The sequence below is a fragment of the Limnobacter alexandrii genome, assembly GCF_005871185.1.
GTDB classification, from domain to species: Bacteria; Pseudomonadota; Gammaproteobacteria; order Burkholderiales; family Burkholderiaceae_B; genus Limnobacter; species Limnobacter alexandrii.
In genome coordinates, this window is record NZ_SWKN01000012.1 from 56,754 (window position 1) to 114,424 (window position 57,671).

48 protein-coding genes (2 of these 48 cut by a window edge) are annotated in these 57,671 nt (G+C 52.9%); 19 read left to right on the forward strand and 29 right to left on the reverse strand.

The window, feature by feature from the left end; genetic code table 11:
• Positions 1 to 791 carry the 5' portion of a metal-dependent hydrolase gene (locus FCS97_RS15385; protein ID WP_138519327.1) on the reverse strand. The gene continues 88 nt to the left of window position 1, outside the view, so only the first 791 of its 879 coding nucleotides appear in the window; it begins with the start codon at positions 789 to 791; the stop codon falls past the left edge of the window.
• A 122-nt stretch (positions 792 to 913) separates the two neighbouring features.
• On the opposite strand from FCS97_RS15385, the gene FCS97_RS15390 reads away from it, so the two are divergent.
• The 3 genes from FCS97_RS15390 to aceA all read left to right on the forward strand — a co-directional run bounded on the left by FCS97_RS15390 (position 914) and on the right by aceA (position 4,105).
• Complete coding sequence (locus FCS97_RS15390) at positions 914 to 1,921, forward strand: AraC family transcriptional regulator (protein WP_171035338.1); 1,008 nt, start codon at positions 914 to 916, stop codon at positions 1,919 to 1,921.
• A gap of 82 nt (positions 1,922 to 2,003) precedes the next feature.
• The gene (gene rraA / locus FCS97_RS15395) at positions 2,004 to 2,495 is read left to right on the forward strand and encodes a ribonuclease E activity regulator RraA (RefSeq protein ID WP_138519329.1); all 492 of its coding nucleotides are present in this window, start codon (positions 2,004 to 2,006) and stop codon (positions 2,493 to 2,495) included.
• A gap of 293 nt (positions 2,496 to 2,788) precedes the next feature.
• Positions 2,789 to 4,105 carry an isocitrate lyase gene (gene aceA / locus FCS97_RS15400; RefSeq protein WP_212746500.1) on the forward strand — a complete coding sequence of 439 codons (1,317 nt, stop codon included), beginning with the start codon at positions 2,789 to 2,791 and terminating at the stop codon, positions 4,103 to 4,105.
• A gap of 210 nt (positions 4,106 to 4,315) precedes the next feature.
• Here aceA and FCS97_RS15405 read toward each other — a convergent pair whose 3' ends face one another.
• From FCS97_RS15405 to FCS97_RS15420, 4 genes are all read right to left on the reverse strand, one after another.
• Entirely contained in the window at positions 4,316 to 6,004 is a 1,689-nt protein-coding gene (locus FCS97_RS15405) for a cation:proton antiporter domain-containing protein (protein ID WP_138519330.1), read from the reverse strand.
• A 104-nt stretch (positions 6,005 to 6,108) separates the two neighbouring features.
• Positions 6,109 to 7,737, reverse strand: coding sequence for a methyl-accepting chemotaxis protein (locus tag FCS97_RS15410; protein WP_138519331.1), 1,629 nt, complete (start codon positions 7,735 to 7,737; stop codon positions 6,109 to 6,111).
• 110 nt (positions 7,738 to 7,847) lie between these two features.
• Positions 7,848 to 11,174 (reverse strand): PAS domain S-box protein, encoded by a 3,327-nt coding sequence (locus FCS97_RS15415; RefSeq protein WP_138519332.1) that lies wholly within the window; start codon positions 11,172 to 11,174, stop codon positions 7,848 to 7,850.
• 136 nt (positions 11,175 to 11,310) lie between these two features.
• Positions 11,311 to 12,213 carry a LysR family transcriptional regulator gene (locus FCS97_RS15420; protein WP_138519333.1) on the reverse strand — a complete coding sequence of 301 codons (903 nt, stop codon included), beginning with the start codon at positions 12,211 to 12,213 and terminating at the stop codon, positions 11,311 to 11,313.
• 103 nt (positions 12,214 to 12,316) lie between these two features.
• On the opposite strand from FCS97_RS15420, the gene FCS97_RS15425 reads away from it, so the two are divergent.
• Both FCS97_RS15425 and FCS97_RS15430 read left to right on the forward strand, forming a co-directional pair.
• Positions 12,317 to 12,985, forward strand: coding sequence for a haloacid dehalogenase type II (locus FCS97_RS15425; protein WP_138519334.1), 669 nt, complete (start codon positions 12,317 to 12,319; stop codon positions 12,983 to 12,985).
• Positions 12,986 to 13,089: 104 nt separating this feature from the next.
• Complete coding sequence (locus FCS97_RS15430) at positions 13,090 to 14,919, forward strand: hypothetical protein (protein WP_138519335.1); 1,830 nt, start codon at positions 13,090 to 13,092, stop codon at positions 14,917 to 14,919.
• A gap of 60 nt (positions 14,920 to 14,979) precedes the next feature.
• Here the strand turns inward: FCS97_RS15430 and FCS97_RS15435 are convergent, their stop codons facing one another.
• Positions 14,980 to 15,189 carry a cold-shock protein gene (locus tag FCS97_RS15435; RefSeq protein WP_008251850.1) on the reverse strand — a complete coding sequence of 70 codons (210 nt, stop codon included), beginning with the start codon at positions 15,187 to 15,189 and terminating at the stop codon, positions 14,980 to 14,982.
• A 254-nt stretch (positions 15,190 to 15,443) separates the two neighbouring features.
• Here FCS97_RS15435 and FCS97_RS15440 point away from each other — a divergent pair, with 254 nt between their 5' ends.
• Complete coding sequence (locus FCS97_RS15440) at positions 15,444 to 16,244, forward strand: GNAT family N-acetyltransferase (RefSeq protein ID WP_171035339.1); 801 nt, start codon at positions 15,444 to 15,446, stop codon at positions 16,242 to 16,244.
• Positions 16,245 to 16,264: 20 nt separating this feature from the next.
• Here the strand turns inward: FCS97_RS15440 and ppx are convergent, their stop codons facing one another.
• Positions 16,265 to 17,764 (reverse strand): exopolyphosphatase, encoded by a 1,500-nt coding sequence (gene ppx / locus FCS97_RS15445; protein ID WP_138519336.1) that lies wholly within the window; start codon positions 17,762 to 17,764, stop codon positions 16,265 to 16,267.
• 144 nt (positions 17,765 to 17,908) lie between these two features.
• On the opposite strand from ppx, the gene ppk1 reads away from it, so the two are divergent.
• On the forward strand, positions 17,909 to 20,050 hold the full coding sequence (gene ppk1, locus FCS97_RS15450; protein WP_138519337.1) for a polyphosphate kinase 1: 2,142 nt from the start codon (positions 17,909 to 17,911) through the stop codon (positions 20,048 to 20,050).
• A 1-nt stretch (position 20,051) separates the two neighbouring features.
• Here the strand turns inward: ppk1 and FCS97_RS15455 are convergent, their stop codons facing one another.
• Complete coding sequence (locus FCS97_RS15455; protein WP_138519338.1) at positions 20,052 to 22,346, reverse strand: RelA/SpoT family protein; 2,295 nt, start codon at positions 22,344 to 22,346, stop codon at positions 20,052 to 20,054.
• 30 nt (positions 22,347 to 22,376) lie between these two features.
• On the reverse strand, positions 22,377 to 23,237 hold the full coding sequence (locus tag FCS97_RS15460) for an alpha/beta fold hydrolase (protein ID WP_138519339.1): 861 nt from the start codon (positions 23,235 to 23,237) through the stop codon (positions 22,377 to 22,379).
• Between the two features lie 84 nt (positions 23,238 to 23,321).
• On the opposite strand from FCS97_RS15460, the gene FCS97_RS15465 reads away from it, so the two are divergent.
• Positions 23,322 to 24,089, forward strand: coding sequence for a 3-hydroxybutyrate dehydrogenase (locus tag FCS97_RS15465; protein WP_138519382.1), 768 nt, complete (start codon positions 23,322 to 23,324; stop codon positions 24,087 to 24,089).
• A 548-nt stretch (positions 24,090 to 24,637) separates the two neighbouring features.
• Here FCS97_RS15465 and FCS97_RS15470 read toward each other — a convergent pair.
• From FCS97_RS15470 to FCS97_RS15490, 5 genes are all read right to left on the reverse strand, one after another.
• Positions 24,638 to 25,441: a transglutaminase family protein gene (locus tag FCS97_RS15470; RefSeq protein WP_138519340.1), complete on the reverse strand. Its 804-nt coding sequence runs from the start codon at positions 25,439 to 25,441 to the stop codon at positions 24,638 to 24,640.
• A complete protein-coding gene (locus FCS97_RS15475; RefSeq protein ID WP_138519341.1) occupies positions 25,438 to 26,397 on the reverse strand; it encodes an alpha-E domain-containing protein in 960 nt (319 codons plus the stop codon). The genes FCS97_RS15470 and FCS97_RS15475 overlap by 4 nt, the downstream gene beginning before the upstream one ends.
• Positions 26,398 to 26,409: 12 nt before the next feature.
• The gene (locus tag FCS97_RS15480) at positions 26,410 to 27,825 is read right to left on the reverse strand and encodes a circularly permuted type 2 ATP-grasp protein (protein WP_138519342.1); all 1,416 of its coding nucleotides are present in this window, start codon (positions 27,823 to 27,825) and stop codon (positions 26,410 to 26,412) included.
• Positions 27,826 to 27,923: 98 nt separating this feature from the next.
• Positions 27,924 to 30,359: a DNA internalization-related competence protein ComEC/Rec2 gene (locus FCS97_RS15485; protein WP_138519343.1), complete on the reverse strand. Its 2,436-nt coding sequence runs from the start codon at positions 30,357 to 30,359 to the stop codon at positions 27,924 to 27,926.
• Positions 30,360 to 30,449: 90 nt separating this feature from the next.
• The gene (locus FCS97_RS15490; protein WP_138519344.1) at positions 30,450 to 31,235 is read right to left on the reverse strand and encodes a TatD family hydrolase; all 786 of its coding nucleotides are present in this window, start codon (positions 31,233 to 31,235) and stop codon (positions 30,450 to 30,452) included.
• 15 nt (positions 31,236 to 31,250) lie between these two features.
• On the opposite strand from FCS97_RS15490, the gene FCS97_RS15495 reads away from it, so the two are divergent.
• The gene (locus FCS97_RS15495; RefSeq protein WP_138519345.1) at positions 31,251 to 31,808 is read left to right on the forward strand and encodes a DUF2062 domain-containing protein; all 558 of its coding nucleotides are present in this window, start codon (positions 31,251 to 31,253) and stop codon (positions 31,806 to 31,808) included.
• A gap of 9 nt (positions 31,809 to 31,817) precedes the next feature.
• On the opposite strand, the gene FCS97_RS15500 is transcribed toward FCS97_RS15495, so the two are convergent.
• On the reverse strand, positions 31,818 to 32,507 hold the full coding sequence (locus FCS97_RS15500; protein WP_138519346.1) for an ABC transporter ATP-binding protein: 690 nt from the start codon (positions 32,505 to 32,507) through the stop codon (positions 31,818 to 31,820).
• Positions 32,500 to 33,753 (reverse strand): lipoprotein-releasing ABC transporter permease subunit, encoded by a 1,254-nt coding sequence (locus tag FCS97_RS15505; RefSeq protein WP_138519383.1) that lies wholly within the window; start codon positions 33,751 to 33,753, stop codon positions 32,500 to 32,502. Before FCS97_RS15505 ends, FCS97_RS15500 begins: the two co-directional genes overlap by 8 nt.
• 73 nt (positions 33,754 to 33,826) lie before the next feature.
• Here FCS97_RS15505 and FCS97_RS15510 point away from each other — a divergent pair, with 73 nt between their 5' ends.
• Together FCS97_RS15510 and recJ are read left to right on the forward strand one after the other, a co-directional pair.
• Positions 33,827 to 35,017 carry a hypothetical protein gene (locus FCS97_RS15510; protein WP_138519347.1) on the forward strand — a complete coding sequence of 397 codons (1,191 nt, stop codon included), beginning with the start codon at positions 33,827 to 33,829 and terminating at the stop codon, positions 35,015 to 35,017.
• A complete protein-coding gene (gene recJ, locus FCS97_RS15515) occupies positions 35,017 to 36,756 on the forward strand; it encodes a single-stranded-DNA-specific exonuclease RecJ (protein WP_138519348.1) in 1,740 nt (579 codons plus the stop codon). The genes FCS97_RS15510 and recJ overlap by 1 nt, the downstream gene beginning before the upstream one ends.
• 6 nt (positions 36,757 to 36,762) lie before the next feature.
• On the opposite strand, the gene FCS97_RS15520 is transcribed toward recJ, so the two are convergent.
• Together FCS97_RS15520 and FCS97_RS15525 are read right to left on the reverse strand one after the other, a co-directional pair.
• Positions 36,763 to 37,062: a type II toxin-antitoxin system RelE/ParE family toxin gene (locus FCS97_RS15520; RefSeq protein WP_138519349.1), complete on the reverse strand. Its 300-nt coding sequence runs from the start codon at positions 37,060 to 37,062 to the stop codon at positions 36,763 to 36,765.
• A 9-nt stretch (positions 37,063 to 37,071) separates the two neighbouring features.
• Positions 37,072 to 37,347, reverse strand: coding sequence for a CopG family ribbon-helix-helix protein (locus FCS97_RS15525; RefSeq protein ID WP_171035340.1), 276 nt, complete (start codon positions 37,345 to 37,347; stop codon positions 37,072 to 37,074).
• A 195-nt stretch (positions 37,348 to 37,542) separates the two neighbouring features.
• On the opposite strand from FCS97_RS15525, the gene prfB reads away from it, so the two are divergent.
• From prfB to FCS97_RS15540, 3 genes are all read left to right on the forward strand, one after another.
• Positions 37,543 to 38,647, forward strand: a protein-coding gene (gene prfB, locus FCS97_RS15530) for a peptide chain release factor 2 (protein WP_212746501.1) whose coding sequence is annotated in 2 segments (ribosomal slippage) — positions 37,543 to 37,614 and positions 37,616 to 38,647 — 1,104 coding nt in all. Because the reading frame shifts where the segments join, the coding sequence is not laid out codon by codon here.
• Positions 38,648 to 38,650: 3 nt separating this feature from the next.
• Positions 38,651 to 40,183, forward strand: coding sequence for a lysine--tRNA ligase (lysS, locus tag FCS97_RS15535; RefSeq protein WP_138519352.1), 1,533 nt, complete (start codon positions 38,651 to 38,653; stop codon positions 40,181 to 40,183).
• 431 nt (positions 40,184 to 40,614) lie between these two features.
• On the forward strand, positions 40,615 to 40,950 hold the full coding sequence (locus FCS97_RS15540) for a hypothetical protein (RefSeq protein WP_171035341.1): 336 nt from the start codon (positions 40,615 to 40,617) through the stop codon (positions 40,948 to 40,950).
• A gap of 307 nt (positions 40,951 to 41,257) precedes the next feature.
• Here the strand turns inward: FCS97_RS15540 and FCS97_RS15545 are convergent, their stop codons facing one another.
• From FCS97_RS15545 to FCS97_RS15555, 3 genes are read right to left on the reverse strand one after another with little or no spacing between them, the layout of a single operon-like run.
• Complete coding sequence (locus FCS97_RS15545; protein ID WP_138519354.1) at positions 41,258 to 42,175, reverse strand: transglutaminase family protein; 918 nt, start codon at positions 42,173 to 42,175, stop codon at positions 41,258 to 41,260.
• Between the two features lie 4 nt (positions 42,176 to 42,179).
• Positions 42,180 to 44,744 (reverse strand): circularly permuted type 2 ATP-grasp protein, encoded by a 2,565-nt coding sequence (locus FCS97_RS15550; RefSeq protein WP_171035342.1) that lies wholly within the window; start codon positions 44,742 to 44,744, stop codon positions 42,180 to 42,182.
• A 40-nt stretch (positions 44,745 to 44,784) separates the two neighbouring features.
• Complete coding sequence (locus FCS97_RS15555; protein ID WP_138519356.1) at positions 44,785 to 48,069, reverse strand: transglutaminase family protein; 3,285 nt, start codon at positions 48,067 to 48,069, stop codon at positions 44,785 to 44,787.
• Positions 48,070 to 48,128: 59 nt separating this feature from the next.
• Here FCS97_RS15555 and FCS97_RS15560 point away from each other — a divergent pair, with 59 nt between their 5' ends.
• The 5 genes from FCS97_RS15560 (at position 48,129) to FCS97_RS15580 (ending at position 52,453) form a co-directional block, all read left to right on the forward strand.
• Positions 48,129 to 48,674, forward strand: coding sequence for a pyridoxamine 5'-phosphate oxidase family protein (locus FCS97_RS15560; protein WP_171035343.1), 546 nt, complete (start codon positions 48,129 to 48,131; stop codon positions 48,672 to 48,674).
• 52 nt (positions 48,675 to 48,726) lie between these two features.
• Complete coding sequence (gene yghU / locus FCS97_RS15565) at positions 48,727 to 49,578, forward strand: glutathione-dependent disulfide-bond oxidoreductase (protein ID WP_138519358.1); 852 nt, start codon at positions 48,727 to 48,729, stop codon at positions 49,576 to 49,578.
• Between the two features lie 56 nt (positions 49,579 to 49,634).
• On the forward strand, positions 49,635 to 50,030 hold the full coding sequence (locus tag FCS97_RS15570; protein WP_138519359.1) for a hypothetical protein: 396 nt from the start codon (positions 49,635 to 49,637) through the stop codon (positions 50,028 to 50,030).
• A gap of 15 nt (positions 50,031 to 50,045) precedes the next feature.
• Positions 50,046 to 50,849: a class D beta-lactamase gene (gene blaOXA / locus FCS97_RS15575; RefSeq protein WP_212746502.1), complete on the forward strand. Its 804-nt coding sequence runs from the start codon at positions 50,046 to 50,048 to the stop codon at positions 50,847 to 50,849.
• Between the two features lie 62 nt (positions 50,850 to 50,911).
• On the forward strand, positions 50,912 to 52,453 hold the full coding sequence (locus FCS97_RS15580; RefSeq protein ID WP_138519360.1) for a phospholipase D family protein: 1,542 nt from the start codon (positions 50,912 to 50,914) through the stop codon (positions 52,451 to 52,453).
• Here the strand turns inward: FCS97_RS15580 and iscX are convergent, their stop codons facing one another.
• The 8 genes in view from iscX to iscR are tightly spaced (at most 34 nt apart) and all read right to left on the reverse strand, a layout consistent with a single transcriptional unit that may run on beyond the window.
• The gene (gene iscX, locus FCS97_RS15585) at positions 52,454 to 52,648 is read right to left on the reverse strand and encodes a Fe-S cluster assembly protein IscX (protein WP_138519361.1); all 195 of its coding nucleotides are present in this window, start codon (positions 52,646 to 52,648) and stop codon (positions 52,454 to 52,456) included.
• A 16-nt stretch (positions 52,649 to 52,664) separates the two neighbouring features.
• Positions 52,665 to 53,003 carry an ISC system 2Fe-2S type ferredoxin gene (gene fdx / locus FCS97_RS15590; RefSeq protein ID WP_138519362.1) on the reverse strand — a complete coding sequence of 113 codons (339 nt, stop codon included), beginning with the start codon at positions 53,001 to 53,003 and terminating at the stop codon, positions 52,665 to 52,667.
• 32 nt (positions 53,004 to 53,035) lie between these two features.
• The gene (gene hscA, locus FCS97_RS15595; RefSeq protein WP_138519363.1) at positions 53,036 to 54,919 is read right to left on the reverse strand and encodes a Fe-S protein assembly chaperone HscA; all 1,884 of its coding nucleotides are present in this window, start codon (positions 54,917 to 54,919) and stop codon (positions 53,036 to 53,038) included.
• Positions 54,919 to 55,464 (reverse strand): Fe-S protein assembly co-chaperone HscB, encoded by a 546-nt coding sequence (hscB, locus tag FCS97_RS15600; RefSeq protein WP_138519364.1) that lies wholly within the window; start codon positions 55,462 to 55,464, stop codon positions 54,919 to 54,921. Before hscB ends, hscA begins: the two co-directional genes overlap by 1 nt.
• The gene (gene iscA / locus FCS97_RS15605) at positions 55,464 to 55,787 is read right to left on the reverse strand and encodes an iron-sulfur cluster assembly protein IscA (RefSeq protein WP_138519365.1); all 324 of its coding nucleotides are present in this window, start codon (positions 55,785 to 55,787) and stop codon (positions 55,464 to 55,466) included. Before iscA ends, hscB begins: the two co-directional genes overlap by 1 nt.
• A gap of 34 nt (positions 55,788 to 55,821) precedes the next feature.
• Positions 55,822 to 56,202 carry a Fe-S cluster assembly scaffold IscU gene (gene iscU, locus FCS97_RS15610; protein WP_138519366.1) on the reverse strand — a complete coding sequence of 127 codons (381 nt, stop codon included), beginning with the start codon at positions 56,200 to 56,202 and terminating at the stop codon, positions 55,822 to 55,824.
• 27 nt (positions 56,203 to 56,229) lie between these two features.
• Complete coding sequence (locus FCS97_RS15615) at positions 56,230 to 57,441, reverse strand: IscS subfamily cysteine desulfurase (protein WP_138519367.1); 1,212 nt, start codon at positions 57,439 to 57,441, stop codon at positions 56,230 to 56,232.
• A 27-nt stretch (positions 57,442 to 57,468) separates the two neighbouring features.
• Positions 57,469 to 57,671, reverse strand: partial view of a Fe-S cluster assembly transcriptional regulator IscR gene (gene iscR, locus FCS97_RS15620; protein WP_138519368.1) — the end only. Its footprint extends 280 nt past the window's final position; only the last 203 of its 483 coding nucleotides appear in the window; its start codon lies beyond the right edge, outside the window; the stop codon is at positions 57,469 to 57,471.

The following is a 57,671-nucleotide window of genomic DNA, read 5'->3' on the forward strand; positions in this document are numbered from 1 at the left end:
ACGGTGGGGTCTTGCCAAGGGTGAAAGCCGGGCTTGAAGTAATTCAATAGCTTGGGCAACAGGCTGCTGTACAAGCCTTTGGGGCCTAGCAACCACACCAAGCCCTTCGAATACATTTTGAAGCGGGTCCAGCCTTTGAATCCATCGGTTCCCAAAATGATCCAGGTGAACACCAAGGTGTGCAGCGTGAAATTGAACATGGCGTGAGCCATGGCAAGGCTGCGTTTGAAGTAGCCTACCTTGGCCACTTTTTGCATCACATCAAATGCCACTGCTTTGTGTTCCATTTCTTCAACAGCATGCCAGGCCAGCATGGCGCGAACGCGGTGGTCAGCACCGGCCATCACTTCCTTGCGAGCAAAGAACATCTCGGCCATCATGGCCGTGAAATGCTCCAGTGCAGCGGTCATCGCCAAGTTGTATTCAGGCGAAAGCACCTGCAAACGACGATTCATGATTTTCGTAATCACATGCAGCATTTTGTCCACCGGCACGCCCTGTTCCTTCAGGCGTTTGTTGTAGTCGGTGTGCACTTTGCCGTGTTGACCTTCCTGAAAAGAAAAATCTTTCACCGCCTTCAGCAACTCAGGATCGGTAATTTTGTCTTTGAAATTCCGTACGCTCGAGATGAAATAGCGTTCCCCATCCGGAAAACTCATTTGTACGCCGTCAATTACGCGGGTTTTGAATGCGTCGCCGTCCATCCAGTAGCGTGGAATGTCTTTGTCCGTGATTCCAAAATCAAGATCCTTACGAACCACGATGTCTTCTTTGAACGATGTTGTTGTCATGACTGCCTCCTGCTGCTTGGTATGAATAAAGATTACCTAATCACCACAGCACACGATATGATTTGAAATGACAAAAAAGGAAGAATTGGCGACAAATTTGGTTTGATCGCTCTATGGGAGGCATGGTGGAAACCATCAATTTTCAAATGCTTGCAAGCTTGGCCAATGCGGCGCGGCGCTGCGACATCGATTTGAACAGTGTGATGCAAGAACTAAAACTGGAAATCGACATGAGTGGGGATCCCCGTCGGCGAATGTCTTTGTCTTGCTTCAATTCCCTGTTCGCGGCGGTTGATGCACGCAAACCCAGTCAGCATTTTCCCTTGGTGTTTGGTGATTCTTTCAACTTTGATGGTTTGCCCGAGTTGGCAACTTTTGTAACCAGCGCTTCAACGCCCCAAGAAGCGATGCGTGTGCTGGACTGGTCGCCCAAATTGCTGCATCCGAACTTGCATTTTGAAACTTTGAGTCTGGGTGATGAGGCCGCGCTGGAGGTCAAGGTACCCGACCCGGCAGGGGTTCACGAAGACCTGCCCGGCTTTGTGGAGGCTGCCATGTCGGCTGTCTTGAAGTTTATTCATCTTCTCAGCCCAGGTTCACACTTGATCAAGCGGATTGAATTTCGCCATGCGCCACTGACTCAAGAATCTGCCTATCAAGAGGTACTTAAAACCACAGTCCAGTTTCGGCAGCCTCACAACCGGCTGGTGGTGCATTCCTCTGCACTCGATTTGCCTTTGCCGGGTGGCATACCTTCGGCGCACCACAAGGCTCAGGCTGTAATCTTGAACCGCTTGTTACCGGATGTTGAGGAGCAAACCCTTGAAAAACAAATCAAGCGCCTTTTGAAATCGCGCTTGAGTATGCTGAGTGAACCAATACAGGTGATCGGCGAGGTGCTGCACATTCACCCGCGAACCTTGCAGCGCAGGCTTAAAAGCGAGGGCAAGTCTTATGCTGAAATTCTCGGGGCTGTTCGTCATGAACTGGCCTGCGAAATGTTGAAAGGCTCGGTACTTGATATTGAGGCGATTGCTGCAAACCTTGGTTATTCAGACCGTCGAAGTTTTACCAGTGCATTCTTGAAATGGCAGGGTATGTCTCCAAGGGAGTTCAGAAATCAGCAGTGAAACCTCGCGCTTATGTTTGGTGCTCAAATTTCATGTTTAAATTTCCACTACCAAGTTTTCTACTTAATTTTCGGAGCGTTTTATGACCCCCACCACCGACCTTTGCGATGCCAACGAAGACAAAATTGCTGCAGGTACTTTGCGTGTTGTTGAGCCCATGTTCCAAAGCTGGGGATTGAAAAGCAGTTTCATGGGGCAAGCCCACACCTTGAAAGTATTCGAAGACAATTCACTGGTTCGCAGTGCCCTGGAAAAAGACGGGCAGGGCAAAGTTTTGGTGGTCGATGGCGGCGGAAGCATGCGCTGCGCCCTCGTGGGCGGCAACCTGGGCATGCTGGCCGAGAAAAACAATTGGGCGGGCATTGTGGTGTACGGCTGCGTGCGCGACACACTTGAACTCGATGACTGCGACGTGGGTATTCGCGCCTTGGCCGCGCACCCGATGAAAAGCCAAAAGCGGGGAACTGGCCATGAAAACATAGACATTGCTTTGAGCTTCACCACAGTTAGGCCTGGCAACTGGGTGTATGTGGATGAGGATGGTGTGTTGGTTTCGGATGATCCTTTGAACTGAAAAAGATTGTGCAATCGCATGATTTAGAGTGCATCCTCTTTTTCATTTAGAGAAAAAGTATTTCATATCGTGATTAATTGAGTGTAAGTTACTGATTTTAAATGATACGAAAAAAAGTCTTGTATAAGATATAACTCTTGTTGCTCTGCGAAATGATCTGTAAGATACGGTTCATCACCTGATCGACACCACTTGCCCAAGTGATACCCGCGAAGCTGCACCCGCAGGGCACCGCAAGTAGGCCATCAAGCGAACCGTTTTCTTTTTTCTCTATCGCCTCTAAGGAAATCACCATGAAATCTTTTGACCAACAGGTTCAAGAACTCAACAAAGACTGGGAAACCAACCCCCGCTGGAAGCTGGTAAAGCGCGGCTACAAAGCTGAAGACGTTGTACGTCTGCGTGGTTCTCTGCAGCCAGAGTACACACTGGCCAAGCGCGGTGCGGAAAAGCTGTGGGAAAAAGTAAACGGCACAGCCAAGAAAGGCTATGTAAACGCTTTCGGCGCAATCACCGCTGGTCAGGCCATGCAACAAGCCAAAGCCGGTTTGGAAGCTGTGTATCTGTCAGGCTGGCAAGTTGCTGCTGACGGCAACAGTTCCGAAACAATGTACCCAGACCAGTCTCTGTACGCATACGACTCAGTGCCAAAAATGGTTCGTCGTATCAACAACACATTCCAGCGCGCTGACGAAATTCAGTGGAAGAACATTTGCGACGGCAAGATGAAGTCCGAAGACGCAATTGACTACTTCCTGCCCATCGTTGCTGACGGTGAAGCTGGTTTCGGTGGTGTATTGAACGCCTACGAACTGATGAAGAACATGATTGCAGCTGGTGCAGCTGGCGTTCACTTCGAAGACCAATTGGCTGCCGTTAAGAAGTGTGGCCACATGGGTGGCAAGGTTCTGGTTCCAACTGCTGAAGCCATTCAAAAGCTGATTTCTGCACGTTTGGCCGCCGACGTGATGGGTGTTCCTTCAATCGTTCTGGCCCGTACCGATGCTGAAGCAGCCAACCTGCTGACTTCTGATTTCGACGAAAACGACAAGCCATTCCTGACTGGCGAGCGCACTCCTGAAGGCTTCTACCGCGTGAAGAACGGTCTGGAACAAGCCATTAGCCGTGGTATCGCTTACGCACCTTACGCTGACCTGGTGTGGTGTGAAACAGGTACACCTGACATCGGCTTCGCCCGCGAATTTGCACAAGCCGTTCTGGAAAAGAACCCAGGCAAGCTGTTGAGCTACAACTGCTCACCTTCTTTCAACTGGAAGAAAAACCTGAACGACAGCCAGATCGCTTCCTTCCAGGAAGACCTGTCAGCATTGGGCTACAAGTACCAGTTCATTACACTGGCCGGTATCCACGTCAACTGGTACAACACATTCAAGTTCGCCAATGCTTACGCACAGGGCGAAGGCATGAAGCATTATGTCAATATGGTTCAAGAACCTGAGTTCGCAGCACGTGAACAAGGTTATACTTTCGTATCTCACCAGCAGGAAGTTGGCGCAGGTTACTTCGACGATGTAACGACTGTGATCCAGGGTGGCGCTTCTTCAGTAACAGCCTTGAAGGGCTCTACAGAAGAAGAGCAGTTCCACTGATTCTCTGGTTTGAACTGAATTTGTCGGCAATCTTGGCAGTCTCCCACCCCAAGAGGGGTGGATAGGTTGACCGACGGAGGGGGAGAGGAGACAAGCTCAAAAAACCAATTCAAGAGTATTTTTCCCCTTGCTGAGCCTTTACAAAAGGCTCAACAGCGAGTGCTGAAGCCCGGTAAGAAACTTGCCGGGCTTTTTATTTGGCGCTGTACTTCAGGCAATTGGCCGAGTTTTGATCAGATCATGCACAATGGCATCGCTCAGTGTGTCTTCCCAACGGTACACATGCACATCAGGCAATGCACCCAGCATTTGTTTTTCCTCTTTTGAATACGCCTGCACAAACACCTGAATTGCCGGGTTCAACATTTTGGCGTTCTCGATCATTTGGCTTAGTCCTGGCGTATCGCCGGTGGCGATGATCAGGCTATTGGCATTGGTGGTGTGCGCCTGTACCAAGGTTACGGGGTCGGCATATTCACCAGACACTGCAGCTTGTCCGTTTTTTCTCAGCTTGGCGACCACCTCTCGGCTGGTGTCGACAATCACCAAGGGAACATTTTTTTTCTTGAGCGCCTTGGCAATCTTTTTGCTCAATTCGGTGTGCCCCACCAGCACCACATGCTTGCCAAGGTACTTGCCGTCGGTTTGCTGCGGCAGTTCTTCCATGGTGTGGCTGCGCGCATTCAAATTGCGAACCCATTGAAACCGCTTCACCATGCCGTCGTTCAATTTGGGGATCAAAGAAAATACCACCGGGTTTAATGCAATCGACAAAATTGCCCCAGAGACCACCAGGCTTTGAACCTGCAAATCGACCAAGCCAAGATAAAGCCCAAGCCCGATCAAAATGAAAGAGAATTCGCCAATTTGTGCCAGGCTGGCCGCAATCACCAATGCGCTTTTCAAGGGGTACTTGAACAGCAGCACCAGCGCACCTGCCGCCAGTGATTTACCCAACACGATAATGGCCACCACAGCCAACACGCGCAGTGGGTATTCAAACAAAACATCGACCTGAAACAGCATGCCCACTGACACGAAAAACAGCACGGCGAAGGCATCGCGCAATGGCAGTGATTCCTCAGCGGCGCGGTGGCTCAGTTCAGATTCCCGCATCACCATGCCGGCAAAAAAAGCACCGAGCGCGAAGGATACGTCGAACAGGCCGGCGGCTACGAAGGCCAGGCTGATGGCCAGTGCAATGACCGACAGCGTAAACAATTCACGAGAACCTGTTTTGGCAATGTGCCACAGCATCCACGGAATAACCCGTTTGCCTACCACCAGCATCAAGCCCACAAACAATGTCACTTTCACCAAGGTAAAGCCAATGTCGAATACCAGGTTGGTTTCAGGATCCAGGGTGCCGCCTTTGAGCAAACCTGCCAGCGGCGGCAACAAAACCAGAATCAGCACCATGGCCAGGTCTTCAACCACCAGCCAACCCACCGCAATTTGGCCGTTCGCGCTGGTCAACATGCCGCGAGCTTCCAATGCTTTCAGCAACACCACCGTGCTGGCCACTGACAAGGCAAGGCCAAAAACCAAACCCTGGCCCATGGGCCAGTCCCAGTAATGGGCCACACCCATGCCCAATAGCGTAGCAGCTGTCATTTGAACAATGGCGCCGGGTACGGCAATATTCTTGACGGCCAACAGGTCTTTCAGGGAGAAGTGCATGCCCACACCAAACATCAGCAGCATCACGCCCACCTCAGCCAACTGGTTGGTCAGTGCAGGGTCTGCCACGAAGCCTGGGGTTGCCGGACCGATCAGAAACCCTGCAACCAGATAGCCAAGCAAGGCAGGGGCCCTAAGCTTCTCCGCAATAAATCCGAAGATGAGCGCAAGGCCAAAGCCAAAAGCCAGGGTTGAGATCAGGGAAACGTCGTGGGGCATGATCGGGGCATTCCTAATGTTTTTTCCAATGATAGCAAGTGCGTATCCCATGCACCCGCTTCACAGACAAGGACCTGCCCCTGAAGTTGCGATTAAATCGCGACTTATTCTGTTTTGAATACTTTCACAGCATTCATCATGGATTGGGAGACACCAGACAAGTGATTGGCCACCTGAGTATTTTGTTGCGCAGCCGCCGTGTTTTCCTCCGTCATCTGTGCAACGCGTTCTACGTTGCGGCTGATTTCGATGCTGACATTGGATTGTTCTTTCATGGACACTGCGATGGCGGCAATGGCCTCCGAAACCCGGTCCGAGTCCGACTTGATCTTCTGGATGGTGGAGTTCACCACGTCGGCTTGATCAATCCCTTCCTGCACCAGTTGTACTGAGGTGTCCATCGATTTCACAGCACCTTGTGTGATGTTCTGAATTTCAAACACCATGGTGGAAATACGATCGGTAGATCCCTTGGTTTGCTCAGCCAGTTTGCGAACCTCATCGGCCACCACTGCAAACCCGCGGCCCTGCTCACCCGCTCGCGCCGCTTCAATGGCAGCATTCAATGCCAGCAGGTTGGTGCGGTCGGCAATTTCGGTAATTGTGGATACAATTTCAGAAATATCGGCTGATTGTTTCTCAAGCGTTTGAACCGCCTGCGCACTGGTTTGCACAGCCTGTGCAATTCGCTGAATGCCTTCCACTACCTCACCCAAAGTCACCATGCCATTGTCGGCCGATTCACGTGCCGCATTGGCGGTGGCTGTTGCGTCGTTTGAATTCTCGGAAATCTGGGAAATACTGACCGTCAACTCTTCAACCGCAGCAGCCATCGAGGAGGTGGCATCCGCTTGCTCCACGCCAGCATTGGCCATGGTTGATGAAGACTCTTGCACCTGTGTCGCGCTGCTGCTTAGTTCAAGTGCAGATTGGCGAATGCCGTCAATCAGTTTTTTCAAATTGCCCTGCGCGGTCGCCAACGCAGCAAGTAGTTGGTCAACTTCATCTTTATTTTGGTGATGAATGGGGCTGTTCAGTTCGCCATTGGCCAAGGCATTGATGTGTTTGCCTGCGTTACCCAATTTGTTTTGAAGCAGCTTGACCAGACTGATGGTGGCGAGCACGCCCACCACAAAACTTGCAATCAGGGCAGCTGCTACAGACCACAAAGCTGTTTGATAAGTGCTCTCGGCTGCTTGTGTACGTACCTTTAGCAAATTCAATTCGTCCTGTTCAATTTGTTCAATCAGCTCGCGCATTTTGTCCATGATGGGTTTGCCCGACAAGGAAAGGAATCGGTTCATGAACTCATTTTGGTCAATTTCCTGATTGTTCAGTGATTGGCGCAGTTCAATGGTTTTGTCGATCGAGAACTTCAGCCAGTTTGAGTACATTTCCCGAAGACTGTTGAATCTCTCGGTTTGAGCAGGATTGTCAGAAGTCAGTTTGATCGCGGCGGCAAAGTGGGTGTCTATTTCCTTTTTGCCCTCGGTGTAGGGCTCAAGGTAAGTGGGGTATCCCGTGACTAGAAATCCGCGTTGACCGGTTTCAATGTTGGTCATGTTTTCCCGGATCAAACCAACTTCGCGAAGCACCTCATGTGTGTGTTCGTTGGCCTGAGCGCCGTCCATGATTTTCTTGGCGTTAATCAGTCCGAGGGCACCTGTTAACAGGCCCAAGGCAATCACGAGAGCGAAGCCAAAACTCAGTTTGGCACGGATGGTATTGAACATGGCACTTCCTTTGTGGTGGTTTACTTGTTGTAGTGCAACAAGTATCGCCAATGTCCACAAAGTGAAGTATCTCTAGTTTTGGGGGATTCCCATTTTGGGTGTTTTTTGATTTATAGCGATTCTGTGGATTGTTGCCCTTGAATATCCAGCAATATTCGAATCAGTGTTTCTTTCTTGAATGGTTTAATGACATGCTCGCACATGCCTGCATTCAATATGTCCATGCGGTCCTGTTCACTGGCTGATGCTGTCACAGCCACAATGGGTGGCGCTGCATTGCCCAGTTCTTCGAGAATTCTGGCGGTGGCCTCATAGCCGTCCATTTCCGGCATTTGCAAGTCCATCAATACTAGGTCGTATCGCTCAGAAACACAGGCTTGAACAGCCTCTTTGCCATTTTCTGCGAGGTGTACCTGTGCTCCCCACTTCTTCAGCATTTCCGAGGCCACCATTCGGTTTAATTTGTGATCGTCGACCACCAGCACCCGCTTGTTGAGCATGGGTGGCGTGGCTGGCCCAGTTTCAGCGGGTGCGGCGACGGGTTGCAGTTTCAGGGCCTGTTGGTCTTCTGCACGAATCGTAAACTCAGGATCAGTACAATCCACGGTGAAGTGAAAAGTTGTACCCAATCCTTCTGCACTCTCGACCCAAATGTTGCCGCCCATCAACTCAACCAGGTTCTTGCAAATTGACAGGCCCAAACCTGCTCCGCCGTAGCGGCGCGATGAACTGTCATCCACCTGGCTGAAGGGTTGGAACAGGGCCGAGCACTGTTCCTCGTTCATGCCAATGCCAGTGTCTTTCACACTGAATTGCAACTGTTTGCCATCAGCCACACTTTGAACTTGTAAATGTATGCGTCCCTTCTCGGTGAATTTCAGCGCATTCGACAACAGGTTGTTCAAAATTTGTGCAAGGCGAAGTCGATCACCTTTCAGGCTGACCGGGCAGTTCGCATCTTTAGTGCAGTACAACTGAATGGCCTTCTCTTCAGCGCGGTAAGCAAACAGATCAGTGGCCTTGCTCAGTACCTGGTCCAGCAGAAAGCGGCTGTGGCTCAGTTCCAGCTTGTTGGCTTCAACCCTCGAAATATCCAGAATGTCATTCAACACATTCAGCAAAACATCCGCCGCTGAACCAATCTTGCTAAGGTAGTCTCGTTGCCGGGCCTGCAAGTCGGTGTCTTCCAGCAGTTGCAGCAAGCCCATAATCGCATTCATCGGTGTACGAATTTCATGACTCATGTTGGCCAGAAATGCGCCTTTCGCTTTGCTGGCTGCTTCAGCCTGCTGGGTGCGTTCGGTCAACACATGGTTAATGCGTTCAAGTTCGCGTTGCTGGGCCTTGAAGTCGGTGATGTTGGTTGAAATGGAGAAGAAGCCCTCAACCTTGCCATACAGCACATCGGGTATCAAATGCACCAGCATGTCGGCATAGCCGCCAGTGGGCAGGGGCTTTCTGCGCTCGAAGCGCTGCTTTTCACCCTTCAATACGCCCAGTACATAGTGGTGATCATGAATAAACAGTTCTTCACCCAGTACCTTGCGCATGTGTTGCCCGCGCATTTTGTCAGCTGGAATACTGGACCATTTTTCATGGTTGCGGTTTGCGAAATGGCAGCGCAGATCCGTGCTCCAATACGACACCAATCCTGGCAAGCACTCCGACAAGGTGCGCAAAAAATGCTCACGTTCAATCAGTGTTGCTTCATTTCTTTTTCGCTCTGAAATGTCCTGGATCTGGGAAATAAAGTAGATCACCCGGCCTTTGTCATTGCGCACCGCTGACACTGAAAGGTGTACCCACACAACATGTCCGTCTTTGTGAATGTAGCGTTTTTCCAGCTGGTAGTTGTGTCGGCGCCCCTTCAGCACATCGCGTACCAGGTGAGTGTGCTGCATGGTGTCTTGTGGGTGCGTAATTGCATCAAAACTGAAACCCAGCAATTCTTCTTCACTGTATCCAAGAATGTCAGAAAGTGCTTTGTTCACCTGCAAGAACTGACCTTTGAAGTCCAGCATCGCCATGCCAATCGCAGCCCATTCAAACGAGGAACGGAACCGGGCTTCGGCCTCGCGCAAGGCGTCCTCAAATTGGCGTTGCACCGTCACGTCCACATTCACCCCAATCATTCTGAAGGGAATGCCTTTGGCGTTTCGGTGTGTTTTTGCACGGGCCTGTATGTGGCGAATACGGCCATCACTGGCCCGGCGAATGTTGAAGTTGAATTGGAAGGTGTCCTGGTTTTTGGAAGCCTCAATCAACACTGTGCCCAGTTTGTTGACATCCTCAGGCAACACGTAATTCAGCCACTCTTTGTAAGACACCAGTTCTTTCTCGTCCTGGACGCCGTATATCTTGCGCATCGCGCTGTCCCAGCGAATGAACTTCTCTTGGATGTTGTATTCCCAAACGCCGATGCCTGCGCTTTCGGTGGCCAGTTGAAAACGTTCGTCATTGAATTGCTGATCAGCCTTGGCTTTCTCTTTGGCCAGAATTTGTTGCGCTTGATAGTTCATGCTGGCTTTGATCGCGAGCACAGCCAATATGCAAAAGGCGAGGTAGCCCAGGAAAAGACCCATGGTTTGTTCTCGCCACTGTGCCTTCATTGGGGCGGCGTCTGACCAGGTAATCAGGTAAAGAGGAATCGGCGTATTCAACTGCTCTGAATTGGCCAGAGACAGACTCGCAAAATAATGATCCTTGAACAGATCATCTTCTATCAAATCGATTGCGGCCGGCTTTGATCCCCCCTGCGTGCGCGAGGCTTCGAAGTAGGGTAGCTGTTTGCCCAGAATTTTGTTGAACTCGGGTTGAACAAGCAGCACGGTGCCATCTTTAAAGGCCAGTCCGCTGCGCATGTAGTCGCCAAGCTGCAGTGATGCCACTTTGCGTTCAAGGTATCTTGCATGGAGGCGACCCTGAATCAAACCCAGCAATTCGCCGTGTACGTCTTTGATCTGATAGTTGACGACCAGTATCAACTGTTTCGATGCATTGAATGAGTATGAAAAAGACACCAGTCTTTCGTTGTGCAGCAGCCTCGCGTTTGATGCAAAAGCTGGTTTGGTGTTGATCAGGTCGTGGTCGATCCGGGTTTGTCCAAGAATGTTACCAACCGAGTCACGGGCCACGATGGTTTCCACAGCAGGTAGCGCACTTTTCAGCAATTCCAGTCGTTTGTGAATGTTGTTGCTGTTGTTTCCCTCAATGTGTTCTGCCAACTGAAGTGTGGCTTCATCGAAAGAACGTACGATTGTGCTGAACTCGTCATACAAAATGTCGTGAAGCAGTCGAAGCTGGGTTTGCGTGTGCTGTTCAGAGGAATGATTGATTCGGCGAAGATCGGCTGCTGCCATGGCCAGCAATCCAAGACCCAGCACGCAGAGCATGGCTGCAGCGAGAATCCATTGATATTGGATTTTGCGAGTAGTCACCGAATAAGACCTGTGGCAAGTGAAAAAGTAGAGTTGATTGCTCGGGGCATATCACCCCACAGCTATTTTGTTGTATCCATCTGCGCATCAATTCGAGGATTAAGGGCGTCTTTTCGCGGCTTATCGTTCTCAAGTTTCAGGTGTTCCAGTAAGAGTCAAGGCTGTAGCGGTGTTTCAGGAAATCGATCCACAAGCGAACGCGCAAGGGAAGGTGCTTCCTTTGGGGGAATACGGCGTAAATTGCATTGGGCGGTGCAATAAAGTTGTCCAGCACAGTGACAAGGTTGCCGTTGCGCAAATGTTGTTGCACCTCCCAGCGGCTGCGCCAGGCAAGGCCAGCATCGTTCAATGTCCAATCCAGGATCGAAGAGCCATCATTGCAAGCCAGGCTTCCACTGACTCTGATCTGAATAGCCTCGCCATCGATTGTGAAAAGCCAGCCACTTGGTGCTCCCGAACTGACCAGATTCAGGCAATTGTGTTTGGCCAGGTCGTTGGGGTGTTTTGGGTAACCGTGCCGTTGCAGGTAGCGCGGCGTTGCAACCACCAGTCGTTGATTGTCGGCCAGCTTCACACCCACCAGGCTTGAGTCGGGTAACACCCCAATCCTCACGGCGCAGTCCATATTCTCGTTTAATAAATCCACGACCCGGTCTGACAGGTCGAGTGATACCGTCACTTCCGGGTGTTCGCGCACAAAATCATGAACAAGCGGTGCCACATGCTGCCTTCCAAACCCGCCGGGTGCCGATACCCGCAAGTGCCCGCTGGCTTTAATACCTCCCAGGCTGACACTGGCTTCGGCATTGGACAGGTCATTCAAAATTCGCTGGCAGTCCTCAAGGAAGGCCGATCCTTCGTAGGTCAGGTTCAGGGTGCGTGTGGTACGAATCAGAAGCTTCACGCCGAGGCGTTCCTCCAGCGCATCCAGGCGTCTGCTGATTACCGCTGGCGCAACGCCTTCTTCTCTGGCCGCGGCCGACAAGCTGCCCTTGGTCGCTACCGCAGCAAAGGTGGTGATCTGTTTAAAGTGGTCCATGCTTTTGCGAAAAACGTAAAAATGTCTTCAATTAATTGAAAGAGTATGCTGGTTTTATTCAATAAACTAGAGGTTACCTAATCCAAGATCAAGGATGTGATGCATGGCAACTCCCAAAGTGGTGCTTTTTGATGCTTATGGCACCTTGTTTGATGTTTATTCGGTTGCGAGCACAGCAGAGCAAATTTTCCCGGGACAGGGCTCTGCGCTGTCGGTGCTGTGGCGTGACAAACAGATCGAATACACAAGGCTGCGCGCCATGGCCGGGCGCTACAAGCCTTTTTGGGATATCACCATTGATGCGTTGCGATACGCTTGCGAAGCACTGAAGCTGAATTTAAGCGAAGAACGCCAACGGCGGCTTTTGAATGTGTATTCAAGCCTTGCTGCCTATCCTGAGAACAGGGCCGTGTTGCAGGAATTGAAAAGCCGTGGCATTCAAACTGCAATTCTGTCCAACGGCAACACCGACATGTTGAACGTGGCGGTGCGTGGGGCAAACTTTCAGGGCCTTCTCGATGCGGTGCTGTCTGTCGATGCTTTGCAAACCTTCAAGATTCACGGAGCGGTGTACCAAATGGGCTTGAATCATTTTGGCGTCAAAGCTTCGGAGGCCCTTTTCGTGTCCAGCAATTGCTGGGATGCCTGCGGTGCCACCTGGTTTGGCCTTCCAACCCTGTGGGTAAACCGCGCTGGCTTGCCTTTGGAAAGGCTGGATGTTGAGCCGATGGCCATAGGCCGGAACTTGAATGATGTGTTATCCCTCGTGTGAGGGAGTGATAATTCCGGTTTTTGCCATCAGCCTGGATTCGTGGCACCGTAGTAAAAAAAATACACCGTCAATCCTTGTCTTTAATTCAGACATAGGAATTATTAATGGGTGGCTCCCAACCGTTGTCCTCAAGGTATTCACCTCAAGCAGACGATTTCTCCCTGCAGTCCTGTCGTGCTCATACCATTCGCAAAGCGAACTACAAATCGTTGGGCAACGGGCAGTTGGTTCGCAAAGGTTGGCAATCCAGGATAAGGGCCTGGATTGAGGGCAACAATGCCGACGCACGTTATCGCAGAGCCGCGCACGAGAGCAGCCAGCGGATTTCTGCTGCAATTTTTGCTGATCAATACAAATCAGCGCATCTTGGCAGAACTGCCGATCTCGCTGAAAGTGATCTGGTCAAGGCACGGTTCTATCGGCAGGACAACCTTCGTTTCAATCCTCAATTAAGTCACCCCCAGTTTGGTTTGTCGAACCGGGATCAGCGTGCGGTCAAAATCTCACGCTGGGCGCACTTTGCGAACGGTGTCACTGAGTTGGGCGCGGCACCCACAGGCATGTTGCTCAAGTTCACCAAAATTGGATTTACGCCCAAGAAAGATGACAAGTCCTTCGTCAGTCAACTGCGGGTTCTCGCTGCTTTGCCGATGGTGGCTGGTGTTGTGGCTCTGTTTTCCCTTGGCTTATTTGGCGAGGGCATAGGCAGGGCATTGAGCAAAGTTCCGAAGGCACTGCTCGAGGATATGCGGGCCCTTGCTGGCAGCTTCAGTGCAATTTCAGCCGTATCTGCAATTGTTTCGCTGGGTTTGGGGGCGAGCAGTTGCCTGGCTGCGTCAAAGTCGAATCTGAGCAATCAGGTGAAGGACTTGATTTTGTTCAACCGGGACAAACACCTTCACCGCATTTTTCTATTATTAGACGATGTGAAGAACAAGCCCAACGCCATTCAGCTTTTGGCGAAGGCTTTGCGTTACAAGATTGCCGATAATTATTGCGGTACAGACCGTGTTCCTGTGTTGTTGAGTCGCTTGCTGGACGATGTGAAAAATCAACCTAGCGAATTTCTGGCCAAGCAGGCCATGGAGAAAACGCTAGGCTCTTACTTGACCGAACGTAGCCACGCTGGTGGTAATTCAGCTTGTTTTCTGGATCTCAAGGCCGACAAAGCTGAGCTGTTGGTCCGCGAAAACCACTTTCTGGCTCTGACCAATTTGATTGAGCATTCTGCTCTTCATGCGAAGCCTTCGGAAAATTTTATGGACTTGCGTCACCGGGCAGAACGTGGTGTCGAAAAGTTTCGCGATTTCGCCATCAAGGGTTCTGGCAATTTACTCAATGTACTTGGTATAGCCAACAAAAAGGATCCTCACGAGCCTACTCATTCATCCCTGAAAAACAGGTTTCACAGCACCAAAAACATTTTGGAGAATCCGCATCAATATGGGCCGGTGACACGCAGTTTGGCAAAACTCTCGGAAGGGCTGCGTGTTTTTAATCATGGTGTTTTGATGTCCCTGAATTATCAGTTAACCCGTCCAATTACATGGCTGGCAGGACGCATCACCGAATCGGTGCTGAGAATTCCAAACTCCCGCACTGCCAGTTTCAGTATTGGAAGGGCAGTGGCAAGCTCTATTTGGGCTGCGGTGGATGCTTTTTTGTTTGTTTCTCTGGCTGCTGGCAATGGCGTGGGTTTGGGTGGGCCTGAAGCCGTGTCCAAGGTGAAATTCCCTTTGAAAATTGACATGGGTGTCCTGACCTTGGGTATTTCAATCATTAGCACTGCATCTCAAATGCTCTTTGTGGCCGCACCTGCTGCTGTTTTAATGGCAGCGGCCAAAGGCGCTTGTCATCTCGAAGGTTGGGAAGGCAATGTGGCCCGCGGCATAGAGCCGACCGGCAGCAAAAGACGAGCGACTAGCTGGACATAGATCGGCTGCAGGAACAAAAAAAAGCCGCCCTGAGGCGGCTTTTTCACGTAGACGCGAAAATTACAGCGCTGTTACGTTTTCAGCTTGTGGGCCTTTCTGACCTTGAGTCACAGTGAAAGACACTTTCTGGCCTTCAGCCAAGGTTTTGAAGCCGTTGCCCTGAATGGCGCTGAAGTGTACGAACACGTCAGGACCGTTTTCACGGGAAATGAAGCCAAAGCCTTTGGATTCGTTGAAAAATTTAACTTGACCGGTTACGGTATCAGACATAGCAATATCCTGGATTTCTGAATTGAACAAAATAGCTAAAAAACTGGGTGAAATTCGAGAAACAGAACTATTGCTTAAGCGGTTTGCCTGAATTGAACTGACCTGAAGTAGCGCCAAATTTTTTTTGCTGAAGTCAGTTTAGGCTTTTCCTGAAGCTTGTCAAGCAACATTTTCAGTTCAGTCACCTTTTCTTCATATTTCTTTTATCGCGCTGTCACATGCAATCCGTACATTTCGTGTCATCGAAATGACAAATGGACCCTTGGATGGAAGCGATCAAGCACGATGTCACCAAGCAAGATGCCTTGAGAAATGCCTTGTACCTGAGCACTCCTGCGCGCGCACAGGCCCCTTCGCTGGAGGTTTGCCTGGCCAGAACAGCGGCCGAGGTGCTCGAGGCCCAAAAACTACGTTTCAATATTTTTTCTGAAGAATATGGTGCAGATCTGGGTAGTAACGGGATTGATCATGATGTGTTTGATGCCTACTGTGATCACCTTCTTGTAAGAAACAGCCAAACCGGTGAGGTGGTGGGTACTTACCGCATTCTTGCGCCAGAAAATGCGGCGCGCTTGAAATGCTGGTACTCGGAAACCGAGTTTTTTATGAACCGGATTGAGCGGCTTCGCAAAACAACGGTGGAAGTGGGAAGGTCTTGCGTACACCCGGATTACCGCAACGGCGCTGCCATCATGCTGCTGTGGAGCGGCATTGCGCAATACATGAAACTGGGTGGCTACAAACATTTGATTGGTTGTGCAAGCGTAAGCCTTCGCGACGGCGGGCACCAGGCTGCCAGCCTGTTCAAACAGCTTGAACCGCACCTGGCTGATGCCAGTTGCCAGGTGTTTCCAAAGAACCGCCTTCCGGTTGAACGCCTGCGTTGCGATGTGGAAATTGAGCCGCCACCCTTGGTAAAAGGTTATTTGCGGCTAGGTGCGGTGGTGTGTGGAGAGCCTGCATGGGACCCTGACTTCAACACCGCTGACTTCATGATGTTGTTGTCAATCGACAAGATGAGCCCGCGTTACGCAAGGCACTTCGGCTTTATTTGATCGGGTTTAAATGGCCCGGCTTAGCGCCGGGTCAGCAGTTCAAGTTCAAGGCCGATGCGTTGCCACTGCTCAACCTCGGTTTCAAGGCTGTATTGCGTCAAAGGGTGGGTAATCAGCCAGTTTTTGGGCACGCTCATCTGGATGCCTTGTTCAAGCAACTTCACCTTCAGTTCAGGCAAAGCCTCTACTTCTCTGCGGCGCAAAAACAGCGCAGCCAAACGCAAACACATGGGTGCGGCCCAATGAATCGCTGTGTTGGCAATGTCGCTGACCTTGCCCAGTTTTCCGTTGTGTGCCAATACCCAGGTGGACAGCAGTTGTTGTTCCCGCTTTGAAAAACCGGGCATGTCAGCATTGCTGAGAATGTATGCCGCATGTTTGTGGTGGCCGTTGTGCCCAATCGACAAACCAATTTCGTGCAACATCGCCGCCCAATGCAGCATGGGCAATTGCTCTTTCAACTCGGGCAATTGTTTCATCAGTTGTTTGAATAACAACTCAGCCAGTACTTTGACCTTGCCCGCATGTTTGCTGTCAATTTTGTAGCGGTGCAGAAACTGGGCCACCGTAATTTCGCGCATGTCGTCGTTGTGCTGGCGGCCTAACATGTCGTAGAGCAAGCCCTGGCGAAGTGCGCCGTCGGTCACATCCATGTGCTCAATTTCAAGCTCTTCGAAAACTGCACTCATCACGGCCAAGCCGCCTGGCATCATGGGCAGGCGGTCCACTTTCAGTCCCTCAAGGGTGATATTGTCAAGATGGCCTGCTGCAGAGACGTGTTCACGAATCAGCCGAAGACCTTCTGCAGACATACCATGTTGCGTGAATCCGTTTGAGATACAGATTTCAGCCAGGGCTCTGGCCGTGCCTGAAGAGCCAATGGCGTGGGTCCAGCCCATGTCCAGCATTTGCCGGCGCAGCACCGCCACTTCTTTGCGGGCAGCCATCACCGCATTTTTCATGGAACGGGGGCTGATACTGCCATCGGCGAAGTACTGTTGTGCAGTGCTGACACAGCCAATGTACAAGCTCTCCATGGCTTCGGGTTCGTAGTCTTCACCGATGATGAATTCTGTCGATCCGCCACCAATGTCGACGACCAGGCGTTTGCCCTGACCAATTGGCAACTGATGGGCAACGCCGCAGTAAACCAAGCGGGCCTCTTCCACGCCTGAAATAACATCAATCGGAAAGCCCAGGGCTGCTTCGGCCTTGGTAATGAACTCCACGGCGTTGCGGGCCACCCGCACTGCATTGGTGGCCACTGCGCGGACTTCACCGGGTTTAAAAGAGCGCAAGCGTTCGCCAAACCGGCTCAGTGCGCCTAGAGCACGTTCTTGAGATGCGTCATCCAGATACTTTTGGGCGTTCAGGCCCGCACCCAAACGAACGGGTTCGCGCAGGGTGTCGATGATGTAAATTTGCGATTGACCGTTGAGTTCTTCTACCCGGGCAACAATCATTCGAAAGCTGCTGGAACCCATGTCTACGGCTGCAATCAACTGACGTTGCTTGGACATTGTTTGTTCTGTGTTTCAGGTCAGGCGCTAGAATGCCACAAATGCAGCACACTGGCTTTGTTTGTCGCCATTTGACCACTTTCAAATGTTTGTCACATTTTTGAAATACCATCAAGGATAACGCATCCACATTTGGAGTTTTGTTTGAAAGTAGCCGCTGTTTCTGACGTAGCACCCAACAAAGAATTGTTTCTAAACCGCGAGTTGGGCGTTTTGGCCTTTAACCGTCGGGTGTTGGCCATGGCTGAAGACCAAAGTGTGCCCTTGCTGGAGCGTTTGAAGTATCTCTGTATTGTGTCCAGCAATATGGATGAGTTTTTTGAAATTCGGGTAGCGGGTTTGCAGGAACAAATTCGACAGAATCCCGAATTCACTGACAAAGATGGTTTGAGTGCACTTGAAACATTGCACAGGGTGTCAGTTGTCTCTCAGGAAATTGTGGAACAGCAATACCGCCTGCTCAATGAGTCGGTGTTGCCCGCCATGCGGGAGGAGGGCATTGCCCTGATGACCCTGGCCACCTGGAATGAAGAACAGGCACATTGGGCACGTCAGTATTTCAGGCACGAGGTGCTGCCGGTTTTAACACCGATTGGATTGGACCCTGCGCACCCGTTTCCGCGCGTGCTGAATAAATCACTGAATTTTGCGGTTGAATTGACCGGCCATGACGCTTTCGGGCGTGCGTCGAATGTGGCAATTGTGCAGGCACCGCGCGCCTTGCCGCGACTGATTCGCATGCCGTCCAATTTGTCGGGTTACGAGCATGGTTTCGTCATGTTGACCTCGATTTTGCAAGCCTTCATCCCCGAGTTGTTCCCCGGCATGGAAGTCCATGGGGTTTATCAGTTCCGTGTCACACGCAACAGTGATTTGTATGTGGACGAAGAGGAAATAACCAATTTGCGTGTGGCCTTGCAGGGTGAATTGTCGCAGCGGCACTTTGGGGATGCAGTGCGCCTTGAGGTGAGTGATCAAACCTCGCCAGACATGACCTCGCGTTTGTTGAAAGAGTTTGGATTGTCCGAGCAGGCACTTTATCGAGTGAATGGTCCGGTGAATTTGGTGCGCTTGATGCAATTGCCAGACTGGGTGGATCGCCCAGACTTGAAATTTGCGCCTTTTGCGCCAGGTCGCCCCGATGCCTTGGTGAAGCAGCCCGATATTTTCAAGGCGATTCAAAAGGGTGATGTGTTGCTGCACCACCCGTATCAAAGTTTCAGCCCAGTGCTGGAATTCATCAAAAAGGCAGCGACCGATCCCGATGTGGTGGCGATCAAACAGACCATTTACCGCACGGGTACGGAATCGGTGCTGATGGACAGCCTGTTGTCTGCCGCACGAAGTGGCAAGGAAGTGACGGTGGTGCTGGAACTGATGGCCCGTTTCGATGAGGAAGCCAACATCAACTGGGCATCCAAACTAGAGCGGGTTGGCGCCCATGTGGTGTACGGCGTGGTCGGCCAGAAAACCCACGCCAAGATGTTGATGGTGGTTCGCCGGGAAAAAACCGAGACTGGCAAGGTGGTGTTGCGCCGTTATGTGCATTTGGGTACGGGCAACTACCACCCCAAGACCGCTCGCCTGTACACCGACTTCGGTTTGTTTTCTTGCGATGAGTCGTTGGGGCACGATGTGCACGAAGTGTTCAATCACTTGACTGGCCTGGGCCGCGCCCGGAAATTGAACAAAATTTGGAATTCGCCATTTAATTTGCACAGCAATGTGGTGATTGCGGTACGCAAAGAAGCTGAACTGGCCAAGGCCGGCAAGAAGTGCCGAATCATGGCGCGCATGAATGCTCTGCTGGAGCCACACCTGATCAATGAGCTTTATGCCGCGTCACAGGCTGGGGTAAAAATTGATTTGATTGTGCGGGGTGTGTGTGCTTTGCGTCCCGGTGTGCCTGGCCTTAGCGAGAACATTACCGTTCGGTCGGTGGTGGGCCGTTTGCTGGAACACAGCCGCGTGTTTTATTTCAGTAACGATGGTGATGAAGAGGTGTTTATTTCAAGTGCCGACTGGATGGACCGGAATTTCTTCAGACGTGTCGAGCTTGCTGTACCTGTGACTGACAAGAAGCTGAAAAAGCGCGTAATTGACGAAGGTTTGAAGGCTTTGTTGGCAGACAATATTCTGGCCTGGATCATGGACTCAAATGGAAACTACGTTCGACGCAAGCCCACTGGCGCGCGCCGCATGAATTCACAGAATTATTTGCTGGGTACCTTGGCTGCCAGTTTTGTGGAACACAGAGAGCCGCTTGGTCCGACGGAATCAAATTGACTTATCGTCGTCTAACCTCGAACACTCCATTCACTTCAAGCAAGTGGCTTAGTGCACCACGCAACTGCTCACCGCTGCTAACCTCAGCGGTAAACTGCATTTTGGCAACACCGCGCTGCGTTTCTGTTTGTACGCCAATCACATTGATTTTGTCTTTTGAAAATACCTCGGTGATGTCGCGCAGCAAGCCTTGGCGGTCGTTTGCGGTGACAGCAATATCCACGGGATAGTGCAAGCCCGAGGATTCCCCCCAGGTGGTTTCAATCAAGCGCTCGGGTTGACGACGCATGACCTCGGCCAGGTTGGAACAACCCAGGCGGTGAATGGACACTCCTTTGCCCCGGGTGACAAAACCAATAATAGGGTCAGGCGGCGCTGGGCGGCAGCACCGTGCAAGGTTGGTCATCAAGGTGCTGACACCCACCACCAGCACACCCGATTCCTTGCCCGCTGAGTTGCCTTGTGAACCAGGTTTGCGTTTGTTCAGTATTTCGACTTGTTCTTCATCGGACAATGGCCCGGAAGGTTGCAGGTCGGCGCGCAAGGCGTTTTCAATGGCGCGGGGCCGTATTTCTTCACGGGCCAGCGCAACATACAAGTCGTCGGGTTTTTCGTAACCCAGTTTCTGGGCCAACAGCTCCAGGTTTTGTGCGGTTTGCCCAATTCGTTGAAGTTCGCGTTCTGCTATGGCTCGGCCGCGTTCAAGCGTTTCCTTGCGTTCTTGCTGAGCGAACCACTGCTTGACCTTTTGGCGCGCGCGGTGGCTGATCAGGTATTTTTGGGTGGGGTTTAACCAGTCGCGGGAAGGGCCTGTGGCCGCGTCGCCGCGAGCACTCACAATTTCCACAGTTTGGCCGTTGTCCAGCGGGGTGTTTAATTGCACCATTTGCCCGTTCACTTTGGCGCCGCGGCAACGATGCCCCAGCTCTGTGTGCACATGGTAAGCAAAATCTAGCGGCGTGCTGCCTGTGGGCAATTCCACCACTTTGGCTTGTGGTGTGAACACATACACGCGATCGTTCAAGGCGCTGGTTTTCATTTCCTGCGCCCAGTCGCTGGCTTCACCCATGGTGTCGGTGACGTCTTTTTGCCAGGCCAGCAATTGGCGCAACAAGGCAATTCGCTCTTCGAACTGGCCCTCGGCGCGGCTTTCGCCGGTGTAGCCGTCTTTGCCCGATTCTTTGTAGCGCCAATGTGCAGCCACACCATATTCAGCGAACTGGTGCATGGCTTCCGTGCGTATTTGCACCTCGAGTGTTTTGCCGGTTTCGTCTTGAACTACGGTGTGCAGGCTTTGGTAGCCGTTGGGTTTGGGCTTGCTGATGTAGTCGTCGAATTCCTCAGGGATTGGTGTCCACAAATTGTGAACAATGCCCAGTGCGGTGTAGCAGTCGTCGACCGTGTCTACAATCACACGGCATGCGCGCACATCGTACAGCTTGTCGAAGCTGATGCCCTTGCCACGCATTTTGTTCCAGATGCTGTAGATGTGTTTTGGGCGACCGCTGATTTCGCAATGAATACCGGCCAGCAACAGGTTTTCTTTGATGCTGGCCATGGCCGACTCAATGAATGCTTCACGTTCGACGCGCTTTTCATCCAGCATTTTGGCCACGTTTTTGTACGTGTTTGGTTGCAGGATACGAAACGACAGATCTTCGAGTTCCCACTTCAGTTGCCACAAGCCTAAGCGGTTGGCCAGCGGGGCATACAGGTCTAGGGTTTCTTGCGCATGCGACACGGCATAAGGCCATAACGGGCCTTTTTCGTTTTTGATGTCGTCGTGGCTGGTGAAATGCCGCAAGGTTTGCAGGCGTGAGCACAAGCGAATCATGATGACGCGAATGTCGGTGGACATGGCCAGCAACATTTTGCGCAGGGTTTCAATTTGGTCGGCCCAGCGCAAGGTTTCAATGGTGTTACGGCTGGCACTTGGGCCTACCATGGATCGCATTTTAAAAAGCTTGCGCAGGCTGGCCAGCATGCGGCCTACCTCATCACCAAACTTTTTCTCCATGTGGCTTTCTAGGTGTTTGTCAAAAAACACCAATGGGCCCAAGGCGCCGGCAATCCGGGTATTGGCATCGGCTCGCAGTTCGGCCAACAGATCGGCCACAGCCAGCATGTGTTGAATCGCAGGCTCTTGCGTGTCCAGAATATGATCAGCAGCATGAAGCCGCGCATAATTCAGTGCCTCTTCAACGCGGGCTGCGTCGAATTTGTTCAACAACACCAGGGCAGGCGCTGCAGCGCTGCCTTTCTTCTCAGAGCCCAGTGTTGATGAAACTGAAACCATGTTTGTTTGGGTGGATTCGTTAGGACCAGTTTAAAACAAAAAGCTGCGAACAATATTAATTTGCTCGTTCTGCATGAAAGTGGGGGCATGGCCAACGCCGTGCACCTCGATAACGCGTGGCTTGGGGCCACGTTGACTCATTTCCGCCACTGTTTGTTTCGATAGCAGGTCGGAGTGTTCGCCGCGCACCACCAGTGTGTCGGCTTTGATTGAGTCAAATGCCGCCCAAAGCGCGCTCTCATGCAGCAAGGTAGTGGATTCTGACAGGTTTTGAAATGCATGGCCGATTGCGGGGTCGTAGTGGGGTTGCCAGTGACCGTTTTTTTCGATCAATACTGAGTCGCACAATTCATTCCATTGGGATTCGGTGTGCGGGCCAAAGGGTTGGGATATGGTTCGAATGTATTGCCGGGCCTCTTGAAGTGTTTGAAATTGAACCGGTTTTCCGACATAGTCGCCAATGCGTTGTAGTGCGCCAAAGTTCAGGCTTGGGCCCACATCATTCAGTATCAGCTTTCGAATCGGGTTGTTGGGCAGGCTGGCATAAGCCATGCCGATCAGGCCTCCCATGGAAGTGCCAAACCAATCCAGCGTATCTGCGTTCAAGCGGGCCACCAAGGCCACACAGGCGCTCACGTAGGTGGGTACGCCATAGAGGGCAGGGTCGGGCAGCCAATCAGACCTTCCCCGACCAGGCATGTCGGCAGCCACCACGCGCAGGTTTTTCCCAAGGTCTTGAGCCAGGGATTCAAAATCAGCACTGCTGCGGGTTAGGCCATGCACACACAACAACACATGTGGGTTGTCGGGGTCGCCCCATTCGCGGTAGGCTAATTTGTGTAAACCCTGCGGGCTTAACCATTGCACGGTGTGCAAGCGCGCTGTCAGCATTGTTCAATACCCTCCTGTGAATTGTATTAATCAGTATTTCAGAGTTTCATTGTCGAAAGAGGTTCATCCGTGGATTTTAAGAACATGAATGCGTTGGTCACCGGTTCAACCAGTGGTATCGGTTTGGGCATTGCCCAGCGCTTGGCTGCCAAGGGTGTCAATGTGATGCTCAATGGTTTTGGGACATCCGAACAAATCGAGGCGGCCAAGCAAAGCATTGCTGCCCATGGTGTGAAAGTGGGCTATCACGGTGCTGATTTAAGCAAAGTGGCAGAAGTTGAAGACCTGGTGAAAAGCACCGAAGCCCTGTTTGGCCGGGTGGATGTGCTGGTGAACAATGCGGGTATTCAGCATGTGTCGCCCGTGGAAAGCTTTGATCCCGCCAAGTGGGATGCGGTAATCGCCATTAACTTGAGCGCAGCTTTTCACACCACACGCCTCGTATTGCTAGGTATGCAGGCACGCAACTGGGGGCGGATTGTGAATATTGCCTCTGCCCACGGCTTGGTGGCCTCGGCCAATAAGTCGGCTTATGTGGCTGCCAAGCACGGCATTGTGGGCTTGACCAAGGTAGTTGCTTTGGAAAATGCCAAAACCGGCATTACCTGCAATGCAGTGTGCCCGGGTTGGGTGCTGACGCCGCTTGTGCAGGCACAGGTGGATGCGCGTGCGGTGCGGGAAGGTGTTTCTGTTGAAGAAGCGAAAGTGGGTTTGTTGAGTGAAAAACAACCGTCGCAAGAGTTTGTAACGCCAGAGCAGTTGGGTGGGCTGGTGGTGTTTTTGTGCTCCGACGATGCGCAGGAAGTGCGGGGTGCTGCGTGGAATATGGACGGAGGGTGGGTGGCGCAGTAAGCGTCGCCACTGCGGTTATTTGCTGAACTCGGCGTGGGTTACTTGTGCCGCCTGTCATTGGTGACTCAGGAGCTGAACTTGAAGGGTCACCGCTGCCCGAAAACTTGGCATATCGTCTTGTCTGCTTGAGCCTGCACTAAGCCAAGCCCTCCAAAAGTAACGGTCGGGTCTTGGCTTTCGCGCCAGGGCACGGTCGTTTGTCTCAGCGCGCCAGGCCGGCAAGTTTTCTGACCGGTCATCGTGCGACCCATTGCAAGTTCAGCTCAGCGTCACCGTCGGCTGGGTCTGTAGCCCAATCGGCGGCGGTGTTTCGATCGCTTCGCCTTCAAGAAAACCTGCCCGTTTGAATTCACCCGCCACGGTCGGCCAAAGGCCGGCACCGAGACTCGGCCCGCCCTTTTGCCGATCGAGGTGAGTCAGGGAGAATCTCGAAAAGGGAAAACCAGGTTTTCAGGCGAGAGATTGGAACCCAAGCCGATTGGGGCAGTAAACCGGCAGGCGAGAGATCGGAACCCAAGCCGATCGGGCTATAAAGACCAGCCGGTGAATCAGCCAACCCGCTCAATGGTCACTTGCACGTCGAGGCTTTCCTGCCCACCACCCGTGCGTATGCCACGAATTGGAGACGCACCCGTGAAATCTTTGGCCACAGCCAGGCGGCAGTGATTGCCCTGCACCAACGATTTGTGCGTGGCATCCACCCCCAGCCACTGCTGGCGGGTTTCATCGAACACTTCAACCCAAGCGTGGCTGTCGTGCTGTTCCACATTGGGGTTGAAAAAGTAGCCACTCACGTATCGTGCAGGAATGCGGTGTGCGCGCAGGCAGGCCAGCATTACATGAGAATGGTCCTGGCAAACACCCTGTCCATTTTCAAAGGCTTGCATGGCCGAGTCAGCCACTGTCGTGCTGCCTTTGGTGTACACCACACGATCGGCCACGGCGTGGGCCAAGGTCAATATTCGATGTGCAAATGGAATGTGCTTGTCAGAAACGAAGCTGGCAAAGTCGCGCATTTCATCATTGAATTGAGTGAGCGGCGTTGTGGGGGTGTAGACCAAGGGATGAAGTGAAAAAGATTGAACCGGGGTGTAGCCGTCTTCAAGGGGATCAATTTCAACTTGGCCCTGAGACTGAACAGATAGCTCCCGGTGTTGTTGGTTCACCGAGAAGGTGTGCACTGCATTGCCATGGTGATCGCAGGCGCTGTGATGTCTTGCTGGTGTTTTGATTTTCCAGTCGACAATTCTTTGATTGGTGTCCTGTTGCGGTGTCAGGCGCACGTGCTGGATGCTGTACAGCACGGGCCAAGTATAGCGATAGGTGGTGTGGTGTTGAATGCGCAGTTTCATGCCTCAAGCGGTACCAGGAAATCTTTGCTGATCCGGTTGCCCAAATCATTCACGCGCTCAAGAAAGTTGGTCAAATACGCATGCAAACCCATTTGCAAAATGTCGTCGATTTGGCTGTACAGCAACTCGGCGCGCAGTTTACCCGCGCGGCGTTCAGTGGAAGCTGAATAGTCGTTTCGAATCATTTCCAGGTTGGCGCACACTTCATTCAGTGAAGCCAGCAGCGAACGTGGCATGTCGTCGCGCAGTATCAGCAATTCGGCAACACGGTCGGGTGTAATCACGTCCCGATACACTTTACGGTAAGTTTCGAATGCAGACACTGAACGCAAAATGGCAGCCCAGTGGTAGTAATCGGCATGGGGGTCGGCAGTGCTTAAATTGGCCAATGGGCTAAAAGGCATGCTGTGAAATTTCACATCCAGCAGTCGTGCGGTGTTGTCGGCACGTTCCAGAAAGGTACCCAAGCGAATGAAACGGAATGCATCGTCTTTCAGCATGGTGCCAATGGTGACGCCACGCGACAAATGACTGCGAAACTTTACCCATTCAAAAAATTCAGAGGGGTCGCGTTCAACTGTGCCGTCGGCCAACACCTTCTTCAATTCCAGCCAGGTAGTGTTGTTGGTTTCCCAAACCTCGGTGGTAAGCGCACCACGCACAGCACGCGCGTTTTCTCGGGCACCTTGCAGGCAACAGTAAATGCTGGAAGGGTTGCTGGGGTCTTTCACCATGAAGTCGATCACAGCTTCTGCGCTGACTTCGTCGTGCCTTTGGGCAAATGCTTCGGTCAACTCACAAATGGACAGCATGGCTCGCCAGCCTTGTTCTGCATTCTCCGGATCCTGCGGAAGCAGTGCGGTTTGCACGTTCACGTCGAGCATGCGGGCTGTGTTCTCGGCGCGTTCAATGTAACGGGCCATCCAGAACAAGTGGTCAGCAGTTCTACTTAACATGTTGATTGCTCCTTATCGTTCCAGTACCCAGGTGTCTTTGGTGCCGCCGCCCTGGCTGCTGTTCACCACCAGCGAACCCTCGCGCAGTGCCACCCGGCTTAAGCCGCCCGGGATCAAGCTGACTTTGCTGCCAGACAACACGAAAGGGCGAAGATCAATATGGCGGGGGGCCAGGCCCTGTTCCACAAAAGTAGGGCAGGTCGACAATGCCAGTGTGGGTTGGGCAATGAACTTTGCCGGGTCAGAAATCACCTTCTGGCGGAAATCTTCAATTTGCGCTTTGGTGGATGCAGGGCCCACCAACATGCCGTACCCACCCGCACCATGAACCTCTTTCACAACCAATTCCGGCAGCTTGTCCAACACCTCTTTCAATTGGTCTGGTTTGCGGCATTGCCAGGTGGGTACGTTTTGAATAATGGGTTCTTCGCTCAAGTAAAAGCGAATCATGTCGGGTACATAGGGGTAAATCGATTTGTCATCGGCCACGCCTGTGCCAATCGCGTTGGCCAAGGTTACATTGCCCGCGCGGTACACCGACAACAGGCCGGGAACGCCCAGTTGTGAATCTTCACGAAATGCCAATGGGTCGAGAAAATCGTCATCCAATCGGCGGTATATAACATCCACACGCTTGGGGCCTTGCGTGGTGCGCATATAAAGCACCTCTTCATCCACAAACATGTCTTTGCCTTCCACCAGTTCAATGCCCATTTGCTGGGCCAGAAAGGCGTGCTCGAAATACGCCGAGTTGTACATGCCTGGGGTGAGCAACACAACCGTGGGGTCGGTGCTGTTTTGTGGTGAAACCGAGCGCAGGTTTTCCAGCAGATTGTCAGGGTAATGTTCAACTGGTGCTACACGGTTGCGGGCAAACAGTTCCGGAAACAGGCGCATCATCATTTTCCGGTTTTCAAGCATGTAGCTGACGCCCGAGGGCACACGCAGGTTGTCCTCGAGCACGTAAAACTCGCCTTCACCGGCACGCACCACATCAACACCGGCAATGTGTGCGTAAATGTCGCCAGCCACTTTCACGCCTTGCATTTCGGGGCGGTACTGTTCATTGTTGAAAATCTGTTCAGGCGGAATTAGCCCTGTGCCCAGTATTTTTTGCTCGTTGTAAATGTCTTTCAAAAACATGTTCAAGGCCTGAACACGTTGACGCAAGCCAGCCTCCAGTGTTTTCCATTCCGAGGCTTTAATCACGCGCGGCACAATGTCAAATGGAATCAACCGTTCAGTGCCAGATTCTTCGCCGTACACGGCAAAGGTAATGCCGACCCGTCTGAATATGAGGTCCGCCTCTGCGCGCTTGTTCTGCAGTTTTTCAGGAGCTTGCATTTCCAGCCAACGCGAAAAATCCTGATAATGCGGGCGAACTTCTCCGCCGGGCGTGTACATTTCGTCGAAGGGTGTTGATGACATAAGTTGTTATTCCTGTTCTGTGTAGTCATGAAGTAACAAGAAGCATGCCAAGCGCATGCAGGCTGATTGTGTCGCGCTTAGCCATAAAGTTAACAGTGTTAAGGCGCTTTTGCACCGCTTTCGTGCATGTGCCAGTAGCGCTGACGATGCTGCCGTGCGTTGTCCACTTCAGGCTGGAAGTTCAGGTGCTTAAACTTCCATCTTATTGCACCATTTTGGGCGGTGTTGAACCATTGGACGCCCATGGTCTCGTATCGTTCAATCACCGCTTTGTGCGGGTGACCAAACTGGTTTTCCCAACCAGCCTGTATCAGGGCATATTCGGGTTGAACGGCTTGAAGAAACGGCATGGTAGAAGAGGTTTTTGAGCCGTGGTGCGGCACGATCAAAACCCGGGATTTCAAGGCCTTTGCGCCATGTTGCGCCAACAAGGTCATTTCGGAAATCGCTTCGATGTCACCAGTCAGCAGTACGCTGTGATTCGAATTGCCTATTTTTAGCACACAACTTTGGTTGTTTTTGGCCAATAATTTTTGGGGTGAATGTTCAGGCGCATCAAGCCCGATTGGTGTGAATGTCACGCCATCCCAAGTCCATGGCTTCAGTGTGTGGCAGTTTGCTGTGCCGCTTTTCCGGGTGTGGGCTAGCCGGTTTAAATTGTGTTGTTGCTTGATCGAGGAGATGAACTGAATGGGCGGGGCTTTTTCCAACAGCAGTGGTGCGCCGCCTGAATGGTCTGCATCATCATGCGACAGCATGAACACATCAGCTTGTCGATAGCCGTGCGCTGCCATCCAGGGCAGCAGCACGCGCCTGGCTGAATCAGCCCGTGCGTTGAATGCGGGGCCAGCGTCGTAAATTAAAAGATGATTTCGGGTTTGAATGCTGATGGCGGTGCCTTGACCAACATCCATCAAGGTCATCCAGAAATCATTGTGTTCAGGCCTGGGTGGTGGAAGTGCCAGCAAGGCAATCAGTGCAACTCCTGTCCATCTTGGAATTAAGCCAGCGGGCAAAATCAACACCAGGCAGCCCATGCCCACAAGGCCATTAATCCACCAGGGCTGGTTGTGCACCGGCAGGGTGGCCCAACTTAATTCATTGAAAAATACAAGCCATTCGCGTTGCAAGGCAAGGCTGTTGGCGGCCAGCCAAAGTAAGGACGGTTGTTGGGCCAGTCCGCCGAGCAAGGCCAGTGGCGTGCTTACAAAACTCATCCACGGAATGGACAGGGCATTGGCCACCGGGCTAACCAACGACTGCTGGTTAAACAGCATTGCACAGGGCAGTATCAGTCCGATGGTCACCGTGTATTGGGCTTTCACAGCGTTGACAATCAATTCCTGCTTGGGTTTGATGAAGTGATAGTGCCCCTGAGTCACGAAAATAAGCACGGCCACCGCACCGAAGGAGAGAATGAAGCCCGCATCCAGAACGGCCCAGTTGTCAAACGCAAGGGTTAGAAACAGGGCGAGAAAGAAGGTGTCCCAACTGCTTTGCATGCCGCCCCGCACTTGCCCCACGAATAGCGCAAACAGCATGAACACGGTGCGTTGCGCGGGCACTCCCCAGCCTGCAATCAGGCCGTACAACACTGCAAACACCAATCCAAATGCGCTGCCTGCCAAAGGGGCTGGCAGGCGAAGGCACAGCTTGCTTGATCGACGCCAAAGTGCACTGAACAATTTGCCCGCCAGCATGGCAAACAGGGTAATGTGCAAACCGGAAATAGCGACCAAATGTGCAATGCCTGTGGCGCTGAACATTTCCCGGTCTTCCGGGCTGATCAGGCCTTGATCACCCACCACCATGGCCAACACCAAAGCTTGTTCGGGGTGGTCTTGCAAGGCCGTGACGATGATGTTTGCTATGTACAGGCGTGCCCGTTCCATCCCGCTCAGCGGATTCAACAGGGCTGAGTCAGTTAATTTCTCCAGCCCGCCTTTCAGTTGGGCAGTGCCAGCGATTCGATTGGCAAACCAGTGGCGGTGAACATCAAACCCTTCCAGTTGCAAAGGTGCTTTGGGTGGTTTGATTCGAACCGTTGCCCGAAAGAATTGGCCAGGCCGAAGTTCTCGGTGTGCATTCGCTTGTTCGACGAAAGTTTGCAAGCGCGCACCCGTGACCAGGCATTCGCTAACGCGCGCTGGGCGTTGCGGCGTGTGTTCAAGCAGCCAGGTTTGTGCGCCGTTGTCGCGAAAGGTTTTTTCAATTAGCCGAAATTCGGATTGAATGGTGTGCTTGTTACAAGCCAAAGGTATTTGAGCCTGTTGATGCGCTGCGGCCTGAATGCCTGCGCACAGTTGTGCTGTTGCAAAACCCAGAATGAACCATGCGAGTTTCTCAGTGTTGTGTTGACTGACACCACCTCGAACGCCTAGCAGTAGAAAGATGGCTGCCCAAGCAAACAAAATGATGCTGTGTTCGCCGAAGCTTTTGTAGGCCATGGTCCACACCCATGGCAGCGTGGCTTGGCTGTGAAACAGCAGTAGGCTAAGCAGGTAGGCTGTGGTGAACAGCGGCAGAGAAGGCACGACTCGGTTTCAGAGTAGAGGCAAGCCTGCAAGCGTGCACCAAGGCGGTCGAGTTCACCAATGATGAACGCGATCGGGTGATGACGTTGGTTAGCCTTGAAGGGCGAGGGCGGGCAACACGCGTTGCGAGTTCAATTGCGTTTGCTCAGAAAGTGCCTGCATGCTTAAACCGCGCAGCTCGGCGATGGTTTGCGCAATTCTCGGCAGGTGTTCAGGCGCGTTGCGCTGTTTGTTAATCCATTCTGGTGCAATATCGGGGCCGTCTGTTTCAAGCACCATGGCATGTTCGGGTAGCTCGGCAGCCAACCGCCGCAGCTGAAGTGCCCGGGTGAAAGTACTGGCCCCGCCAAAGCCAAGGCACATGTTCAAACTCAGAAAATGATCTGCTTGCTGAAAGCTGCCGTTGAATGCGTGGGCAATGCCACTGCGTGGTTTGTATATTCGAAGGCCTTTTAAAACAGGGTCTTGCGCTTTGCGAACATGCATCACCACAGGCACATCAAAATCGCGTGCCAATTTAAGTTGTGCATGGAAAAATTGAACCTGCTTGTCCCAGTTCAAACCAGGCACAAAGCCGTCCAGTCCGATCTCTCCGATGCCCGCAAACTTGGGGTCATCAATTGACCGCTGAATTTTTTGCCTCAAGATCAAAAGGTCTTCTTCTTTTGCCTTGTCTACAAACATGGGGTGTATGCCCAGGCAGTACACCGCGCCTTGAATGCTGTGAGCCAAGGTTTTTACCGCATCAAAATTGAATGCGCCCACGGCGGGCAATACAAAGCGGGTAACATGCAATTCACGCGCCCGCTGAACTACAGCGGTGCGATCGCTGTCGTATTCAGAAGCATCAAGATGAAGGTGCGTGTCGGTCCACATACTTTAAAGTTTGCCATGTTTCGTCGGAAAATTCGCAAGTACCTGCCTACGCCCGATCATTTCGATCGACTGTCTTGGGCACGGCCATTCAAACGCTTCTTGGGGCATCCCAATATTTGGGCCTTGAACCGCAAAAGTATTGCGGGGGGTGTGGCGGCAGGTCTGTTTTGCGGTTTGATTCCCGGTCCGTTTCAAATATTTGGAGCGCTTATTTGGGTGGTGTTGGCCAAAGTCAATATGCCAGTGGCCTTTACCGTCACTTTGTATACCAACCCCATCACCATCGTACCTTTGTACTTGGTCGCAGTGGCCTACGGGCAGTTTTTCTTGGGCGAGATCGGCGAGGCCACCATGCAGCCCCTGCCCGAATGGAATTGGTCAGCCTGGGGCGATTCCACCCACGCCATGCTGGACTGGATGTTGTCCATGGGACCGTCGCTGGCGGTGGGTTTGCCCGCACTGATGGTGACCTTGTCTCTATTGGGCTACTTCACCGTTCGTGTGGCCTGGAACTTGGGTGTGCGAATTGCAGTGGTGCGCAGGCGCAAGCGCAATTTTTCCGCACCACGCTAGGCGTTGCTCCTATTCCGGTTTTAATTCGCCTTTTTCTAGCCTTAACACCTTGCTGCACTTGCGCGCCAATTCCATGGAATGGGTCACGATGATCAAGGCCGATTTGTTGGCTGCCTTGCTGTGTATCAGGCTTTCAAACACCTGGTCGGCTGTGTCCTGGTCCAGGTTGCCTGTTGGTTCATCGGCCAAAATGGCTTTTGGGTTGGTCACCATGGCGCGCGCAATCGCCACGCGCTGGCGTTCGCCGCCTGACAACTCCGCAGGGCGGTGGTTTAACCGGTGTTCAAGGCCAAATTGTTTCAACAATACAGCGCTTTTTTCTCGCGCCACTTGTTTGTTCTCTCCACCAATACGCAATGCCATGGCCACATTGTCCAGCGCATGAAATTCCGGCAACAAGTGGTGGAACTGGTAAATGAAGCCCAAGGTTTTGTTGCGTTCCATGCCCAGTTTGCGAACCGACCAAGGCTCGATCGCCTGGCCAGCCCACAGCACTGAACCGTTGTCGGCTTTTTCAAGCCCACCGAGCACATGCAACAGCGTGCTTTTGCCTGCGCCGGAGGCACCAACAATTGCCACGGTTTCGCCTGCCTGCACCTGAAAGTTCAGGTTTTTGATCACTTGTGTTGCTTTGTCGTTCGCAGTAATGCCTTTGAACGCCTTGCTCAGATTTTTTGTTTCCAGAACAACATTACTCATAACGCAGGGCCTCCGCAGGTTCGGCACGCGATGCACGCCAGCTTGGGTAAATGGTGCTGAGCACGCTGAGCACCAAGGCCACGGTGACGATGGTGACCACATCGCTTGCACGTGGGTCGGAGGGCAACTGGCTGATGAAGTAAATTGATTTTGGCAAGAACTCAACGCTAAGCGCACGTTCAATGGCGGGTACGATGGTGCCCAAATTGATGGCCAACAACCAACCCGCTGTTACACCTAAAAATGTACCAATCCAGCCCACCAGTGCACCTTGCAACATGAAAATTCGCTGAATGGCAAAAGGGCTTGCACCCAAGGTGCGCAGAATGGCGATCTCGCCGCGCTTGTCTTTCACGGTCATCACCAGCATGGAAACCAGGTTGAATGCCGCCACGGCGATAATCAGTGTGAGAATGATGAACATCATGCGTTTTTCAGTTTGCACGGCAGCAAACCAGGTGCGGTTTTGCACTGACCAATCGCGAACCCAAACTGTGGGTGGCAATTGGCGTTCAATGTCACGGGCAACGAATGGAGCCGCATCCATGTCGTTGAGCTTCACGCGAATGCCGGTGGGGCCCAAGCTGCGGTAAAAGCGTGCTGCGTCGTCCAGGTTCATCAACACCAGGCCACTGTCGTATTCATAATGGCCAGTGCTCACCAGGGCGGTAATTTCGAAAGCTTTCAAACGGGGAATCATGCCGGCGGGGGTCATTTGGCCTGAAGGTGCAATCAGCGTAATTCGGTCACCCACGCTGACACCAATCTGCTTGGCCAGCTCAATGCCCAAAACCACGCGAAATTCGCCAGCTTGCAGGTTGCTGAGGCTGCCGGAAATCACTTCCTTGAAATCTGAAACTTCCTGTTCTTGTGCAGGGTCAATGCCGCGAACAATGGCTGGGCGCAACAAATCGCCATGCGCCAGCATGCTTTCACCAGCGACATAGGGCGCAGCGCCAATCACTTTTGGGTTGGCGCTTTTGATTGCGCCCACCAGTGCCTCGGGGTTGTCGAAGCCTTCCTGTGGGGCCAGTACCTCGATGTGTGCAATCACCGACAGCATGCGGTCGCGCACTTCTTTTTGAAAGCCGTTCATCACCGACAACACGACGATAAGCGCCGCCACGCCAAGCCCGATGCCGGCCATGGACAATCCGGAAATGAAGGAAATGAATTTGTCGCGGCTTCTGTGGCCGCCACCGCGCACATAACGCAGTGCAATTTCAACATCAAAGGGTAAACTAATCACAAATTGTCCCGAATTGTTCAAATGCGCTTCTGAAGTTTCAAAGCGCTCTCATTGTAGTGTGAATAAAACCGTGTCCAAACCAAGCAATGCGCCTTTGTGGGTGTTCGTTCCCAACATTCTTGTGCCTGAAATGGCACTTGAACGCCTGTCGGCCACCGCGCAGGCTCAATCCTTTCAAGGCCTGCCAGCCGGTTTGCTGCAAACCATGGCCAGAAATGCTGCGCCCGAATACCAGCATGCAGACGGGCTGGACCGAATTGAAGCCTGGCTGTTGCGCTACTTGGATTCAGAAGCGCAAGCAAAGTTCGACCAGTACCCGGCTTGGGCCATGCTTCAGAGGTTCAACGCGGATGGCGATGTTAGCCACTTAACGCCTTTCACCCGGTTTTGGGGCACAGTGGGTTGCCTGGAAATTGAAAGGGATGGCGTGCGTTTTACGCCGCCCGAGGTGTTGCAGGTGGGCAAGGCTGACTTGGAGGCCTTCTGGAACGTGGTTCAACCCTTGCTGGACAAGCATGGTTGGTCATTGAACACCCCGGCAGGCTTTCACAGCCTGTTGAGCAACCCTGTGCCTGTGCCCATGGAGCAGGCATCGCCCTGGTCGGTGCAAGGCATTCGATTGACCGACTACCTGCCCATGACCCACGAATGCAGCGACTGGCGGCGCATGTGGCTGAACATGCAGGTGGAATTGCACAACGCTGAATTCAACAAGGCCCGCGAGGCCAAAGGCTTAAAGCCTTTGAATGCACTGTGGTTCTGGGGTGGTGGCGAGGCTTGGCAAACTGATTTGCCGCTGCCGCGTGTGAAATCAGTGTCAGAGGACGGCGTATTCGACGCTGTCAAAATGACCGATGGCGCAGACGAGGCGGTGAATCGATTTGTGTTCTGGACCCAATTGCTGGATCCCGTATTGAAACAGTACACCGATTCCGGGCCAAAACCTGATCACGTGTATTGCGTGAACTTTCAGGGTTGGGGCGGCAACATTGCTGTGTTCAAATTGCTGGAAAGCGAGGTGCTGCAACCCATGCGCCTGGCGGGTTTGGCTTTTAACTGGGTGCTGTTGGGCAACAATGGCTGGAAAACTTTAACAAGCAACTGGATGAATCGCTTTAAATTTTGGCAGAACACACCGAACTGGGCCGTGCTGGGTGAACCCGAAATGCAGGAAGGCCCTTCAGAGGAAGACTTGCAAGCGGCATGGCAGCAAGGTCAGCGCGACCAAGACAGCATTCAGGCTGAGTGGGAGGGGCGATGATGAGCAACACGGTTCAACATCGTGTTCGAACACCACGCCCACAAGTTGAAGCTGCGCTACGTAGTCAGGGCATGCACCCTTTGTTGGCCCGGCTCATGGCCGCACGGGGTATTGCTTCCCAGGCCGAAGCCGAAATGAAACTGGCTGATTTGATTCCGCCCGCCGAGTTGAAAGGCATTGAACAAGCCGCTGAAATTCTGGCAGACGCCTTAGAAGCAGGTGCACGCATCGTGGTTGTGGGCGATTACGATTGCGATGGCGCAACCGCCACCGCGGTGGGCGTGCGCGGCTTGCGCATGTTGCTGCAAAGTTTGGGAGCCGATGAAGAAGCGGCGAGATACCACATTGATTTTCTGGTGCCCAATCGGTTTGAGTACGGCTATGGCCTGAGCCCTGAAATTGTTCAACTGGCTGCCCAAGAATTTGAACCCGATTTGTTGGTGACCGTGGACAACGGCATTGCCAGTGTTGAGGGTGTGAATGAGGCCAATGAGTTGGGTATTGGCGTGATTGTGACCGACCATCACTTGCCCGGTGAGCAACTGCCGCAAGCCTTGGCCATTGTGAATCCCAACCAGCCCGGTTGTAATTTCCCCAGTAAGTCGATTGCCGGGGTGGGTGTGATGTTCTATGTGTTGTTGGCCACCCGTGCGGTGTTGCGCGAACGTGGCGTGTTCGACGCCGCCAGTCAGCCCCGAATTGACGCGTTGCTTGACCTTGTGGCGCTGGGCACCGTGGCCGACGTGGTTAAACTGGATGCCAACAACCGCCGACTGGTGTCGCATGGTTTGCAGCGCATTCGTGCAGGTCGCGCCCAACCAGGCATGCTGGCCTTGTTTCATGAAGCCAGCCGCGACCCCCGCAAGGCCACAGCAGCCGACATGGGTTTTGCGCTGGGCCCGCGTCTGAACGCAGCAGGTCGCCTCGCCGACATGGCGATCGGCATTCGCACTTTGTTGGCCGACGACGCTGCCGAGGCCAGTGCACTGGCCGCCCAGCTTGGCAAAATGAACGAAGAACGCAAGCGTATCGAAGCCGACATGAAACGCGATGCGCTGGAAGACATTGAAAAGTTCATCAGCCAGGATGAACCCGCCGCAGGCATTGTGGTGGCCCACAGCACTTGGCACCAAGGTGTCATTGGCATTTTGGCGTCTCGCATCAAAGAACGCCTGTACCGGCCTACTATTGCGCTGGCCCCTGGCGATGATGGTTTCTGGAAAGGCAGCGGCCGTTCCGTGCAGGGCGTGCATTTGCGCGATGTGCTTGATTTGGTGTGCAAACGCCTGCCCGAAGGCAGCATGCCCAAGTTCGGCGGCCATGCCATGGCGGCTGGCTTAACCATTGCTGAGGGCGCCATTGAGCAATTCAAAATTGAATTTGCCAAAGCCATTCTGGATTTGAGCGACCCCAGCGCACTGACCCAGGTGGTGGAGACCGATGGTTCAATCCCCGCCGACTACATCGCGGCCAGCTCAGCCGACCTTCTGGAAACCCAGGTGTGGGGACAGGGCTTTCCGGCCCCCTTGTTTTGCGATGAATTTGAAGTACTTGAACACCGTTTGCTGAAAAACGCGCACAGCAAGTTCGCCTTGCGCCGTGATGGCAAAACCTTTGTGGCCTTGCGTTGGCGAGCCGTGGAGGCGTTGCCGGCCCGGGTCAAGCTGGCCTACCGGTTTGAAAGGGACTCCTTTACCGGTGGCGATGCGGTGCAAATCATTGTGGAACATGTGTTGTGATGCTTCTCAATGGCGCAATTCGCGTGTGTGCCAAATACGCAGTATCACGATGATCGTAGAGCCTCTGGACTGAATGACGCTGTAACGAATCTCGTATTGTCGGGAATAAATGCGCCTAACTTCCTGTTCTGAAAATTCAAGCATACGTTCGCCCAAGCGGGGAAAACTTCTTAACTTATGAGTCGCCGCAGCAATACCTTCCGAAGCATTAATGGCAGCATCCACGCTTTTCTCAAGTAAAAACGCGTGCAAGCGTTTTAGGTCGGTCGAAGCGCCGCTTGACCAGACAATTTCGCAATTCAACATGAGGGGTTGTCAGGCTTTGCGTTCTTGAGATTTCAGGGCTTCGGAATTTGCATCATGAATCCATTTCAAGATGTCCTCATGCCGCACAAAGTTGCCTTCTTCTACGGAACGAATAGCATCCAGCGTCATCTCATACTTGGCCTGTTCCTCCGCCACGTAATTATTCAAAGCCTGTTTCACAATCCAAGCCTTGGAGCGGTCCATTTTCTCGGCGATTTCATCCACCTTGTTGGCCAGGTCTTCCGGTACATGCGCAGTGATCACGCGGGTTTTGTCGGTAGCCATATGGATTTCGCTCATTATTTGCTTTGATTGAAAGTTAATCATACTGAATCAGATCATGGGACCACAAGCTTTGTGAAATGGGGGAGGGTGACAAACCTTGACTGAGTGAAACCCTTCCTCAAAGCACGCATGCGCTATGGCCATGCGGATTGGACTATAATGTAGGGTTACGCACATTGAATTTGTTAGAGAAACATGGAAGCCGAACGCCTGAATGCCATCATCAACGCCCTGACTGACCTTGCCGACCGTGCAGGCCAGTTGCGGAGGTATCTTTGACGTCGACCGCAAGGCCGAGCGACTCACTGTAGTTGACGCCGAACTGGAAGACCCCAATGTTTGGAACGATCCCAAACACGCGCAAGAGTTGGGCAAAGAGAAAAAGATGCTGGATGGCGTGGTGGTGACCATGAACACCGTGCAGGCCAACATCAGCGATGCGCAAGAATTGGTGGAAATGGCCGAAGCCGAAGGGGATTTCGACACGCTGGAAGCGATCGAGGCCGATGTGGCTGAATATGAAAAGATTATTGCCGATCTTGAATTCCGCCGCATGTTCAGCAACCCGGCCGACCCGGCCAACTGCTTCATCGACATCACCGCAGGTGCAGGTGGCACGGAAGCCCAGGACTGGGCCAGCATTTTGTTGCGCCAGTACCTACGCTACTGCGAACGCAAGGGTTTCAAAGTTGAGGTGATGGAACAATCTGACGGCGACGTGGCGGGTATCAAATCGGCCACGGTGAAGGTCGAAGGTGAATATGCTTTTGGCTACCTGCGCACCGAAACTGGCGTACATCGCCTGGTTCGCAAATCACCTTTCGATTCCTCTGGCGGGCGCCACACTTCTTTCGCGTCACTCTTTGTGTATCCGGAAGTCGACGATTCCTTTGAAATCGAAATCAACCCAGCCGATGTTCGCACCGACACTTACCGCGCCAGTGGTGCGGGTGGTCAGCACATCAACAAAACCGATTCTGCGGTTCGCTTAACCCACATTCCCACCGGCATTGTGGTGCAGTGTCAGAACGACCGTTCGCAGCACCGCAACCGCGACGAAGCCTGGGGCATGTTGAAAGCCAAGCTGTATGAGTTCGAAATGCGCAAGCGCATGGCCGAGCAACAGGCTTTGGAAGACACCAAAACCGATGTGGGCTGGGGCCATCAAATTCGCAGCTATGTGCTGGACAACAGCCGCATCAAAGACCTGCGCACCGGTGTTGAAATTTCCAACACCCAGCGCGTACTCGACGGCGACCTCGACCCATTCATTGAAGCCAGCTTGAAGCAAGGTATTTAAATCATGAACGACAAAACACAAGCCGCTGGCGAAGAACTACCTGTTGACGAGAACCAGATTATTGCTGAGCGCCGCGGCAAGTTGAGCAAATTGCGCGAGAAAGGCCAGCCTTTCCCCAACAGCTTCAAGCCTGAGCACCGTGCTGCCGATTTGCATGCCCATTATGGTTTGCTTGACAAAGAAACACTCGATCCACAGGGTATTGAGGTGTCCGTTTCAGGCCGAATGATGTTGAAACGTGTGATGGGCAAAGCCAGTTTTGCAACCGTGCAAGATGGCACAGGCCGCATTCAGTTTTACATCAACAATGAAGGTGTGGGCGAGGGCGTTCACGGCGAATTCAAGCACTGGGATTTGGGCGACATCATCGCAGCCAAAGGCAAGCTGTTCAAAACCAACAAAGGTGAGTTGAGTGTGCACTGCACGGAAATTCATTTGTTGGCGAAAAGCCTGCGCCCGCTGCCTGACAAATTCCATGGCCTGGCCGATCAGGAAATCAAATACCGCCAGCGTTACGTGGATTTGATTGTTTCCGATCAAACACGCGACACCTTTGTGACACGCTCCAAAGGCATGTCCTCGATTCGAAATTTCATGACCAATCACGGGTTTCTGGAAGTAGAAACACCGATGTTGCATGTGATCCCGGGTGGGGCTTCAGCCAAGCCTTTCATCACCCACCACAATGCGCTGGACATGGAAATGTACCTGCGCATTGCGCCTGAACTGTATTTGAAACGCCTGATTGTGGGTGGCTTCGAGCGCGTGTTCGAGATCAACCGCAACTTCCGGAATGAGGGTGTCAGCCCGCGCCACAACCCTGAATTCACCATGATGGAATTCTATGCAGCGTACTGGAATTACCGCGACTTGATGGACTTCACCGAGCAGGTGATTCAACACGTGGCCACCACCGCAACCGGCAGCGCAAGCCTCACTTACCAGGGTCGTGAGCTTGACTTGTCCAAGCCCTTTGCACGCTTGACCATTGTTGAAGCCATTCAAAAGTATTTCCCTGAATACGGCACAGACGATTTGCAGAACATCGACTACCTGAAAAAGGCCTTGGCCAAGAAAGGCGTGCATGTAGACAAGGAACCTGCGCTAAAAAATGCAGGTGTCGGTGCTTTGCAGTTGGCTCTGTTCGAAGAAACTTCTGAAAGCCTGTTGTGGGAACCCACCTTCATCGTGGATTACCCGGTTGAAGTGTCGCCTTTGGCACGCGCATCCGATGCGAATTCACAAATCACGGAGCGTTTTGAGTTGTTCATCACTGGCCGTGAAATTGCCAATGGTTTTTCCGAGTTGAATGATCCGGAAGACCAGGCCGATCGATTCAAGAAGCAGGTTGAGGCGAAAGAGGCAGGCGATGATGAAGCCATGTTCTACGACGCAGACTTCATTCGAGCGCTTGAATACGGCATGCCACCCACTGGTGGTTGTGGCATTGGTATCGACCGTTTGATGATGCTGATCACTGATAGCCCGAACATTCGGGACGTGATTCTGTTTCCGCACCTGCGGCGCGAAGATTAAGTTTAACTTGCACCGCGCGGGCGTGATTCAGTCACCTGCGCGGTTTTTGTTCACTGCAAGTGCAATGCTCACCTCATGTGTTGCACCATCCCGCCTTGGCGGGCTTTCATCCCTTCTTGATTGCTTGCTCGGTTCATGCGAAACGCAAAAGCGTGTTCGCATCGATTGCTTGCGCAATCGCCCCTCGCTGCGCATCAAGCGGGAAGCCCACCTGAAATCGGCGGGACGGTGCAGCACATGAGGTGAACTTGAGCGCTGGTGATGCACAACGGAGTACCTGCTTCGCGCACGATGAGCGCGCTATTACACTTAGCATCCAAAATATTGCTCGGCTCACTATGCTTCGCTCTGCCATTGTTGTAATACTTGCTTCCTTTCCGATTATTTCTGCGTGTTCCGAGTCTGATCAACGACTATCGACTCAACTGTTTATGCATTCGGAAACAGCATGCGAGTTGATATTCAAATCCCAGAATGCTGTTGTTGTCGAGAATTTTTGCGACACGGCGCAGAAACCCATCTTGATCAAGTTGGCTGAACAAGAAATCAGATCTGACTGGATTGACGAGAAGACCAGTCGTTTTCTGTTTCAGGAAGGTTGTGCCCAAGCGGATGAGTGTTTCTATGAACTGAGTACAAACGATGCTGGCGTGAGCGGCCGCTTTTCGTATCGAATCAATATGACGGAAGGTGAATACGGCTTCGAAGTCAATAGGTCTGGACAGTCGAAGGTGTTCAAGCAGTCATCCAAGGATATTCCGTCTTGAAAGGATTGTCACAGGCATTTTTAGGCCTCCGCGCTTTGTTGCATTCATCTCGCCGAGTTCAGGTGGGCTGCCCGCTTGATGCACAGCGAGGGGCGCTTCCGGCAGGAAGCGATGCGAACACGCTTTTGCGTTTCGCATGAACCGAGCCAGCAATCAAGAAGGGGCAAAAGCCCGCCAAGGCGGGATGAAGCGACATGAGCGGAGGCCATCAAGAAAGCAGCTGGAGGATACGCGACAAGCGTGGAGCCAGCAAACGAACTGGTGAATAATCCAACGTGCGCTGTGGCCATCAAGAAACCGGGGATTTCTAAAAAACCGTCACCGCCACCTTCAAGGTATGTTCCCCACCTCCGTGCACCACACCCCGCATCGGCGGCACATCCGCATAGTCACGGCCAACCGCCACAGTCACATACCGGGTATCCGGCAACTGGTTGTTGGTGGGGTCAAAGTCAACCCAGCCCACATCAGGGCCGCACCACAGCGAAACCCAGGCATGGCTTGCATCGGCACCCAGCAGCTTGGGTTGCCCGGGCGGTGGTTCGGTCAGCATGTAGCCACTCACATAGCGTGCTGAAAGCCCCAGTGAGCGCAGTACGCCCAACATCACATGCGCAAAGTCCTGGCAAACACCTTCGCGGCTTTGCATCACTTCTTCAACGGTGGTGTGGATTGTGGTTGATCCGCTTTGGTAGGTGAATTCCCGAAAAATACGCTGCATCAGGGCTTGCCCGGCGTGCACCACCTGGCGGCCTGGCCAGAAGTCGAGACTGCCATAGTCGCGCAGTGAATCGAGCAAGGGCACATGCTTGGATTCAAACCTGAATTGATAATCATACGAAATGGCTTGGCCTGACTGGTAGCGTAATTGGTCCACCAATTCATTCCAGCTTGGGCTGATCAAATCGTCAATCGGGCCAGTGTGCAAAAAGCTGCTCACTTCGACTTCACTTTCGCTGTGAACTTCAAGATGATCGTGGGGGTAATTCATCTCGAAGTGATGCACCACATTGCCAAATGCATCGGTGTTGCTTTGCACAGTCGACGGGTTGGGGCGAATTTTCAGCGTGTGCGAAATCAGCTTTTGGCCCTTGCGCAAAGGGCCCGCTTCCATGCCTTCGCCTTCTTGCGGCTGCAAGATACAAATTTGCTGCGAACATTCCGCAGGTTGTTGATAGTCGTAGTCGGTGACATGGGTCACCTTTCTTCTTTCCGAGAAGGGCATTGATTTATCTTCCCTGAATGACTTGGTCGGGCAACTCTGCCAGTCTGAAATATTGGGCACCCACAAGGTCTGAAACCTTGTAGGCCGTGTCGAGTAATTCTTGCAGCCAGGCGCGCAATTTACGCCCGGTATCAGCCGGGAAGGGAGGTTGCAGGCCCTCCAGGCTGAGGCCATCCGGCATGTCGCCGTTGTTGTACACACTGTCAAACAGTTGTCGAATCTGGCTGGTGTCGCCGGGCAAACGATCAATCACAATGTTCAGCTTATACAGAATTCGGCGAATGGCATAGGGCGCATCTTCATCAAAGATCAACAGGTCGAGTGTAGGCAACCACTCAAAGCGATGCTGGTAGCGCGATCTATAGGTAATGGTGCTGTCGGCCAAAGCAATGGCCAAAGCAAGCCCGTGTTCGCCTGCTCGCCCAGGCATGCTGGTCAGCGACAGCAAACAATCGCAGGCACCACACAAGCGTTCAAGCTGCCTGCCCAGTTGCAAAAAGCGCCAGCCGTTGTCGCGGGTCATGTGGTCACTTTGCTCGCCGTGCATGGCCAGCAAATACAACTGTACCTGTTCAAGCGAATTGGTGGGCAAGCTGCGCTGGAAACGAACCCACTCGGGTTCGATCAGCACTTTGGCGCAATCGTTCAGCAATCGCCAGTGGCCACTGCTTAAACGTTCGCGCAATTGCCCGGCCACATTGGCCAGTCCATTGAGCTGACCTGCCAGTCCAACTGCGGCAGGCTCATCTATGCCGGTTTTGTACCAAAGCCTTTCGAGAATATTGGCTTCAAGTTCATCCTGCGTCAGTGGTTCTGCCGGGTCAAACTCGGTACTCAAGCCTTGTTTGCCACACAATTCGTGCAGCAAGCCCAGGGTGGTGGTGTCCAGGTACTCTTCTTCGTTCAACAGCAACTGGGCTCGCAGTAGTAAACGCAATGAAAAACTGGCGCGCTCGGTGTAACGCCCCAGCCAAAACAAATGCTCCGCAGCCCGGCTAGACACTGGCCTGCGCAACGCCTGCAAATCTTTGGCTTGCAGTTTTTCTTTCAGGTTGGTGGTTCGTTCAACGGGTTCGCCGCTGCGCACCCAGGTGTCTAGGCTGGTGCCACCTTTTTGCATGCTTACAATGCCGTGCTGGTCGCCCGCCACGCGGGTCAGCCCCCCGGGCATCACGGTGTAATTGCCTTGTCCATCAGTCACGGCAAAAAGCCGCAGCATCATGGCACGTTCTTCAATGCCACCGGCACCGGTCCAAATTGGCACGCGTGACAGCGGGATCAGTTCCTGCAGGGTGTATTGCGAGGGTCGCTGGCTGATCTTCGACAACCAGCTTCGTTTCTCGATTTCATCCAACTCCGAGCCCATGATTGAATCCATGGTGCGCCCGCGCCGGTTGGGTCCGGTGGATTTGATCACCAAATTATTCAGCCTTTCGCTGGCTTGCGCCCAGGCGGGCGATTCACCGCACCACCAGCTGGGCACGCTGGGCAACAGCAAGTCTTCCTGTAGGTAATGCTTTCCCAGCCCGGGCATAAAGCCATGAATGGCTGGGCTTTCCAGCCAGCCAGCGCCTGGCATGTTTGCCATCACAACGCCACCTGTGCGAATGGCCTGCAGCAAACCAGGCACGCCCAGTTGGGAGTCTTCGCGCAGTTCGAGTGGGTCTAGCCATTGGTCGTCGGTACGTCGAATCAAGCCATCAATCGGCTCAAGACCGTTCACGGTTTTCAGAAACACGTTGTTATTTCGAACAGTCAGGTCGCTGCCTTCAACCAAGGATATGCCCAGGTAGCGAGCCAGGTAAGTGTGCTCAAAGTAAGTTTCGTTGTAAGGGCCCGGGGTCAGCAGTGCAATGCGTGCATTGTCACCCTTGGGTGAAAGCCTGCGTATGCCGTCGATGTAGTCGCGGTAAAAACCGGCCAAATGCTGAATGTGCATTTCTCGAAAGCCACGCGTGAAACTGCGCGAGATGCTCAAGCGGTTTTCAAGGGCATAGCCGAGGCCTGACGGTGCCTGCATTCGATGGGTAATCACCCACCATTTGCCGTCTGGGCTGCGGCCCAAATCGAACGCCACCATGTGTAGCCACACTCCGTTCAGTGGTTCCGTGCCTTGCATTTGTGGCAAATAGCCAGAATGACCGTACACCAAATCGGCAGGCAACAATCCTTTGGCAAGCAGTTCTCGCTTCCCGTACACATCGGCCATCATCGCGTTCAACAGGCGTGCTCGCTGGGCAATGCCTGTTTGCAGCACGGCCCAGTCAGCCTGGTCAATGATGAAAGGCAGCAAATCGAGCGACCAAGGGCGTGAGGTGCCCTGTGCGTGGTCGGCGTACACATTGTAGGTGATGCCGTTGTCGCGAATTTGTTTGGCCAGCGCATTCAGCTTGGCATCGAGGTGATCACTCAGCCCGGTGGAGGGCAGGCGGTTGACAAAGTCAGCCCATGCCGGGCGAAGCACACCACTGCTCGCCAGTTCGCTGTAGTAAGCACTGGTGCCTTGAAGAATGCTCTGTTGCCAGGGCACTTCGACATTCGCAAGGGTGGTGTTCGGGTTCGCGCTCAAAGCGGTCACTGTCTAAAGTTTGGTGCCTTATTGTAAATGCCTAACACCATCTTAGGTCCAGTGTGATGGGGAACTCGGGCCTTCCACTTGGGCTTTTTACACTAACTGAGCCCTGGGTGTGGCCCATGCGGAAAAAGCGGGTCAAGCGTCGACTCTCGGCCTCGAATGCATTCACCGGGAATAGGTCATAGTTGCGCCCGCCCGGGTGGGCCACATGGTATTGGCACCCACCCAGGCTGCGGCCGTTCCAAGTGTCGATCAGGTCGAACACCAAGGGTGTGTGCACGCCAATGGTGGGGTGCAGGGCATTGGGTGGTTGCCAGGCCCGGTAACGTACCCCAGCCACATATTCACCCTCGGTGCCCGTGCTGTGCAATGGCACCTTCACGCCATTGCAGGTCAAGGTGTAGCGTTCGTCCACAAAGTTGTTCACCTTCACTTCCAGGCGTTCAAGTGAAGAATCGACATAGCGCACAGTGCCACCGGGCGCGCCTTCCTCGCCCAACACATGCCACGGTTCAAGCGCACTGAATATTTCTACCTCCACACCCCGGCTGGAAAAGTCACCCATTTTCGGGAAACGGAATGCAAAGTGGGGTGCAAACCAGTCCAGCTGGAAAGGAAAGCCAGCTGCCTGCAAATCGCCTACCACGTCGGCAATGTCGTTTTTCACGAAAGTGGACAGCATGAACTGATCGTGCAGGCGCGTACCCCATTTCACCAGTCTGGCTGTGTAGGGTGTTTTCCAGAACTTGGCAATCAGGGCGCGCAGCAGCAGTTGCTGCGCAAGGCTCATTTGCGCATTGGGTGGCATCTCGAAGGCACGCAACTCCAGCAGCCCCAAGCGGCCAGTCGAGGTGTCGGGGCTGTACAGTTTGTCGATACAAAATTCGCTGCGGTGGGTGTTCCCGGTTGAATCAATCAGAATATTTCGCAGCAAGCGGTCGATGATCCACGGCGGTGGGTTGCCCGCGTGTTTTTGTATTTGCCGGTTTAGCTCGGTTAAGGCCAGCTCAAGTTCATGCACCTGATCGCTGCGTGCCTCGTCCACGCGTGGGGCCTGGCTGGTGGGGCCAATGAACAGGCCGGAGAACAGGTACGACAAGCCTGGGTGGTTGTGCCAGTAACGCAGCAGACTGCCCAACAAATCGGGGCGGCGCAGGAAGGGACTGTTCTCGGGTGTTTCCCCACCCATCACGAAGTGGTTGCCGCCACCTGTGCCGCTGTGCCGGCCATCCAGCATGAATTTCTCGGTCGAAAGCCCGATCAACCGAGCTTCCTCATACAAATTCGTGGTCAGGTGCAGCAACTCACCCCATGTTTTGCTGGGTTGTACGTTCACTTCCAGCACGCCGGGGTCGGGTGTCACCTGCAGCATGGTCAGGCGTTTGTCACGCGGGGGCGGGTACCCTTCCAGCACCACAGGCTGATTCATGTCTTCTGCGGTGTCTTCAATTCTAGCCACCAGCTCCAGGTAATCATCGAGCACTTCCAGCGGGGGCATGAATACATACAAGTGCCCGTTGCGCACTTGCACACACATGGCGGTGCGTACCACATGGCTTGCCGATTCTTTCAGTACTGGCGGGGTGTCATCGGCCACACTGGGCGCACTTGCTTTGGCCCCTGTCTTTTGAAGAGCCACGCGCGAAGGTGCAGCAGGCGCAAACGGGTCAGCGGGAATGGTGTACGGAAAGTCTTTCTTGGCCACCCAGGGTTGTGAATCCAGCGGCAGGCGATAGCCCATGGGCGAATCGCCAGGAATCAGGTACATGCGCTCTTCCCGCAGAAACCATCGCCCGGTGCGCCATTGGCCTTTGGCCGATTGAATGGGCAAGCAATAACCCACTTCCTCGGTCAGCCCTTGAGTAAATACCTTGTTCAGGCGTTTGCGTTCAAGCGGGTCGTCGAGCCGCGAATCGAATGGGTCCACATTCACCGGCAATTTGCGCTCGCGCCACATGTAGTACCAGGCGTCTTCGAAACCGGGCATCACATAGCGCGGATGTATGCCCAAACGGCTGCAAAGCCCCTCCATAAATTGTTTGGCTGTCGCGTTGCTGGCTTTGCCATCCGCTTGTTCATGGCTCAGCAGTTTCGGGTTTTTCCAGACCGCTTCACCGCTTTTCAGCCAGTACATCGACAAGGCCCAGCGGGGCAATTGCTCGCCCGGGTACCATTTGCCTTGCCCAAAATGATAAAAACCACCCTTGCCGTAGTATTTGGCCAGCTTGTTCAGCATTTTGATGCCGTAATCGCGCTTGGTGGGGCCCAGCGCATCCACATTCCATTCTGCAGCGCCGCGGTCGGTGTTGGCCACAAACGTGGGTTCGCCACCCATGGTCAGGCGCACGTCCAGTGCATTCAATGCCTTGTCTACTTCAAAGCCCAGCGCTTCAATGCCTTTCCATTGTTCTTCGGTGTAGGGTTTGCTGGTGCGTGGCGATTCGTAAATACGCTGCACGCTCATTTCATGCTCAAACTCAACTTCACATTCATCCAGCGTGCCGGTAATGGGTGCTGCACTGCCGGGTTCGGGCGTACAAGCCAAGGGTATATGGCCTTCACCAGCCAGCAAACCCGAGGTGGGGTCCAGGCCTATCCAGCCAGCCCCTGGCAAATACACCTCGCACCAGGCATGCAGGTCGGTGAAATCTTTTTCAGGGCCATCCGGGCCGTCAATGGCTTTCACATCGCTGGTCAATTGAATCAGGTAGCCAGATGCAAAACGTGCAGCTAGCCCTAAGCGACGGAATATTTGCACCATCAGCCAAGCGGTGTCGCGGCAGGAACCAGAGCCATTGTTCAATGTCTCATCGGGTGTTTGCACACCCGGTTCCATCCGGATCAGGTATTTGATACGACCGGCAAGGTCTTGATTCAAGGCCACCAGAAAATCGATGGTTTTAACCCGACTCAGGTTCATCTCGGCCATGTAGGCATTGAAGGCCTTGCCTGTGTGGCATGGCACCAGGTAGGGCGCCAGTTCCTGATCCAGCGAGGCATCGTATTTGAAGGGAAAAAACTCGGCGGCTTCTTCGAGGAAAAAATCGAAGGGATTCAGCACTGACATTTCAGCCACCAAATCAACTGCAATTTCCATCATCTCGGTGCGCTCGGGGAATATCAAACGCCCCATGTAATTGCTTTGCGGGTCTTGTTGCCAGTTGATGAAATGGGTTTGCGGCAGCACCTTCATGCTGTAACTCAAAATACGCGTGCGGCAATGCGGGGCGGGGCGCAAACGCACCACTTGAGGGCCAAGGTTGATCAAGCGGTCGTAGCGGTACCGTGTAATATGGCGCAGAGCAACGTGAATTGACACTTTGTAATCCCAAAAATGAAGCCGAACAAACAAAACCTGTTTACGGCATGGAGAGAAGCATGAACCATGCCGAAGAAATCTGGAAAACTTTGGTGCGTGCCACTGTGGACAAAAAGCACCCATGGCGAATTGCTGCATTCAGCACCGCAGGTGCCACAGGCCCACAGTCGCGCTCTGTTGTTTTGCGGGGCGTGAATACTGCGGAACACTCACTTGTGTTTTACACCGATCGCCGTAGCCAGAAAATGAAGGATCTGGACCACGATTCGCGTGTTGCCCTGTTGTTCTGGAACCCGCGCAGCAATACCCAACTCAGAGTATGTGGTATTGCCAAGCCTGAGGCCAGTGAATTGATTGTGAATGGTTTTTGGGATCGAATCCCGGAATACGCCAGAAAAGACTACGCAACCCTGAGCGCCCCCGGGGATGCGCTTGTTGGTGGTGATCTGGTTTATGACTTCGATATGGCACGCGCCAACTTTGTGGTGTTGAACGTGAAAGTATTGAATTTCGAGTTATTGGAATTGAAGCGCGAGGGCCATGTGCGATTTCGCTGCGATCTTGATGAAACCGGGCAATGGATTCATCAAAACATGGTTCCCTGAAGGTATCCTGAGTATTGAGTTTTTGAGCAGTCAGTAAAGCGAGGTTATAGCGATGAGCGACACGAAATACACGCCCCCCAAAGTTTGGGTGTGGGACAAGGAAAGCGGTGGCAAATTTGCCAACATCAATCGCCCCATCGCGGGCGCTACCCATGAGAAAGATTTGCCTGTTGGCGAGCATCCTTTGCAGTTGTATTCACTGGCCACCCCGAATGGCGTGAAAGTGACTGTGATGCTGGAAGAGTTGCTTGCACTTGGCCACGCGGGCGCAGAATACGACGCCTGGTTGATCAATATTTCCAATGGCGACCAGTTCAGCAGTGGGTTTGTCGAAGTGAACCCCAACAGCAAAATTCCAGCCCTGCTGGATCGCAGCACCAATCCGCCCACGCGCGTGTTTGAATCGGGTTCAATCCTGTTGTACCTCGCCGAGAAGTTCAAGGCATTCTTGCCCACCGATCCAGCCAAGCGAACAGAAACCCTGTCATGGTTGTTTTGGCAAATGGGCAGCGCGCCCATGCTGGGTGGTGGTTTCGGGCACTTCTATGCCTACGCTCCAGAGAAGTACGAATACCCAATCAACCGTTACGCCATGGAAGTGAAACGACAGCTGGATGTGCTGGATCGCCAACTGGCCGATCATGAATACATTTCAGGCAATGAATACACCATTGCAGACATGGCGATTTGGCCCTGGTATGGCGCTTTGGTGACCAACAAAGTGTACGAGGCTGCCGAATTTCTGGAGGCGCACACTTACACCAATGTGCTGCGTTGGACCGAGCAAATTGCCAAGCGGCCTGCCGTAATCCGTGGGCGCATGGTGAACCGCGCATGGGGCGAGCCCAACGAACAGGTACTTGAGCGGCACAGTGCCAGTGATTTCGATGGCAAAGCCATTTAAGGGTGGCTGGCTGGGGCACAATGTGCCCTTTCTTTAATTGGCAGTGGGGTTTTATTGTGTACAAGCTTGCGTTTGCATTGGTAGTAGCTGGTTTGGCGGGTTGTGCGTCAACCCATGATTTGTCCAAGGGCACCAATATGCTGGGCGGTGGTTATAAACAAGAGGAAATGGGCCCAGGCCTGTTTTACATTTATGCACGATCGAACCATGCGCCCTGGACCAATATTGAAGCTGCTCGAATTACCTGGCGAAACGGTGCTGAGCGGGCGTGTTTATCGGCCGCTTATGATGAGTTGAATATCCAGGAAGGCGAGAAAGACACTGGCCTGCAAAACAGCAGTGGCGTGCGTTATTTGGTGACCGAGCGAACCGGGTATGCCAAATGCGATTCTTCAACGTTAAGCGATGCAGAGATCAATCAAATTATCGGAAAGGACGCCGCAATTCGATAAACAACGGAGAGGTTAATGCGTCTATTCAATGCAGTTATTTTGGCATTCTCCATGTTTGTAACCAACGTGCAGGGTGCATCCCAACAAGCTGCGGTTGAACGTCAAAACTGGAAAATCTTCTTCGAACAGCACAATGCCGAGGGCACCTTGGTGGTGCTTGACCAACGTGCCCCCGGTGCGGTGTTTCAGGTACACAACCCAAGACGCGCCAGCGCGCCCTATTTGCCCGCCTCCACTTACAAAATTCCCCATGCCCTGTTCGCACTTGAACACGGTGTGGTGAAAGACGAGTTTCAGGTGTTCAAGTGGGATGGGAAAACGCGTGAATTCGATGTCTGGAATTCTGATCACAACCTGCGCTCGTCCATGCGAGGCTCCGTGGTGTGGGTGTATCAAAGGATCGGCCAGGAAATTGGCGAGCAAGCCGCTAAAACTTATCTCGAAAAAGCAGACTATGGCAATGCCGACCCCAGTGGCGGAAAAGACGGTTATTGGCTGGACGGAAACATTCGAATCAATGCCTTTGAGCAAATCCAGTTTTTACAAAAGCTTTACACGAACAGTTTGCCTTTCAAAGTAGAGCACCAGCGACTTGTGAAAGACATCATCATTGTTGAGGCGGGCAAAGACTGGATACTTCGCGGCAAAACAGGTTGGGAGGGCAGCTTTGGCTGGTGGGTTGGTTACGTTGAATGGCCAACCGGCCCTGTGTTTTTTGCTTTGAATATCGATACGCCCAATCGCATCGGCGACCTGCCAAAGCGGGAAGCAGTAACCCGGGCGGTGCTTCAGTCCATCAAGGCGTTGCCACCCAGCTAAATAGATGACCACGCTTGATCTGACCGCTGTATATTGATTACAACTCTCAGTGGGCTCGAAAAATGGCAATCAAAGCATTGATCACCGTTTTTTTGCTTGGCACTCTGCTGCAAGGTTGTGCCTTGCCGCCACTGAATGATCGAACACAGTCGAGTGCACTCAGCCCACAACTGGCCAGTGAAACGAAACTTGGAAAATCCTTGGCTGTGCGCTTGGCACAGAATCGTGGCAAAGCTGGCATTTATCCGATTCAAGACCCAAAGCAAGCTTTCGCCGGTCGTGTTGCCTTGGCACGCACGGCAGAACGAACCATCGATATTCAATCCTACTTGTGGCACAACGACACCACAGGCACCTTGATATTGAATGAATTATTCGCCGCTGCGCAGCGCGGTGTGCGTGTGCGTTTGCTGCTTGATGACAACGGCATCACGGGTTTGGACAATCAGTTGAATCGACTGGATCGTCACCCGAATATTGAAGTACGTTTGTTTAATCCGTTTGTCATTCGTAATCCAAAGTGGCTCGGGTATATCACCGACTTTTCCCGCGTAAACCGCCGAATGCACAACAAGTCGTTCACAGTAGACAATATGGTGACCATTTCTGGTGGGCGAAATATTGGTGATGAGTACTTTGGGGCAACCGATGCGCAACTGTTCACCGATCTCGACATGCTCTGTGTTGGCGCAGTGGTGGATGCGGTGTCTCGCGATTTCGATTTGTACTGGCAAAGTAATTCTTCTTACCCGTCGAGCAAAATTCTATTGCCCACCGAACCTACTGTGCTGGACAAACTGGACAGTGAGGAATTGACAGCAGAGCAGCAAGAACGTGCCGCGGTGTACACAACGCAGGTTCGTGAATCTGTGTTTGTACAAGACTTTTTAAGTGGCAATTTACAGCTGCAATGGACCGAGGTGCGCATGGTCAGCGATGACCCCGCCAAGGGGCTGGATGAGGCCAGCCGAGAGGATTATTTGGTGGCAGAGCTTCGAGACTTTATTGCTGAACCGAAGTTCAGCTTGAGTGTTGTGTCCCCTTATTTTGTGCCCACAGAGAAAGGCGTGGCTTTCTTTTCCCGCTTGGCGAAGGCGGGTGTCAATGTGCAAATTCTGACAAATTCGCTGGAGGCTACTGATGTGGCTGCCGTGCACTCTGGTTATGCAAAAACGCGTGTGGAGTTATTGAAGGCAGGCGTGAAACTGTTTGAATTAAAAAGCAGCGCTGGGGTACAAAAGACCAATACAAAACGGAATTTGATGCTGGGCAACTCGGGCTCAAGCTTGCACACCAAAACTTTTTCAGTTGATTCGTCGCGCGTGTTTGTTGGTTCGTTCAATTTCGATCCGCGTTCAGTGAACCTAAACACTGAAATGGGCTTTTTGATTCAAAGCGAAAGCCTTGCAACCCAAATTGATTTGGCATTTCAAGCCCTGCCGGTGATGGCGTATGAAGTTCGGTTGGATGAAAACGACGCGTTGGTGTGGATAGAGCGGCAGAGCGGAAAAGAAATTGTTCACAATCTGGAGCCCAAGGCCACTGTGTGGCGTAAGGCTGTTGTGTTCTTTTACTCTCTGCTGCCTATCAACGACTTGCTTTAATCAGTCCTGCTCTTCAATCCAGGTCATCTGGATGGCTTCCAGAATTTTCTCATTGGACTTTTCGGGATCATCCTCGAAGCCGGGCAGGGCGCACACCCACTTGTGTAAATCGGTGAAACGAATGTATTGCGGATCTACGTCAGGGTGGGCGTCAATCAATTCAAGCGCAATGTCCAGCGTGTCAGTCCATTTCATGTTGAAGCTCCCTTGATCAGTGATTTTCGCGTGCGTGGTTAATGGTGTACTTGGGCAATTCAACCACCAGGTCTTTGTCAGCCACTTTCACCTGGCAAGACAGGCGGCTTTGTGGTGTGAGGCCCCAAGCCATGTCCAGCAAGTCGTCTTCGTCGTCATCGCTTTCGTTCAGGCTATTAAAGCCTTCTTTGATGACCACATGGCAAGTGGTGCAGGCGCAACTCATCTCGCAAGCATGTTCCAGCGCAATGTCGTTCTTCAGGATGGCTTCGCAAAGCTGGGCGCCCACGGGTACTTCAAATGTTTTGCCTTCCGGGCACAAACTTTCATGGGGCAAAATTTTAATAACTGGCATGGCTTAATCTCTCGTGTTCCGTTGCTTCGTGTTTATTTGGCCTGACCACCCAATGTGGCGCTGACGGTGTCAATGGTTTTGCCGGTCAAGGCTTTGCGAATGCCAGCATCCATGCGGCGCGCGGCAAAGTCCTCAGTCAGGTGGCTCAAGTCTTCAATGCCTTTTTCAATGGCACGCAGGTCGTCGGTTTGGGCCAACTCACGCAAGGCTGTCAGGCTGGCGTTAATCGTTTCAAGTTCGCTGGTGTCGAGCAGTTCACCGTCTTTGCCAATGGCTGCTTCAACCGATTCCACAAGGCGCATGGCTTCCACTTGTTGCTCGCGCAATTGGCGGGCATTCATGTCAGCTTCTGCAAATTCAAAGCTGTTTTTTAACATGCCTGCAATTTGATCGTCGTCCAGGCCGTAGGAGGGCTTCACGGTGATATTCGCAGACACGCCAGAACCTGTTTCCATGGCGTTCACGGCCAGCAAACCATCCGCATCCACCTGGAAAGTAACCCGAATGCGCGCAGCACCAGCCACCATGGGTGGAATGCCGCGCAGCTCGAACCGCGCCAGTGAACGGTTTTCTGAAACCAGTTCGCGTTCACCTTGCACCACGTGAATGGCCATGGCGGTTTGCCCGTCCTTGAACGTGGTGAATTCCTGTGCACGCGCTACAGGTATCGTGCTGTTGCGATTGATCACGCGCTCTGTCAATCCCCCCATGGTTTCAAGGCCAAGGCTCAGCGGGATCACATCAAGCAATAGTAGTTCGTCGTCGCTGCGGTTGCCTGCCAATGTGTCGGCTTGAATGGCCGCACCAATGGCAACCACTTCGTCGGGATTCAAATTCACCAGTGGGTCTTTGCCAAAAAAGGCTTTTACGGCTTTGCGAATGACGGGCATGCGGGTAGAACCGCCCACCATGACCACGCCGTCAATTTCATCGGTACTCAAACCTGCGTCGCGCAAAGTTTTGCGGGCCGCTTGAATGGTGCGTTTCACCAAAGGCTCCACAATGGCCTCGAATTGCTCTGCGGTCACAGTTTCGGCGATGGTTTCACCGCTTTTGAATTCAACGCTCAGGAAGGCTGTGTGTTCATGCGAAATTTGTTCTTTCACGCGGCGGCAGGCCATCACCAAACGCGAGCGCTGTTGCGGGTTCAGTTCTTCAAAGCCATGTGTGGCAATAAAGTGGTCGGCCATCGCGCGGTCGAAATCGTCGCCACCCAAAGCGGAATCTCCGCCTGTGGCCAGTACCTCGAACACACCACCCTGCAAACGCAAAATGGACACATCAAATGTGCCGCCACCCAGGTCGAACACCACAAACTGCCCTTGCGCTTTTTGGTCAAGGCCATAAGCCACAGCGGCGGCGGTGGGTTCGTTGATCAGTCGAAGCACATTCAGGCCAGCCAGTTGGGCTGCATCCTTGGTGGCTTGTCGTTGAGCGTCATCAAAATACGCAGGCACTGTGATAACAGCACCCACCAATTCACCGCCCAAAGTGGCTTCAGCGCGTTTGCGCAAATTGCGCAGAATATCGGCAGACACTTCAACCGGGCTTTTGGTGCCGTAATCGGTTTGAATTTCCACCATGCCGCCCGAGTCTTTCACACGGTAGGGCAGGTTCAAGCCTTGTACATCCTTAAAACCACGGCCCATCAAGCGTTTCACAGAAAACACGGTGTTGAACGGGTCGGTGTCGGCACAGGCCAAAGCATCTTCACCCATGTTTTTCACACCGGTTTCGCCATAGCGAACCACGCTGGGCAAAATCACGCGGCCGGAAGAGTCGGGCAAACACTCGGCACTGCCGCTTCGCACGCTGGCCACCAGCGAATGCGTGGTGCCCAGGTCGATACCCACAGCCAGCCTGTGCTCGTGGGGTGCGGTCGACATGCCGGGTTCGGCAATTTGTAACAAAGCCATTAGCTGGCGTCCTCCAGTTGCTCCAATTTCTTGGTCAACTCAATCATGAATTTGTCGATAAACAGCAAGGCCTGTGCGGTGGCATTGGCCGCCTGCGCGTTTTTCTCGCCGTCAATTTGTTGTGCAATCAGTGCAAGGCAACGCTTCTTCTCAGCGCTTACTTCGTCGAGCAAGTTTTCAAGCGCCTCAATGCCCTTTGCACCTTCGATTTCTTCCAATGCTTCTCGCCATTCCATTTGCTGCAGTAGCAGGGCAGGGGGCAAGTTGCTTTGTTGCCCACGCGGGTTTTCGCCGTTCAGTTCGCACCAGTAAATGGCGCGTTCCAAAGGGTTTTGAAGGCGCTTGTAGGCCTCGTTAACCCGCGTGGCCCATTGCACGGCCAAGCGTTTCTCCTGCGCGCTGGAATTTGCAAAACGGTCAGGGTGGGTTTGGCTTTGAAGACGCAAGTAGGAAGCAGAAAGGGCTACGCTGTCCAGTTCAAACTGGCAGGGCAACCCAAAAATTTCAAAATCGCTGTCGCTTAACTTAATTGCCAAATCAGCCATTACACTGTGAAGCTTTCACCACAGCCGCAGCGCGCCTTTTCATTGGGGTTGTTGAATTTGAAACCCTCATTCAGGCCTTCCCGTGCGAAATCAAGCTCGATTCCTTCCAGATAAGGCATGCTTTTCGGGTCAACAAACAGCTTTACACCATGGGCTTCGAATACATTGTCCTCGTCGGCCACAACGTCGACAAACTCGAGCTTGTAAGCCATGCCGGAACACCCGGTTGTGCGCACACCAATGCGCAAGCCAAGTCCCTTGCCACGTTTGGTCAGGAACTTGCTAATATGATCGGCGGCGCGTTCTGTCAATGTAATCGCCATGGTGTTCAATTCCTTTTCAACAACTTTTCAACAATCAGGCGTGCTTCTTTTTGTAATCTTCCACTGCGGCCTTGATGGCGTCTTCAGCCAAAATAGAGCAGTGAATTTTCACAGGTGGCAAGGCCAGTTCTTCAGCAATCGCGGTGTTCTTGATTTCCAAAGCCTGGTCCAGGGTTTTGCCCTTGACCCACTCGGTGACCAGTGAAGACGATGCAATGGCTGAACCGCAGCCATAAGTTTTGAACTTTGCATCGGTAATCAAGCCGTCGGCGCCCACCTTGATTTGCAGCTTCATCACGTCGCCGCAAGCAGGTGCACCCACCATGCCAGTGCCCACTTCGTCGTCGCCCTTTTCGAACGAACCTACGTTGCGGGGGTTTTCATAGTGGTCTAAAACTTTTTCGCTGTATGCCATGGTACTTCTCCTCAATCTTTAAATATTTCAGTGCTCAGCCCATTGAACGGTGCTTAAATCAACGCCGTCCAGGTGCATTTCCCAAAGGGGCGACAATTCGCGCAACTTCGCCACTTTGGCTTTCATCAATTCGATGGTGAAATCAACATCGGCTTCGGTCGTGAAACGGCCAATCGAGAAACGAATGGAGCTGTGCGCCAATTCGTCGCTGCGACCCAAGGCGCGCAACACATAAGAAGGCTCAAGCGAGGCTGATGTACAGGCAGAGCCGGAAGACACCGCAATGTCTTTCACCGCCATGATCAACGATTCGCCTTCCACAAAGTTGAAGCTCACGTTAAGGTTGTGTGCTACACGCTGTTCAAGGTTGCCGTTCACGTAAATTTCGTCGATGGCTTTCAAGCCGTTCAGCAAGCGATCACGCAGGGCTTTCATGCGGGGCAATTCGCTGGCCATTTCTTCTTTGGCAATGCGGAACGCCTCACCCATGCCCACAATTTGATGAGTAGCCAATGTGCCCGAACGCATGCCGCGCTCATGGCCGCCACCGTGCATCTGCGCATCAATGCGAATGCGGGGCTTGCGGCGTACATACAAAGCACCAATACCCTTGGGGCCATAGGTTTTGTGGGCAGAAAAGCTCATCAAGTCCACTTTCAGCTTTTGCAGGTCAATTTCAACCTTGCCCGTGGCTTGCGCTGCGTCGACATGGAAAATAATGCCTTTCTCGCGGCACAATTCACCAATGGCTGGAATGTCTTGAATCACGCCGATTTCATTGTTCACATACATGATTGAAACAAGCACTGTGTCAGGGCGAATGGCTGCTTTCAGCGCGTCCAGGCTGATCAGTCCGTCTTCCTGAACGTCCAGGTAGGTGGCTTCAAAGCCATGACGCTCCAGGTCGCGGAAGGTGTCCAGCACAGCTTTGTGCTCTGTTTTTAGCGTAATGATGTGCTTGCCCTTGGTTTCACCGTAGAACATGGCTGCGCCTTTGATGGCCAGATTGTTCGATTCGGTTGCGCCAGAGGTCCAGACAATCTCGCGAGGGTCGGCATTAACCAATGCGGCGACATCTTCACGGGCTTTTTCAACTGCTTCCTCGGCAGTCCAGCCATAGGCATGGCTGCGGGATGCCGGGTTGCCAAAGCTTTCACGCAGGAAAGGGATCATGGCGTCGGCTACACGCGGGTCCACAGGTGTGGTGGCGCTGTAATCGAGGTAAATCGGCATCTTCATAGTGTGTGTGCTCCAATCAACTGCTGTTTAATGTGTGTGCTGTACGGCTGCGGCATTGGATGCTGCTGGCCTTTCACGAAACTGAACAGTTCGTTCCGCGTTTTTTTGTTTGTGTTTTTCAACCAGGCATTGCAGGCTGACCGAACCCAGGTACTCAAGCATTTTGGTGTTCAGGCTGCTCCACAGGTCGTGCGTCATGCACTGGCCTTCATCGGTGCAGTTTTCTTTTC

What these genes read in the sequence shown, in the direction of transcription:
- FCS97_RS15465 (WP_138519382.1), top strand. Translation starts at nt 23,322, where the DNA reads ATGAATGCGTTGGTCACCGGTTCAACCAGTGGTATCGGTTTGGGCATT.
- FCS97_RS15390 (WP_171035338.1), top strand. Translation starts at nt 914, where the DNA reads ATGGTGGAAACCATCAATTTTCAAATGCTTGCAAGCTTGGCCAATGCG.
- blaOXA (WP_212746502.1), top strand. Translation starts at nt 50,046, where the DNA reads ATGCGTCTATTCAATGCAGTTATTTTGGCATTCTCCATGTTTGTAACC.
- lysS (WP_138519352.1), top strand. Translation starts at nt 38,651, where the DNA reads ATGAACGACAAAACACAAGCCGCTGGCGAAGAACTACCTGTTGACGAG.
- FCS97_RS15440 (WP_171035339.1), top strand. Translation starts at nt 15,444, where the DNA reads ATGGACCCTTGGATGGAAGCGATCAAGCACGATGTCACCAAGCAAGAT.
- FCS97_RS15500 (WP_138519346.1), bottom strand. Translation starts at nt 32,507, where the DNA reads ATGAGTAATGTTGTTCTGGAAACAAAAAATCTGAGCAAGGCGTTCAAA.
- FCS97_RS15560 (WP_171035343.1), top strand. Translation starts at nt 48,129, where the DNA reads ATGAACCATGCCGAAGAAATCTGGAAAACTTTGGTGCGTGCCACTGTG.
- FCS97_RS15405 (WP_138519330.1), bottom strand. Translation starts at nt 6,004, where the DNA reads ATGCCCCACGACGTTTCCCTGATCTCAACCCTGGCTTTTGGCTTTGGC.
- hscA (WP_138519363.1), bottom strand. Translation starts at nt 54,919, where the DNA reads ATGGCTTTGTTACAAATTGCCGAACCCGGCATGTCGACCGCACCCCAC.
- hscB (WP_138519364.1), bottom strand. Translation starts at nt 55,464, where the DNA reads ATGGCTGATTTGGCAATTAAGTTAAGCGACAGCGATTTTGAAATTTTT.
- FCS97_RS15615 (WP_138519367.1), bottom strand. Translation starts at nt 57,441, where the DNA reads ATGAAGATGCCGATTTACCTCGATTACAGCGCCACCACACCTGTGGAC.
- rraA (WP_138519329.1), top strand. Translation starts at nt 2,004, where the DNA reads ATGACCCCCACCACCGACCTTTGCGATGCCAACGAAGACAAAATTGCT.
- FCS97_RS15430 (WP_138519335.1), top strand. Translation starts at nt 13,090, where the DNA reads ATGGGTGGCTCCCAACCGTTGTCCTCAAGGTATTCACCTCAAGCAGAC.
- FCS97_RS15410 (WP_138519331.1), bottom strand. Translation starts at nt 7,737, where the DNA reads ATGTTCAATACCATCCGTGCCAAACTGAGTTTTGGCTTCGCTCTCGTG.
- FCS97_RS15490 (WP_138519344.1), bottom strand. Translation starts at nt 31,235, where the DNA reads ATGTGGACCGACACGCACCTTCATCTTGATGCTTCTGAATACGACAGC.
- fdx (WP_138519362.1), bottom strand. Translation starts at nt 53,003, where the DNA reads ATGCCAGTTATTAAAATTTTGCCCCATGAAAGTTTGTGCCCGGAAGGC.
- FCS97_RS15425 (WP_138519334.1), top strand. Translation starts at nt 12,317, where the DNA reads ATGGCAACTCCCAAAGTGGTGCTTTTTGATGCTTATGGCACCTTGTTT.
- FCS97_RS15495 (WP_138519345.1), top strand. Translation starts at nt 31,251, where the DNA reads ATGTTTCGTCGGAAAATTCGCAAGTACCTGCCTACGCCCGATCATTTC.
- iscU (WP_138519366.1), bottom strand. Translation starts at nt 56,202, where the DNA reads ATGGCATACAGCGAAAAAGTTTTAGACCACTATGAAAACCCCCGCAAC.
- FCS97_RS15480 (WP_138519342.1), bottom strand. Translation starts at nt 27,825, where the DNA reads ATGTCATCAACACCCTTCGACGAAATGTACACGCCCGGCGGAGAAGTT.
- FCS97_RS15520 (WP_138519349.1), bottom strand. Translation starts at nt 37,062, where the DNA reads ATGTTGAATTGCGAAATTGTCTGGTCAAGCGGCGCTTCGACCGACCTA.
- iscX (WP_138519361.1), bottom strand. Translation starts at nt 52,648, where the DNA reads ATGAAATGGACTGACACGCTGGACATTGCGCTTGAATTGATTGACGCC.
- FCS97_RS15435 (WP_008251850.1), bottom strand. Translation starts at nt 15,189, where the DNA reads ATGTCTGATACCGTAACCGGTCAAGTTAAATTTTTCAACGAATCCAAA.
- FCS97_RS15470 (WP_138519340.1), bottom strand. Translation starts at nt 25,441, where the DNA reads ATGAAACTGCGCATTCAACACCACACCACCTATCGCTATACTTGGCCC.
- FCS97_RS15540 (WP_171035341.1), top strand. Translation starts at nt 40,615, where the DNA reads ATGCATTCGGAAACAGCATGCGAGTTGATATTCAAATCCCAGAATGCT.
- FCS97_RS15475 (WP_138519341.1), bottom strand. Translation starts at nt 26,397, where the DNA reads ATGTTAAGTAGAACTGCTGACCACTTGTTCTGGATGGCCCGTTACATT.
- FCS97_RS15545 (WP_138519354.1), bottom strand. Translation starts at nt 42,175, where the DNA reads ATGCCCTTCTCGGAAAGAAGAAAGGTGACCCATGTCACCGACTACGAC.
- recJ (WP_138519348.1), top strand. Translation starts at nt 35,017, where the DNA reads ATGAGCAACACGGTTCAACATCGTGTTCGAACACCACGCCCACAAGTT.
- aceA (WP_212746500.1), top strand. Translation starts at nt 2,789, where the DNA reads ATGAAATCTTTTGACCAACAGGTTCAAGAACTCAACAAAGACTGGGAA.
- FCS97_RS15525 (WP_171035340.1), bottom strand. Translation starts at nt 37,347, where the DNA reads ATGGCTACCGACAAAACCCGCGTGATCACTGCGCATGTACCGGAAGAC.
- FCS97_RS15580 (WP_138519360.1), top strand. Translation starts at nt 50,912, where the DNA reads ATGGCAATCAAAGCATTGATCACCGTTTTTTTGCTTGGCACTCTGCTG.
- FCS97_RS15420 (WP_138519333.1), bottom strand. Translation starts at nt 12,213, where the DNA reads ATGGACCACTTTAAACAGATCACCACCTTTGCTGCGGTAGCGACCAAG.
- ppx (WP_138519336.1), bottom strand. Translation starts at nt 17,764, where the DNA reads ATGTCCAAGCAACGTCAGTTGATTGCAGCCGTAGACATGGGTTCCAGC.
- FCS97_RS15455 (WP_138519338.1), bottom strand. Translation starts at nt 22,346, where the DNA reads ATGGTTTCAGTTTCATCAACACTGGGCTCTGAGAAGAAAGGCAGCGCT.
- FCS97_RS15460 (WP_138519339.1), bottom strand. Translation starts at nt 23,237, where the DNA reads ATGCTGACAGCGCGCTTGCACACCGTGCAATGGTTAAGCCCGCAGGGT.
- iscA (WP_138519365.1), bottom strand. Translation starts at nt 55,787, where the DNA reads ATGGCGATTACATTGACAGAACGCGCCGCCGATCATATTAGCAAGTTC.
- yghU (WP_138519358.1), top strand. Translation starts at nt 48,727, where the DNA reads ATGAGCGACACGAAATACACGCCCCCCAAAGTTTGGGTGTGGGACAAG.